Genomic DNA, 57,671 nt, shown 5'->3' on the forward strand with positions numbered 1-57,671 from the left:
CTGCGCCATATTCTTAACGAACAGCACGGCTTCAAAATTGCCGTGATTGAAAACGAGTTCGGCGAAGTTTCCGTTGACGATCAGCTGATTGGTGACCGAGCCACCCAGATAAAAACCCTGACCAACGGCTGCATCTGCTGCACCCGCTCTAATGAGCTCGAAGACGCACTGCTCGACCTGCTCGACAACCGTGATAACGGCACCATACACTTCGACCGCCTGGTGATTGAATGCACCGGCATGGCCGACCCCGGCCCGATCATCCAGACCTTTTTCTCCCACGAGATACTGTGTGAACGCTATCTGCTGGACGGCGTGATTGCGCTGGTTGACGCGGTACACGCCGACGACCAGATGAACCAGTTCACCATTGCCCAGTCGCAGGTGGGCTACGCCGACCGCATTCTGTTGACCAAAACCGACGTGGCTAGCGACACAGAAAAACTGCGCGAACGTCTAACACGCATCAACGCCCGCGCGCCGATTTACACGGTTATCCACGGCGATATCGACCTCTCTCAGCTATTTAACACCAACGGTTTTATGCTGGAAGAGAACGTCACCTCGAAACCTCGCTTCCACTTTATGGCCGACAAACAAAACGACGTGTCGTCCATTGTGGTCGAGCTGGGTTACCCGGTGGATATCAGCGACGTGTCTCGTGTGATGGAAAACTTACTGCTGGATTTCGCCGACAAACTGCTGCGCTACAAAGGGATGCTGTGGATTGACGGTGAGCCGAATCGCCTGCTGTTTCAGGGCGTCCAGCGACTGTATAGCGCGGATTGGGATAGGCCCTGGGGCGATGAAACGCCGCACAGCACGATGGTCTTTATTGGTTTGGCCCTGCCGGAAGAGGAAATTCGCGCGGCATTTGCCAGCCTGAAAAAATAACCCGTAGCCCGGCCAGGAAGGGGTAATTAAATGCGTAGAAATGTAAATTCTCATTTTTATTCATGACAATTGGAGTGCTTTTGGAAATTATTAGAAAGGCAATTAATTCATTGCCAACCAATATCCCCCACTCTGTTCAAGGTCCGTTTAGCCAAAAACTAAACGGACGCTAAACATCAAAACGCTAATCGTTGACGCTGGTAAAAACAAACACCAAAGCAACAAAAAAAGACCATGACGATTACATTATCAGTATTAAAAATCGACATCGGTCACATTTGCAGAAGTAAATCCCACTTGGTAAGGTGCCCTCAGATTAATTTGATAACGAGGCATACATCATGAAAAAGCTTAATATCCTTATCCTTTCCGCTCTGACCGCTGTATCTGGCTCCGCACTGGCAATGGGTGGCAGCATTGAGCAAGGCAAAAACTTCACCAACCTGAATGTTGAGATGGGTAAATCCACCTCTGGCCTGTATGCCGAAGGTAACTGGCTTAAAAATACCGACGACGGTACCCAGACCGGCGGCGTGGGCGCAGGTTATAACCTCGAAGTGGGTCCAGTGATGCTAAATGCCGGGGCAAAAGCCATCTACCTGGGGCCGAAAAAAGGCGATAACGGCGTCGCATTCCCAATCGGTGGCGGCGTTAGCGTAGCACTGACCGACAGCATTAATGTGTTTGGTGAAGGCTATGTTGCACCGAATGGTCTGAACAACAGCGTGAAGAACTACGTGGAAGCCAACGGCGGCGTAAGCTGGACGCCAATCAAACCGGTTACGCTGAAAGTGGGTTACCGCCACGTAAGCGTTGATGGCAAAGACGGTCGCCCAGGCCACACGCTGGTTGACGGCGCCTATGTCGGTGGCGGCGTGAGCTTCTAATAAGCGCCAGAAAAACAAACGCCGGTTACGTTATGTGACCGGCGTTTTTGTATGACAACCGCTATTTATGTACCACCACCAGCTTCTGGTTCACAAACTCTTTAATCCCCAGATCCGACAGCTCACGCCCGTAACCGGAACGCTTAACGCCCCCAAACGGCAGCTCGGCGGCGGTATCGGTGAGCCAGTTGATGTATACCATCCCGGTCTCAATACGCGACGCCATTTTTTTCGCTCGCTCAATATCCTGACTAAAGACCGCGCCGCCCAGCCCATAGTGGGAATCGTTCGCCAGCGCGACCGCTTCGTCGTCGTCTTTCACCACGTAAATCTGCGCTACCGGGCCAAAGAACTCCTCAAAGTACGCCGGATTATCACGGGTGATATGCGTCAGGATGGTGGGCTCGAAGAAGCTCCCGTCCCGCGAAACGGGTTTGCCGCCCAGGTGCAGCTTCGCGCCATTTTTCACGGCCTCGTTGACCTGTTTGGTCAGCGTCTCCAGCGCGTCTTTTGATGACAGCGGGCCAAGCGTGGTGCTTGCATCCAGCGGATCGCCAATCTTCACCTGTTTAAACGCCTCGGTAAATTTGCTGAGGAAAGCTTCGGCAATTTTCTCATGCAGGACAAAACGTTTTGCCGCCGTACACACCTGACCGGCATTGTTTAGTCGCGCATTTACGCCAATTTTCACCGCTTTTTCAAGATCGGCATCATCCAGCACCACGAATACATCGTTCCCACCCAGTTCCAGGGTCGATTTTTTGATGTGCTTCGCCGCTTGCGCCGCCACTACGCTACCCGCTTTTTCCGAACCGGTCAGCGCCGCACCCTGAACGCGTTTGTCAGCAATAATATTGGCTACCTGATCCTGAGAAATATACAGATTGGCCCACGCCCCTTCTGGCGCGCCTGCCTCACGAACCAGATGTGCAAAGGTCTCCGCACAGTGCGGCACAATGCTGGCATGTTTAGCGAGAACCGGGTTACCGGCTGCCAGATTCGGTGCCAGCACACGCATTAGCTGGTAATACGGGAAGTTCCACGGCTCAACGGCCATCAGCACGCCAATCGGGTGATGCTCAACCCATGCCTCGCCAAGTTCAGATTTGTACTTCACTGGCGCCAGGAATTGTTTCGCGTTATCGGCGTAATAGCGGGCGATCTGCGCGCATAGCTTAACCTCACCACGGCTTTGTTCGATAAGTTTACCCATCTCCTGACTGGCGATTTTGGCTAGCTCCTCGACGCGCGAGTCGATCAGATCGGCCAGTTTATGCAGCACCGGCAGACGCTGGTCAATATCCCCCTTGGCCCAGTCGGAGTGGTAAAGTGCATCGGCCGCCTTGAGCGCAGCTTCCACATCAGCGTCGGTGTGGCCTGGGTATTCTTTGATAAGCTGGTTAGTGGCAGGATTAACTGTCTGGTAAGCCATATTGAATCTCCTTGTTTTTACCGCTTAGGGTATTAAGGGTAGTCAAGATGACTGGGTATGGGCGTAAAGTTGGGTATATACGGAGGTTTCCGATCCTTTTCCCCCGTTGTGATAGTCAGGGGAGGACTCGACCGCCGCCCCTGTAGAACCTTAATTTAATGGTGGCTAACCACAATATCGTCCGCTGTTAACCCGGTGATTCTTAGCACACTCTCCATCGCCATGCCGTCCTCAAGCAGAGTACGGGCGATACGCAGGGCTTCAGCGTGTTCTCCTTCTATTCGCCCTTCTATTTTTCCCTCTATTCGTCCTTCTATTCGCCCTTCCACTAGCCCTTTCTCTAATCCTTCTATTCGACCTTCCCGCTTGCCTAACCGCCTGAGGATTTTCTGCAACTTCTCTCCATTCGTCATCAACGCTTCCTTATGCTGTGGGACTCGGTGCGCAACCTCCTGGATAAAACGGCCAACGTCCGACGCGCCAGGAGAGTGGAGCAAATAATTAAACAGCGAATTCAACTGGCTGTCATTAGTAAATCCCGTAAGCAAAACGGCGCTCACCTTGTCAACAATCCGCAGTAAATCACGTTGTCGGATATGTTTTTGCATTAACTCCAGCAGCGCAATTCGGCGGTGCTGCACGATCTCATCGTCCGGCATCACGGTAATGTCAACCAGAGGAAACGGCTTTGCGTACACCTCGCGCGCTAAAGTGGGTGATGTAAACTCATCCAGCCAGCACAGTGAATACGGATAAGGACTCATCTCGCCATGATAAAAAAGCATCGGTACCACCAGCGGTAGCGTTTTATGCCCCGCATCCAGATGGCGTTGCATGGCAGCAACCGCATAACGCATCAACCGAAATGCCATATGCGGGTCGGCCGTGCTCTGATGTTCAATCAGCACATAGATATAGCCTTCTCCCTCGCGGGTTTTCAGCGACCAAAGTACGTCCGAGTAGTACGCCCTCAGGTTATCTTCAATAAAACTGGTGGGTTCCAGTTTCAGCGTTTGTAGGTCACAACGTTCACATAATGCCGCAGGGAGATGAATTAACAGGAAGTCACGCGCCGTTTCCGGATGACTTAAACACCGCATCATGTGGCGTTGAGGTTGTGCGTTTCTTCATGGCGTTCCGTCACCAAATAAACTCAATGACTGGACTTTACCCGCCAGCTAAAACCGCCGCACCCTCCGGTTTTCACTCTTACGAGCCGCTACGAGAGAAGAATATGTACCACCAAAACTGATTCATTTTTGCGGAATGCTGCACGCAAAAAGAGCGACAAATCTCATGCGTCGCTCTTTTTGCAGTTCTTAACCCACTTCATCTCGACGCAGCCCGACATCTTTAAGCTGTTCATCGCTCATTCCCTGCAATACGCGACGTGTTCGCCACACAACGACCAGTTTTTTGATAAACCGCCACACCAGTACAAAGCCGATAAACGGCTGTTTTGCCCGATTCTCATGAAATTCCATACTCCACCTCCTCACCTTGCCAGAGGCTTTATCTTCACGTATTTCCCGCCCTGCAATACAGATTCAAAAAACACTTTTCTTTAACATACAGATTCGCTAAAACGGTATCTGCACACGGTTCTTGCAGCAGAACTGTACTGGTTTTTTTATCTGTATGGCGATAATTGGGGATACAGCAATGACGCGTTACCAACATCTGGCCAACCTGCTGGCCGAGCGAATTGAACAAGGCCTGTATCGCCATGGTGAGAAACTACCTTCTGTGCGCAGCCTGAGTCAGGAGCACGGCGTCAGCATCAGTACCGTGCAGCAGGCGTATCAGACACTGGAACAGCGCCAGCTGATCACCCCGCAGCCGCGTTCCGGCTACTTCGTGGCGCCGCAAAAAGCACAGCCACCGGTGCCACCGATGTCGCGCCCGGTACAGCGTCCGGTGGAGATCACCCAGTGGGATCAGGTGCTGAACATGCTCGACGCCCGCAACGACAAATCAATCATCCCCTTCGGCGGTGGTTCGCCTGACGTCACCCAGCCCAGCCTGAAACCACTGTGGCGCGAGATGAGCCGCGTTATACAACACAACATCATCGACGTGCTGAGCTACGACGAACTGGCCGGTCGCCGCGAATTGCGTGAACAGATTGCCCGCCTGATGCTCGATGGCGGATCGGTGGTCACCGCCGACGATCTGATCATCACCAGCGGCTGCCACAGCGCGCTGTCGCTGGCGTTGCTGTCGGTGTGCCAGCCCGGCGACATTATCGCCGTTGAATCCCCCACCTATTACGGCACCATGCAGCTCCTGCGCGGCTTAGGGTTAAAAGCGATTGAGATCCCAACCGATCCCAACACCGGGATCAGCGTTGAAGCCCTGGAAATGGCGCTGGATCAGTGGCCGATCAAAGGGGTGATCCTCGTACCCAACTGCAACAACCCACAGGGTTTTATCATGCCCGATGCCCGAAAGCGCGCGGTGCTAAGCCTTGCCCAGCGCTACGATATCGTGATTTTTGAGGATGATATTTACGGCGAACTCGCGACCGACTACCCACGCCCGCGCACCATTCACTCGTGGGATATCGACGGCCGGGTGATGCTGTGCAGCTCATTCACCAAGACCATCGCGCCCGGCCTGCGTATCGGCTGGATCGCCCCCGGTCGCTACTACGATCGGCTGTTACAGATGAAGTACGCCGCCAACGGCACCAACGTTCCCTCCACCCAACTGGCGGCGTCGAACTTTATTCGCGAAGGGCACTATCATCGCCACGTGCGGCGGATGCGCCAGATCTACCAGCGCAATATGGGGATTTACACCTGCTGGCTGCGCGAGTTTTTCCCGTGCGGGATTTGCGTCACTCGCCCAACCGGCGGCTATATGCTGTGGGTGGAACTGCCCGAGCAGGTGGATATGGTGTGCGTGGCGAAGCAGTTGTGTCGAATGAAGATCCAGGTGGCACCGGGATCGCTGTTTTCGGCATCAGGGAAGTATCGGAACTGCTTAAGGATCAACTGCGCGCTGCCACCGATTGAGAAGCATCGTGAGGTGATGGTGCAGTTGGGGGAGGCGGTGAAGGTGGCGATGGAGTGATCGTCATCATGGAGAAGAGGGTCTTAATATGAGATCCGTTTTTTACTGGATTACACCTGCATCCCTGCATTTGGCATGAAAGGCTAATGACTGGAAGTCAGCGGTTTTGCGACGGATGCCGAGGTGAAAGTGATGAACGACTAGCAAAGCCGCAGGAGACAGCTGTCGTGCTGTCTTTGCGGCAGGTGGGTCAGTAGTCTGCGCGATTGAGCACGTGTTATTGCCGGGTGGCGCTGCGCTTACCCGGCCTACAATTTTACGATACCTTACCCACCGCCCCTTCCCCATTTGCCGCATCCTGCGGTCGTGAAATCGTGCGGCTTTTGCTGCCATCCACCCCCACCGCAATCTCCCCTTCCACCGTTACCCGGCGCACCACGCGCGGCTGGGTGCTGTAGTCGTTCACCGCGTAGTGCTGGGTGCTGCGGTTGTCCCAAATCACCACATCGCCCTGCTGCCACTGCCAGCGCACGGTGTTGTCGAGACGGGTGATGCGGTTTTGCAACAGCTCGAATAACTGTGCGGATTCCCGCGAGCTAAAGCCCACCAGCCGTTTGACGAAGTGCCCCAGCAGCAGCGCGCGTTCGCCGCTGACCGGGTGAACGTGAACCACCGGGTGCTCGGCTTCCCACAGTGAAGAGACAAACACTTTCTGGTGATGCGCCAGGCGGTGCGTTTCGACGACAGTGCGTTCAGCACCGTAGTCATAGTCATTGCTGTGTACCGCGCGCAGGGTGTCGACGAAGCGCTTGAGCGTCTCCGGCAACTGTTCGTAGGCGCGGGCGGTGTTGGCCCACACGGTGTCGCCGCCGTATTCCGGGATGGTGACGCCACGCAGGATGGAAATTTTCGGGAAGGCGTCAACGAAGGTGACGTCGGTGTGCCACGAGTCGGCGCGGCCACCGCCTTTGGAGGCGTCGAGTTCAAACAGTTTAGTGCCTTCCGGTGCGGGAACGGTTGGGTGGGCGACGATTTTGCCGAAGCGCGCGCCGAAGGCCTGGTGTTCGGCGTCGGTGAGCTGATTTTGCTGGCGGAAGAACAGCACTTTATATTTGACCAGTGCGGCGTCGAGCTGGGCGAAGGTGTCAGCATCCAGGCTCGCGGAAAGGCGAATATCGCGGATCTCCGCGCCGATATTGCCCGCCACGCGGCGTACGTTCAGTAAAGGAAAATCGGTATCAGCAGTGTTCACAGCAGTCATGATTGCGCCCCTTTAAAATGGTCAGAAACCCGAATATAGAAATATTCCGCCGGGTGACAAAGTCGAGTTTGTGATATTGATAGCTGCCGGATGGGATTGCATTTTTCGGCATCGAGCCGCCCCGGGGGTCGGCGTAAACACCTCGCCCGGGCTACAAGTTGGTAGCCCGGCCAAGCACCGGGGTCGGTACGTTGCATCTCGCCCGGGTTACGATTGCATATTTATCGCCGCACCCCGGTAGCCCGGCCAAGCGCAGCGACGCCGGGAATGACACAGGAGTCTTTATGAGCACGGAAATCACCCTCACCCCCGCCGAACGCGAAAAGCTGCGCGATCAGCTGACCGACTACTGCACCAGACAGTTCGACCTCGAGCTGGAGCAGTTCGACGCGGAGTTCTTTATCGATTTTATTATCGACAAGCTGGGGCCGGCCTTTTATAACGCCGGGATCGATGAGGCGATTCGCACGCATTTGGCGTGGAGCGAGCGCATTCAGGAAGAGATGGATCTGAAGAAAATTCTATGAGTTCACACTACGCTATTCGTTCTTTGCGCGACCATCCCGAGCAGATGGAAGCGGTTATTGCCTATTTCCAGCAGCAGTGGGCATCGGAAGAATCCATGATGGTTTACGACGACGCGCTGCGCCGCACGCCGGGGGCGAAAAATCCGCTGCCGCAGTGGTACTGGCTGCAGGACGGCGAGCGCATCATCGGCTGCGCGGGGTTGATTACCAACGATTTTATCAGCCGCGGCGAGCTGTATCCGTGGCTGTGCGCGCTCTATATCGAGCCAGCGTATCGTCGGCAAGGGCTGGCGCAGCGATTGATCGAGCATATCGCCCAGCACACAAAACAGCTTGGCTTCACGCAACTGCATCTGTGTACCGATATGGACGGGTTTTATGAGCAAGCGGGCTTTAGCTTCAATGGGTTGGGCTATCACCCGTGGGGCGAGTCTTCACGGGTTTATAGCCGCGAGTTGAACACGTAGCCCGGACGAGGTGCGACAGCACCGACTCCGAGGAAGCTCGGTGCCTTCCCGGCGGCGCTGCGCTTGGCCGGGCTACGGGTTTATCAACACCACTTATCTTGTTGAAGCTCCAGCAACAGCAACATCATCAGCGCCTGCGCATACGGTACGGGTGCCATCGCAATATCGCAGTAATACTGAAGATCCGGCCCCACCATCGTCCCTTTCGATGCTTCCAGCACAATCCCATCGTCGATCCTGTCGCGCAATGCATGCCAGGCGCGCATCGCGTGATCGGCGACTTTCTCATCGAGGATCCCCATCCGTACGCCGCGCAGCATGCCGTAGGCGATCCCTGCGGTGGCGGAGGATTCCTGCGGCGACAGCGGGTCGTCGAGCAGCGTGTGCCACATGCCGTTGTCGGCCTGCAGTTCGCACAGAGTATTCACCTGCCGCGCCACCACCACCGAGAGATAGCGCTTCACGCTGGCATCCAGGCTGTCGCCGAGTAGGGCGATAAATTCCGGGATCGCCACGGTGATCCACGCATTGCCGCGCGCCCAGAAGGCTTCGGAGAAGTGGTGTTTGCCGACAAACGTCCAGCCGTGGTACCACAGGCCGCTCGCCGGTTCGCACAGGTAGCGGGTGTGCAGCAGGAACTGGTATGACGCTTCGTCGATCAGATCTTTGCGCTTGAGCACCACGCCCGCCGTGCCGAGGAACAGGCAGGTCATAAACAGCGTGTCGTCCCACAGGTGACCGGTGTTCGGCTGCTCTTTCACCACATGCTGAAAGCCGCCCTCTTCGGTTTTTGGCAAGGTGCGCAGCAGCGCGTCGGCCCAGTCGTTCACTACCTTCAGCAGATCGTCTCGCCCGCTGTGTCCGGCCACCAGCGCGAGGGTGATCATCGGCGCGGTGGTATTGATCTGGATTTCCGGCAGCCCTTTCGCCAGCTGATCTTCATACCAGGTGAGGATCGATTGCTGGAGGCGGGCATCATTCTGCTGACGCGCGTACTGCCAGAAGCCGTACAGGCCGACGCCAACTTCCCATTCCCACTCTTCGAAGTGGATGGCAAAACCTTCGCCGCCGCTGGTGCCGACTTCACCCATATTTTTCAGGCGGCAGAAGCCCTGCACCACCTGCTCCAGCAGGCCGTTTAATGCTGCGTTGTTCATTGCGCGTCTCCTGACACCGTGACCTGAATTTCATTGCCCACCAGCGTCGGGAACGCGGCGGTTTGGCCGTTATGCTGGCAGTTACCCTGCCCATCAAGCTGCATCAGCGCGTGCTGGTCATCCATCACCCGCGCGACATCCCCTTGATACACAATACGCAGCGCCTGAATGCGCTGGCAGAACGCGGAAAAATCACCTTCGCCCACCTCCAGCCACCACGCCACATTACGGCCTTCGGCGCGGACTTCATCGCCCAGAACGGTCAACGGCTGCGAGCAAAGCACGGCGGCAAAAGCGTTGCCCGCACGCACCGCGTAACCCTGCCTTAGCGGGTGCACTTCATCAAAGGCGTCAGGCGCAAGATGCAGATGCGTCCAGTTCAGCGGTTCGAGGCCATCAAGTTGCCATAGCATCAGCACCCGGTTCTCCACCTGCATCACGCGCGGCAGCACGCCGTTGCCCGCCCAGAAGGAGGGACGCGCTTCGCTGCCCGGTTGTACGTCGCCGGGATGGTTTACCCACAGCCGCGCATCGGGGCGGGTAGCGAACTGAATATCAACTAAATGCTGCTGATGTCCACGTTCGCCGCTATGGTGGTCGACGCAGCTGGAAAGGCTGACCGTCGGCTGTTTCCACGCCACGATATTGCCGCCGCCGCACTGGTAGTGTGCGCTGATCACGCCGTGCGTTAAGCGGGCGTAGCGCACGGATTCTGCGGGTGGCACGTAATCGCTCAGACAGAAGAACGGCAACGAGGCACACTTACGGTTAACGTGTCCACCTCCCCAGGCCACGTGACCAAAGGCGGACAGTTCACTGAGTTGGCTAGCCAGCAACTCTTTTTCATACACCCGGCCCATCGTGCCGGCTGCGATCCCGGATTGATAATGTAACGCGCTGGTGTGCATCAGGCGGTCGATCAGACGCTGGGCGCGCTGACGAATCATGGCGTTATCGGCCAGTTGGTAGAGCGCAAACAGACCGATGTAATCAACCGGATAATAGGGTGCGGAGTTCCACTCAACGAAGCCTTGCTGCTCTACGGCGTCGAACCAGGCGTGCAGACGCTGGGCCGCTATCGCCTGCTGCTCATGGCCGCGGCGGCCGGATGCGGTAAACAGCGCATCCGGGAACATCTGGCCTGCGAGATATTGTGCGGTATGGAAGCACAGCGCGTGATTCTCGCTCCAGAACCACATCACATCGTTACCCAGTTCGTCGTACCCGTAGCGATAGCCGACAATGGCCGAGCGTACGCGTTTCCACAGCACCGCAGGGAAGTGTTCGCCGTGGAAGTCATGCCAGATCCACAGTAGCGGCACCATCGAGAAGTCCGAGCAATCCTGGCGGGCGCTGATGCGTTGAAGGGTGCTGACCAGCAACTCCTGCGCCTGTGGGCCGCTTTCCCCCGCGTGCAGCATCGCCAGCAGGCGTCCGGTGCGCGGGACACCGTGTTCTGCGATATAGCAGAGCGCCTCGCGTTTGCGCGTTTCAAGCGCGCCTTCACTGCCGGGCAAAGCGCCCATAACGGTGATACTCAGATGACGACTCATGGTCACGCCACCGATGGTGGCGGTCAGTTCCATGCGGTAGTGGCCCAGACCGAGGCTTGCCGGGAGCGGGAGCACCAGGCCGTTTTTACCCGTCATCAGCATGCCAAAATCCAGCGGGCAGGTGGCGATGCCATCGTTACCAAGGCTGTTGACCGCACCGCGTAGCATCAGGTTGATATCAGCCAGACACGGCAGCGTAAGCTGCTGATGTTGGGCGACAGCGGTTGCCGGGAGTGAATCCATAAACGCCTGTAGTGCGTCAACATTGCGCTCGTTGATATCCGGTAGCGTGGTTTCCAGCGGTGTGTCGCCAAGGTAGATCATGCGGAAAGTAAAAATCGTGTCGCGTTCAAACAGTTCATCGAGGTGGACAAGCAGCGCGTTGTCGCCCGCCTGGAGCGCAATCTCAATGGACAAGGTTTGCGGCGTATTGCGGGTAAACGGCGTAAAACAGGCGGCCTGTGCGCTATTGCACCAGAGTCGCACCCCGCCGCAGGTGGCAATCTGGAACGGATAGTGGCCTGCTTTCGGCGCATGCAGCGTCACACGTAACCAGCGTTGACTGTGGGTCGCCACAGTTTGCACGCCGGAAAACGTCACGGTATCGCTCGCGCCGGTGTAGGTTACCGACGCCGCCGGTAAGGCACGCTCTGGCACCACCGTGCGTTGAGCGGCATCACGACGGAAAATACGTCGACAGAATGATTCCTGCACCGGACCTTTGCCGTTGGCGAACTGATAATCCATCGCCGCGTCCACCGCTTCACCCGTGAAAAATTCGGCAAACCGCTCGTTGTGCGCTAACGAAACCGTAAAACGCGTCAGCGCCTCGCCCGCTTCCAGCCTCATGTGACTTTCCTCAATGACCACTCTGTGTATGAGCGATATTTTCGGCAAAGGCGCAAAGGCATGCTACGCGTAAGACGGGGCAGCTTTACGGAACTGCCCGGTCATTCACACTCTTCATTCAACGGGAGGTTAAAACGTGATGATGATCACGCTGATAAATTGCAGCGCGCCCTTCGCGGCGGGAAAACTCACGTTTCCCGACCAGATCATCGTCATAAAGCGTGATGGTTATCACGCTTTAAGCTGTGCCAGTTCATGGCTTAGGCTGTCGGTGAGCATACGGACGCGGGTGGGGTCGAACAGCACATGCAGACCCGGCGAGGCCTCCGGGTGCTGGGTACAGAAACTGTCCATCTCAAAAGCGCAGCGATACAGCTCCTGAAGATTGACCTGACAAATCTCGCGCATGCTCCAGCTGTTTTCTACAAGCCTTGCAAAATGGAGGGTGAAGAAGGCTTTTTGCGCATGCCGGAACAGTAAACAGTAGAGAGAAAACCCCTGCCACTCTTCCAGCCAGCGCCGGTGCAGCGAGAAAGGAAATGCGGCGCGCTCGGCAAAGGCCAGCGCCTGTTCGCGCAGGGCTACCGCGGCCTGATAAGCGCGGTCCTTTTCTTCGGCAATCAGCGACAGGTTACGACCGGAAACCTCGACGTCGCTGGCGCTGAAAAAGATATCGCGCTCCGATCCCGGCAGCCAGTGGTTGCGGTTGAGCTGCCCGTACAGGCTCCATACCGCCTGACCGTAGCTTTCCGGCACCTGGCTGTGGCGATGGAAAACATGATCGCGCACATAGATCGCCTGATACAGCACCTGCCCAGCCTGCCCCAGCAGCGTCTGAAATTCGTCAAAGGTGGCGTCGTCGGGACGCCAGCCATAGCATTCGTCCAGCCAGTGGGTGAGCAACGTAGCAACGCTCAGGTGCTCATTCTCACGCGACAGGATCTGGCTACAGGCCACCAGGTTGCATTCGCTTAGCGTGCCAATGATCCAGTGATTGTCGACGCCTTCCCAGCTGGTTTTGCACACCGCACCGGTAATGGCGGGATTTCCCCGGCACCACAGTAAGCGCCCCTGAAGTTCATCAATACGCGGGAACGGCAGCACGCCCCAGCCCACTTCTTCGCCCACCAGATCCAACTCCACCCACACGTCACGATCTTCCACATCCACCAGCGCGGGATTATTGGGGAAGGTCGGCCAGAAGCGTTCCGGGGTGAGCTTGATGGAAACGGAGACACTTTCCGGCAATGTGCGGATAGCTTCCATCACATTACGGATATCGTGGTTGCCGGCTGGGAAGGCACGCAGCACCAGATGTTTATTTTCCTTCATCACCGCACGCGCCATGGCGTTAAAACATTGGGTGTAGCGTGACAGGCTGCGGGGGTCGATATGCGGCGAAGGATCGTCCTGCCCGGTCAACTCCCAGTTAGGGCGCGAGATGGGCAACAAGCCGTCGGTATTGGAGAGCGCCACCAGCAGCCCGCTCATGGCGGGAATTTGCTGGCACAGCAGGGTTAGTTTATCCGCCAGATACTGGCACCAGAATTCAGTGTCAAAACGAATGCTGCCGTCTTTATCAATCAACTGGGGATGCGCCGCCAGCAGGTCGGCCGGGAAGCTGAGTTCTTTGGCTTGCAGGTAGAATTTCAGCCCGTGTTTCTGGCAGTAACCCGCCAGACGGTTGAGGTAGACGCAGCGGGCGCGCTGCTGGCTGGAGAGGCGATCGTTGTACTGATGCGGCGTATAACCTTTGGGGGAAACCAGTTTGTCGAACAGATCGACCTGGCCTACCACCACGGTATTAAAATCATGGCGAGCGGCCCATTGCACCAACTCACAGGCTTTGTCCCAGTTCCAGAACTCCTGATTATTCAGTTCCAGCGCACGCGTCTTCCACATTCTTTCTCTCCCTCACGCCACCACGGCGAGCGGCTATTGTAAGCACAGTTAGGGGAGAACAATCAGCGTCTGTAAGTGCGCTACTTCACAATAAAGCGCGTTGGGGCAAAACAGTTGAGCAGACGATGAAGGATAAATACCATCGTCAGGGTCACCAGCAGCGAGACGGTGACGGAGGTCGCACGGTAGAGATCGCTGAACACCAGATCGCCATCCGGCTGGAGGTTCTGGCCGAACATAATGCCGATGGTGGTAATACTGGCAAAACCGACGCCAGCCCCCACTTTTTCCATCACGTGCAGCCGAGCGCTAAATGCCAGCCCCAGGCCGATAAGCGGCATCATCAACAGCATGTGGCTACTGTGATCGTAGAGGATCAACTGCACCACCAGAATATAGACGCAGGCTAATACCACGCCGACCACGCGCCAGATCGAGCTAATCACCGCGCCACGATAATGCATCGGGAAGAGGATCAGGATCCCGGCCATCAGCGCTGACAGGGAGTCACTGAGATCGCTTATCTGGAAAATGACAAAGATGATCGTCGCCACCGTGCCGGAGAGCAACGATTCATGGCGTACCCGGGCGTCGTCTTTTTCGATCAGCGGCGGCGGCTTACGCGGTTCAACATCCGGGATCAGGTAGTGCAGCAGCGCACTCAGCGCTACCGCCATGATGCTGGCCTCGATATTGGAGAATAATAGCGTGTGCCAGTTCGTCGTCGGGTAGCTCATAAAGTTGAGCATCACGCTTTGGCACACCACGCCCATCGAGCCGAATAAGAACAGCGGCCCTTTGCTCATAAAACGAAAACGCATGACGTAAAGCGCAAATACCACTGCCGTCATAATCACCGGCCATTGGCTGAGATAACCGATGATAAGCACCATTTCGACGCAGTTAAGCGCAGCGCTGAAGATGAATTGTTTGGCAACATGGCGGTTAAATACCGGCACCAAAGACATCAGCATCAGCGGATAAACCACAAAAAAGACGCCGTAGTGGGTGTCGTAAAACGTCGAGATGCTCAGAGCGATCGTCCCGGCGATAGAAATGCGCAAGGTCTGACGGAAATCATTCGCCGTGTAGACGATATTGCCGTGAGGGGTAAAGACCTGCGCGAGGGTGTTAATAGACATAGTGCAACCAGCTAATCAGGTGGATCTGTAGCCCAGAGAAGAAGCGGGCGAACGGCCCTTCGCTGTTATAAAGCTGCACCGTCGCGCGAGCACCGGTCGGCAGCGTTTTCTCCAGCGGCTCATTTAACGCCACGTGAATGCGCATACGCTGGGCATCGCGCACCCAGCGGGTGGATTGCTCGGGCTGCGACAGTTGACCATTCACCGCTTCCTGTCCGGCGAGGATCCCGGCATCACTGCTGGTGACTTTTGCCGCGAAGACTTTGCCCGGAAACGCATCGAACACCACCGCGGCATCAGTGCCTTGTCTGGTGTGGCGTAAGCTTTTTTCACGGAAATCGGCCACGATATCCGTCTGTTGATTTACGACCGCCATCACCGCGCTACCCGCAGCCGCATACAGGCCAGGGCTCAGTTGCAGGTTGCTGACGGTGCCGTCTGCTTCAGCGCGGATCTTCGTCCAGCCGAGGTTTAGCTGCGCTTCTTGCAGCGTGGTTTGCTGCTGCTGGAGGGTGACGTTGCGATTGTCGTCGCGCTCACCGCGCTGAATTTGCAGGTTATGAATCGAGGCGTGCAGCGCCGTCACGGATTGTTCGCTGGTCTGCCAGGTAGTGCGCACTTTATCCAGATCGGCCTGGGAGACATTCTGCATACTGCTTAATCGCTGGTAGCGATCGTAGGTAACCCGGTCGTTACGCGCGGTCAGCTGCGCGGTTTTCAGGTTGGCCTGCGCCGCCGATATTTGGGCGTCGAGCTGCTGGTTACTGAGCTTCGCCTGCGCCAATGCCAGCGTTGCAGCATCAACTTTATTCTGGAACGGCGTTGGGTCGAGTTCATACAGCAGGTCGCCTTTCTTGACCTGGCTATTGTTATGCACGTAGACCTGCGACACGTAGCCGGAAACGCGCGAGGAAATCGGCGTCACGACACGCATCACCGTGGAGTCCGGCGTCAGCGGGATCCAAATATCGGCAATGATAAAATAGGCAAACATCAGCAGGAAAGAGGCAATACTGACCCTTACCCAGCGGGCAAATTTTTGTTCTGGCGTCATCATGGTGTTATTCGGTTTTATTATTCTCGTCGCGGATAATCCGCAGATTGCAGGCAATGTGATTCAGGGTGTCGCTAAACTTTGCGATGTCATCGGCGGGGATGCCGTGGGACACCTGGGTCTGGAAGTCTTCAATCACCTGGGTCAGCGTCTGGAGCACCGCCCGACCTTCGTCGGTGAGCGTCAGCAGGCGAGTGCGTTTGTCATAGGGTGATACCGAACGCAGCAGATAGCCCTGTTGCTCCAGTAGCGTCAGCGTGCGCATCAGCGGCGGCAGTTCAATGCCTTGCATCTCCGCCAGTTCGCTGACAGAGACGTTATCGCCAAGCTCGTTAAGCTGCATCAGCACCGTCCAGCTTGATTGCGTGAGGCCGGTATCAGTGATCGCATGATCGATAATGGATCGCCATTGGCGCACAACCATCGCCATACGCATCCCCATTGGGCGGCGGGCAAACAGTTCATCTTCGGTCATGGCTACCTCCGGTCATTACGTATCACTACGATAATACTTACCATGATAAGTATCAAGGAACGAAATAGGTAAACCGCATGGATTGTGCAATGGCCCTATTTTACGGCGAGGTATTCCACATCCATTGATACACAGTCAACGAAGCCGATGCGCGCCAGCGTTTTAATGGGTCCTTTAGCGACAAACGGCACACGATAATCATCATCTTCAATGGTAACTTCGCCGAAAATAAGCTCTGGCGTCAGGGTGCCGAGGGTGTTTTTTTCACGATACCAATGAGGAAATCGGCCGCGTAAATAGTCATCTTTCACGCGGAGCAGCGCTTTGCGTGATAAATCCGGGCGACAAGCTGAAGTGGTATCGGGGTAGGCTTCATGGACCATAAAAATTGCCGTGATCCCCGCAGTCAGCAGACTACAAAATAGTGCAGTCACTAATATTGTTTTTTTCATGCTGAGCATCGGTTGGTTAAGTGAACGGGCGATGAGGTGTGTATTCATTCTAGAAACACAGTAAATGATGTAAAGCAACGCATTGGTATTGTTGAGTAAATTTCAAATAAATCGCTCAACGTAAAAGATGACTACCCCGCCGTTAAACGTAGTTTTTACGATCAATCGCTGAGTTTTTTATCAGTAGACAGGATGGGCGTTTTAGTGGCAGGATAAAAAGATGAACACAAACGTGACCGTCCACCGCTCCAATCGTTGGTGGCTGCCTGATTAACAGGCGGCAGGGTTAACGTTACCTATTTTTCAAAGCCGCCGAAAGGCGGCTTTGTTGTTTCTCAGTGGCGTCTTTCGGCTCAGTGCATTACAAGGAGTCACTGATGAACACCACTCATACCATCCTGACCGGCGACCGTCCTACCGGCCAGTTGCATCTCGGCCACTTTGTCGGTTCCCTGCGCCAGCGCGTGCAGCTTCAGCAAGAACATCAACAATTTATCCTAATTGCCGATTTGCAGGGGCTGACGGATAACGGCAGTAATCCGCAAAAAATCAGCCACAATATTCTCGAAGTGATGGCCGACTATCTGGCCGTCGGTATCGACCCAGAGCGCACGACAATCTGCCTACAATCTGCCTTGCCCGCGCTAGCTGAGCTAACGGCGCTGTATATGAATATTGTCACCGTCGCCCGAGTCGAACGAAATCCAACGGTCAAAAATGAGATTGCGCAGAAAGGTTTTTCCCGCGCGTTGCCGGTCGGGTTTATGGCGTACCCGATAAGCCAGGCGGCGGATATCACCGCGTTTAATGCCGATCTGGTGCCAGTGGGCGACGATCAGTTGCCGATGATCGAGCAAACCAACGAGATTGTGCACAAAATGAATAGCCTGACGACCACGCCGGTCCTGCGTCACTGCAAAGCGCAACTCAGCGATGTGAGCCGCCTGCCAGGTATCGATGGCGGTGCAAAAATGTCGAAGTCTTTGGGTAATACGCTGACGCTTTCCGCCAGCGAAACGGAAATTCATCAGGCGGTGAGCGCCATGTACACCGACCCAAACCACCTGCGCGTTGCCGACCCGGGGCAAATTGAAGGCAATGTGGTCTTCACTTACCTGGATGCCCTCCATCCCGATAAGGCCCTCGTCGCAGAAATGAAAGCGCACTACCAGCGCGGCGGGCTGGGTGACCGGCAGTGTAAGAACGTGCTGGAGGCCTGTTTACAGGAATTGCTGGCGCCGATACGCGAGCGGCGTGCCACGTTTATTCAGGATAAAGGCCAGTTAATGGCAATGCTGCGTGAGGGCAGCGAACGTGCGCATACGCTAACCCAGCAGACGCTGCATGCCGTGAAACGCGGGCTGGGGCTGCCGGTATTGTTCTGAGTTTTTCCGGGCATCCACCAGTGGGATGCCCTCCTCACTGCTTTGATTTTTCGTGTTAAGGCCTTTGCAAGACCCTGTTACAAGTATGGACATAAACCATGTCGGTGTTAGTATTGCATTGACGGTAGCTATATATATGCGTGTTTCATTTCCGGCCAGGATTGCTGATGATGACCACATGAGTAGCACTTTTCACAGCATCCTCCCCTCTCTCCAGAACGAAACGCGCGCCACTTAGCATAGGGAACAAAGCGGGTAGCGTATGGACAAAATCAAACGGCATTGGGCCTGGTATCTCATAAGTCTGGTGGTGGTGATTGCCGCCGCAGCATGGTGGATGTTACGTCCACAGGGGTTGCCGGACGGATTCGCCAGCAGCAACGGCAGAATTGAAGCCACCGAAGTGGATATCGCAACCAAAACCGCCGGTCGCATCGAGCGTATTCTGGTTAGCGAAGGACAGTTTGTCCGCCAGGGCGATGTTCTGGCACAAATGGACACCCGCGTGCTGAACGAGCAGCGTCTGGAAGCCGCCGCGCAAATCAAAGAAGCGCATAGCGCCGTAGCCGCTGCCAGAGCGTTACTGGAGCAGCGTCAAAGTGAAATGCGTGCCACCGAGTCAGTGGTGAAACAGCGCCAGGCCGAGTTGAACTCAACCTCTAAACGCCATGCCCGCTCCAGCACGCTGTCACAACGCGGAGCCGTCTCCGCCCAGCAGTTAGATGACGATCGTGCAGCCGCTGAAAGTGGCCGGGCTGCACTCGAATCTGCTCGGGCGCAGGTTTCGGCCGCCAAAGCGGCGATTGAAGCGGCTCGCACCAGCATTATTCAGGCACAAACTCGGGTGGAAGCTGCCGAAGCAACCGAACGACGCATTATGGCCGATATCGACGACAGCACGCTGAAAGCACCGCGTGACGGGCGGGTTCAATATCGTGTCGCCGAACCGGGAGAAGTACTGGCCGCCGGTGGCCGGGTGCTGAATATGGTCGATCTGGCCGATGTCTACATGACCTTCTTCCTGCCAACTGAACAAGCGGGCCTGCTGGCAATAGGCAGTGAAGCGCGCATTGTTCTCGATGCCGCACCGGATCTGGTGATCCCCGCCAATATCAGTTTTGTCGCCAGCGTCGCCCAATTTACACCGAAAACTGTGGAAACCCGCGATGAGCGGTTGAAGTTGATGTTCCGCGTGAAGGTACGAATTCCTCCGAAGCTGCTGGAGAAGCATCTAGAGTATGTGAAAACCGGCTTGCCAGGCATGGCCTATGTCAGACTGGATAATCAGCAGCCATGGCCCGCCGAGCTGGCGGTGAGGCTGCCGCAATGAAACAGGATATCCACCCCGCCGTTGCCCGTCTGGAACATGTCAGCCAGCATTTTGGCGCAACCACTGCGCTGCGTGATATCACGCTGACCATCCCCTCACGCCGCATGGTTGGGCTGATTGGCCCGGACGGTGTTGGCAAATCCAGCCTGCTGTCGCTGATTGCCGGCGCGCGGGTCATTGAGCAGGGCAACGTGATGGTGCTCGGCGGCGATATGCGCGATGCCAGACACCGGCGCGACGTCTGCCCAAAAATCGCCTGGATGCCGCAGGGATTGGGTAAAAACCTCTATCACACGCTGTCGGTGTACGAGAACGTCGATTTCTTTGCCCGGCTGTTTGGCCATGATAAAAGCGCGCGCGAAAGCCGTATTGATTCACTGCTGCAAAGCACCGGGCTAGCTCCGTTCCGCGACCGCCCGGCTGGGAAGCTTTCCGGCGGGATGAAGCAAAAACTGGGGCTGTGCTGTGCATTAATCCACGATCCGCAATTGTTGATTCTCGATGAACCGACGACCGGCGTGGATCCGCTTTCACGGGCGCAGTTCTGGGAGCTAATCGACAGCATTCGTGAGCGTCAGCCAGAAATGAGCGTGTTGGTTGCCACGGCTTACATGGAAGAGGCCGAGCGTTTCGACTGGCTGGTCGCCATGAACGATGGCGAGGTGCTCGCGACGGGCAGCGCCGAAACGCTGCGCGCGCAAACAGGAACACAGACGCTGGAACAAGCGTTTATTGCTCTGCTGCCAGAGGCGCAGCGCAATGCACATCAGCAGGTCATCATCCCTCCACGTGATACCCGTGAAGAAGAGATTGCAATTGAAGCGCGCGGGCTAACCATGCGTTTTGGTGATTTTGTCGCGGTCGATCACGTCAATTTCCGCATTGCACGCGGCGAGATATTTGGTTTTCTCGGCTCTAACGGTTGCGGTAAGTCCACCACCATGAAGATGCTCACCGGGCTACTCCCGGCAAGCGAAGGGGAAGCCTGGCTTTTTGGGCAACCGGTCGATCCTAAGGATATCGAAACCCGTCGTCGTGTGGGCTATATGTCACAGGCATTTTCGCTCTACAGCGAGCTCACCGTGCGCCAGAACCTGGAGCTACATGCCCGGCTTTTTCATATCCCTGACGCCGAAATCCCCGATCGTATTGCTGAGATGAGCCAGCGCTTTATGTTGACCGAAGTGGAGGATACTCTCCCCAGTGCGCTGCCGCTCGGTATCCGCCAGCGTCTGTCGCTGGCCGTGGCGGTGATTCATCGCCCGGAAATGTTGATCCTCGACGAGCCGACTTCCGGTGTTGATCCTGTTGCACGCGACATGTTTTGACAGCTGATGGTCGATCTGGCGCGGCAGGATAAGGTGACTATTTTTATCTCGACTCATTTTATGAACGAGGCCGAGCGCTGCGATCGGATGTCGTTGATGCACGCGGGTAAAGTGCTCGCCAGTGACACCCCGGCGGCGCTGGTTAAACAGCGCGGCGCGGCAAATCTTGAGGAGGCCTTTATCGCCTGGCTTAAGGAGGCATCCGATCCGGTTCCGGTCACGGAGATGACAGATGCTCCCGTAAAAGCGGAAGCTGAGCCGCCGCGCCAGGCGTTTAGTCTGCGCCGCCTGTTTAGCTACAGCCGACGAGAGGCGCTAGAGCTGCGGCGCGATCCGGTTCGCTCAACGCTGGCGCTACTGGGTACGGTGATCCTGATGTTTATTATGGGCTATGGGATCAGTATGGATGTCGAGGATCTGCGCTTCGCCGTTCTCGACCGGGATCAAACGGTCAGCAGCCAGCGCTGGACGCAGAACATTGCCGGATCGCGCTACTTTATCGAGCAGTCGCCGCTTGAGAGTTACGATGAGCTTGACCGGCGAATGCGCAACGGCGAGCTGGCGGTGGCTATCGAGATTCCACCAAACTTTGGCCGCGATATCGCCCGCGGTACACCGGTGCAGATTGGCGTGTGGGTCGATGGTGCAATGCCAAATCGCGCGGAGACGGTTCGGGGATATGTGCAGGCGATGCATCTGGGTTGGCTACAGGAAATGGCTGGGCTACAACCAAATGCCAGTGGTGATGTTTCACTGGTGTCTATCGAGACGCGCTATCGCTATAACCCGGATGTGAAGAGTCTACCGGCGATAGTTCCGGCGGTGATCCCGCTACTGTTGATGATGATCCCGGCGATGCTCAGTGCGCTAAGCGTGGTGCGAGAGAAAGAGTTGGGGTCAATAATCAACCTGTACGTGACACCCACTACCCGAACCGAGTTTTTACTCGGTAAGCAGATACCGTACATCGTGCTGGGGATGTTTAACTTCCTGCTACTGTGCGCGCTGTCGGTATTCGTCTTTGGGGTGCAGCATAAGGGCAGCTTCCTGACGCTCACGCTAGCTGCATTGTTGTATGTGACGATTGCCACCGGGCTGGGGCTTTTGATCTCCACGTTTATGAAGAGTCAGATCGCCGCGATCTTCGGGACAGCGATCATTACGCTTATTCCCGCCACTCAGTTTTCAGGGATGATCGATCCGGTAGCCTCTTTGGAAGGGCCTGGGCGGTGGATTGGTCAGATCTATCCAACCAGCCATTTTCTAACTATTGCCCGTGGGACGTTTTCAAAAGCGTTGGGGCTTGGCGATCTGTGGATCTCCTTTATCCCACTGTTGATTGCTGTGCCGCTAGTGCTGGGACTTTCCGTCTGGCTGCTGAAGAAACAGGAGGCATAATGCGCAGATTACGCAATATTTATAACCTCGGGATGAAGGAGTTACGCAGCCTGTTGGGCGATAAGGCGATGCTGACGCTGATCGTTTTCGCCTTTACCGTGTCGGTCTATTCTTCTGCCACGGTGATGCCAGGTTCGCTGCATCTGGCGCCAATTGCTATCGCTGATATGGATAAATCACAGCTTTCTTCACGGATCATCAATGGCTTCTATCGCCCGTGGTTTCTGGATCCGGAGCTGATTACCGCCGATGAAATGGATGCCGGATTAGATGCGGGGCGCTATACCTTCGCTATCAACATTCCCCCCAACTTTCAGCGTGATGTGCTGGCGGGCAGGAAGCCGGATCTCCAGGTTAACGTGGATGCGACACGGATGAGCCAGGCGTTTACCGGCAATAGCTATATCCAGAATATTGTCACTGGCGAAGTAAACAGTTTTGTCACTCGCTATCGGGATAGCAGCATGTTGTCGGTAGAACTGGCGGTGCGAATGCGCTTTAACCCTAATCTTGAGCAGGAGCGTTTTGGTGCGGTGATGGCGATCATTAATAATATCACCATGCTGGCGATCGTTCTGACAGGATCGGCGTTGATCCGCGAGCGCGAACATGGAACGGTGGAGCATTTGCTGGTGATGCCGGTGACACCGTTTGAGATCATGCTGGCTAAGGTTTGGTCGATGGGACTGGTGGTATTGGTGGTGTCCGGTTTGTCGCTGTTATTGATGGTACAAGGTGTCTTGCGGGTGCCGATTGAGGGTTCTATCCCCTTGTTTATGTTGGGAGTCGCGCTAAGTCTTTTCGCGACAACGTCGATTGGTATTTTTATGGGGACGGTTGCGCGTTCTATGCCGCAGATGGGGTTATTAATGATTCTGGTGTTGTTACCGTTACAGATGCTATCTGGGGGATCGACACCGCGAGAAAGTATGCCTCAGCTGGTGCAGGATATTATGCAGACCATGCCAACGACGCATTTTGTTAGCCTGGCGCAGGCGATTCTTTATCGTGGTGCTGATTTTGCCATTGTCTGGCCTCAGTTTTTGACGCTGCTGGCGATTGGCGGGGTGTTTTTTACGATTGCGCTGATGCGTTTTCGTAAGACGATTGGGGAAATGGCGTAAGAATTGGGTTCAGATCCACCCCAGAGTCGGCGTGAACGCCTCGTCCGGGCTTCCGGTGTTGTGCGGAATGTAGCCCGGGCGAACGCAGTGACCCCGGGATTTTATCCGCCTTTCATTTCGCACACACGCAAAAAAGCCCATCCGGCAGGATGGGCTTCTTCACTATTTGATGCCTGGCAATTCCCTACTCTCGCATGGGGAGACCCCACACTACCATCGGCGCTACGGCGTTTCACTTCTGAGTTCGGCATGGGGTCAGGTGGGACCACCGCGCTAGTGCCGCCAGGCAAATTCTGTTTATCAACACGCATCTCTGCATGTCGATTTAATCTGTCTCAAGCTGAATATCGTGTCTCATCACCAACAAAACACCTTTGGCGTTGTAAGGTTAAGCCTCACGGTTCATTAGTACTGGTTAGCTCAACGTATCGCTACGCTTACACACCCAGCCTATCAACGTCGTAGTCTTCAACGTTCCTTCAGGACTCTCAAGGAGTCAGGGAGAACTCATCTCGGGGCAAGTTTCGTGCTTAGATGCTTTCAGCACTTATCTTTTCCGCATTTAGCTACCGGGCAATGCCATTGGCATGACAACCCGAACACCAGTGATGCGTCCACTCCGGTCCTCTCGTACTAGGAGCAGCCCCCCTCAATTCTCCAGCGCCCACGGCAGATAGGGACCGAACTGTCTCACGACGTTCTAAACCCAGCTCGCGTACCACTTTAAATGGCGAACAGCCATACCCTTGGGACCTACTTCAGCCCCAGGATGTGATGAGCCGACATCGAGGTGCCAAACACCGCCGTCGATATGAACTCTTGGGCGGTATCAGCCTGTTATCCCCGGAGTACCTTTTATCCGTTGAGCGATGGCCCTTCCATTCAGAACCACCGGATCACTATGACCTGCTTTCGCACCTGCTCGAGCCGTCACTCTCGCAGTCAAGCTAGCTTATGCCATTGCACTAACCTCCTGATGTCCGACCAGGATTAGCTAACCTTCGTGCTCCTCCGTTACTCTTTAGGAGGAGACCGCCCCAGTCAAACTACCCACCAGACACTGTCCGCAACCCGGGTAACGGGTCTACGTTAGAACACCAGCCATTAAAGGGTGGTATTTCAAGGTTGGCTCCATGCAGACTGGCGTCCACACTTCAAAGCCTCCCACCTATCCTACACATCAAGGACCAGTGTTCAGTGTCAAGCTATAGTAAAGGTTCACGGGGTCTTTCCGTCTTGCCGCGGGTACACTGCATCTTCACAGCGAGTTCAATTTCACTGAGTCTCGGGTGGAGACAGCCTGGCCATCATTACGCCATTCGTGCAGGTCGGAACTTACCCGACAAGGAATTTCGCTACCTTAGGACCGTTATAGTTACGGCCGCCGTTTACCGGGGCTTCGATCAAGAGCTTCGCCTTACAGCTAACCCCATCAATTAACCTTCCGGCACCGGGCAGGCGTCACACCGTATACGTCCACTTTCGTGTTTGCACAGTGCTGTGTTTTTAATAAACAGTTGCAGCCAGCTGGTATCTTCGACTGATTTCAGCTCCATGGGTAAACCACTTCACCTACATATCAGCGTGCCTTCTCCCGAAGTTACGGCACCATTTTGCCTAGTTCCTTCACCCGAGTTCTCTCAAGCGCCTTGGTATTCTCTACCTGACCACCTGTGTCGGTTTGGGGTACGATTTGATGTTACCTGATGCTTAGAGGCTTTTCCTGGAAGTGCGGCATTTGTTACTTCAGCACCGTAGTGCCTCGTCATCACACCTCAGCGTTAATAAGAGTCCGGATTTACCTAAACTCTCCGCCTACATGCTTAAACCGGGACAACCGTCGCCCGGCTAACATAGCCCTCTCCGTCCCCCCTTCGCAGTAACACCAAGTACAGGAATATTAACCTGTTTCCCATCGACTACGCCTTTCGGCCTCGCCTTAGGGGTCGACTCACCCTGCCCCGATTAACGTTGGACAGGAACCCTTGGTCTTCCGGCGTGCGGGTTTTTCACCCGCATTATCGTTACTTATGTCAGCATTCGCACTTCTGATACCTCCAGCACCCCTCACAGGACACCTTCAACGGCTTACAGAACGCTCCCCTACCCAACAACACATAGTGTCGCTGCCGCAGCTTCGGTGCACAGTTTAGCCCCGTTACATCTTCCGCGCAGGCCGACTCGACCAGTGAGCTATTACGCTTTCTTTAAATGATGGCTGCTTCTAAGCCAACATCCTGGCTGTCTGAGCCTTCCCACATCGTTTCCCACTTAACTGTGACTTTGGGACCTTAGCTGGCGGTCTGGGTTGTTTCCCTCTTCACGACGGACGTTAGCACCCGCCGTGTGTCTCCCGTGATAACATTCTTCGGTATTCGTAGTTTGCATCGGGTTGGTAAGTCGGGATGACCCCCTAGCCGAAACAGTGCTCTACCCCCGAAGATGAATTCACGAGGCGCTACCTAAATAGCTTTCGGGGAGAACCAGCTATCTCCCGGTTTGATTGGCCTTTCACCCCCAGCCACAAGTCATCCGCTAATTTTTCAACATTAGTCGGTTCGGTCCTCCAGTTAGTGTTACCCAACCTTCAACCTGCCCATGGCTAGATCACCGGGTTTCGGGTCTATACCCTGCAACTTAACGCCCAGTTAAGACTCGGTTTCCCTTCGGCTCCCCTATTCGGTTAACCTTGCTACAGAATATAAGTCGCTGACCCATTATACAAAAGGTACGCAGTCACCCTGATAAATCAAGGCTCCCACTGCTTGTACGTACACGGTTTCAGGTTCTGTTTCACTCCCCTCGCCGGGGTTCTTTTCGCCTTTCCCTCACGGTACTGGTTCACTATCGGTCAGTCAGGAGTATTTAGCCTTGGAGGATGGTCCCCCCATATTCAGACAGGATACCACGTGTCCCGCCCTACTCTTCGAGTTCACAACACATGCATTTTTGTGTACGGGGCTATCACCCTGTATCGCCGGACTTTCCAGACCGTTCCACTAACACACATGCTGATTCAGACTCTGGGCTGCTCCCCGTTCGCTCGCCGCTACTAGGGGAATCTCGGTTGATTTCTTTTCCTCGGGGTACTTAGATGTTTCAGTTCCCCCGGTTCGCTTCATTACGCTATGTATTCACGTAATGATAGTGTGTCGAAACACACTGGGTTTCCCCATTCGGAAATCGTCGGTTATAACGGTTCATATCACCTTACCGACGCTTATCGCAGATTAGCACGTCCTTCATCGCCTCTGACTGCCAGGGCATCCACCGTGTACGCTTAGTCGCTTAACCTCACAACCCGAAGATGTTTCGTAAAACATTCCGCGTTGCGAAAATTTGAGAGACTCGAACACACCGCTTATCTGTTCTTATTACGGAGAACAGATACAGTGTGTCGTTTCAATTTTCAGCTTGATCCAGATTTTTAAAGAGCAAATATCTCAAACGTAACTCACTGAGTTAGTTTTGAGATATCGATGGGTTGTGCCTTTCACTCACGACCAGCAAGTGGCGTCCCCTAGGGGATTCGAACCCCTGTTGCCGCCGTGAAAGGGCGGAGTCCTAACCGCTAGACGAAGGGGACACGATGTGTCACGACTTCGCAGCCGTCTTGCTCATTACTTCTATCAGACAATCTGTGTGGACACTTCAAAGGTCGGTTCTTTAAGGTAAGGAGGTGATCCAACCGCAGGTTCCCCTACGGTTACCTTGTTACGACTTCACCCCAGTCATGAATCACAAAGTGGTAAGCGCCCTCCCGAAGGTTAAGCTACCTACTTCTTTTGCAACCCACTCCCATGGTGTGACGGGCGGTGTGTACAAGGCCCGGGAACGTATTCACCGTAGCATTCTGATCTACGATTACTAGCGATTCCGACTTCACGGAGTCGAGTTGCAGACTCCGATCCGGACTACGACATACTTTATGAGGTCCGCTTGCTCTCGCGAGGTCGCTTCTCTTTGTATATGCCATTGTAGCACGTGTGTAGCCCTACTCGTAAGGGCCATGATGACTTGACGTCATCCCCACCTTCCTCCAGTTTATCACTGGCAGTCTCCTTTGAGTTCCCGGCCGAACCGCTGGCAACAAAGGATAAGGGTTGCGCTCGTTGCGGGACTTAACCCAACATTTCACAACACGAGCTGACGACAGCCATGCAGCACCTGTCTCAGAGTTCCCGAAGGCACTAAAGCATCTCTGCTAAATTCTCTGGATGTCAAGAGTAGGTAAGGTTCTTCGCGTTGCATCGAATTAAACCACATGCTCCACCGCTTGTGCGGGCCCCCGTCAATTCATTTGAGTTTTAACCTTGCGGCCGTACTCCCCAGGCGGTCGACTTAACGCGTTAGCTCCGGAAGCCACGCCTCAAGGGCACAACCTCCAAGTCGACATCGTTTACGGCGTGGACTACCAGGGTATCTAATCCTGTTTGCTCCCCACGCTTTCGCACCTGAGCGTCAGTCTTTGTCCAGGGGGCCGCCTTCGCCACCGGTATTCCTCCAGATCTCTACGCATTTCACCGCTACACCTGGAATTCTACCCCCCTCTACAAGACTCTAGCCTGCCAGTTTCGAATGCAGTTCCCAGGTTGAGCCCGGGGATTTCACATCCGACTTGACAGACCGCCTGCGTGCGCTTTACGCCCAGTAATTCCGATTAACGCTTGCACCCTCCGTATTACCGCGGCTGCTGGCACGGAGTTAGCCGGTGCTTCTTCTGCGAGTAACGTCAATCACTGCGGTTATTAACCACAATGCCTTCCTCCTCGCTGAAAGTACTTTACAACCCGAAGGCCTTCTTCATACACGCGGCATGGCTGCATCAGGCTTGCGCCCATTGTGCAATATTCCCCACTGCTGCCTCCCGTAGGAGTCTGGACCGTGTCTCAGTTCCAGTGTGGCTGGTCATCCTCTCAGACCAGCTAGGGATCGTCGCCTAGGTGAGCCATTACCCCACCTACTAGCTAATCCCATCTGGGCACATCCGATGGTGTGAGGCCCGAAGGTCCCCCACTTTGGTCTTGCGACGTTATGCGGTATTAGCTACCGTTTCCAGTAGTTATCCCCCTCCATCGGGCAGTTTCCCAGACATTACTCACCCGTCCGCCACTCGTCACCCAAGAGCAAGCTCTCTGTGCTACCGTTCGACTTGCATGTGTTAGGCCTGCCGCCAGCGTTCAATCTGAGCCATGATCAAACTCTTCAATTTAAGTGTTTGATGCTCAATAAATTAAACTTCGTAATGAATTACGTATGTTCACTCGTTGAGACTTGGTATTCATTTAGCGTCTTGCGACGTTTAAGAATCCGTATCTTCGAGTGCCCACACAGATTGTCTGATAAATTGTTAAAGAGCAGTGCAACACGGCTTTCGCTCACTGTTGCGAGGTGGCGTATATTACGCTTCCCTCTTTCAGAGTCAAGCATTTAATTTCGCTTTTCTCTGTCGGCGTTCTCTTAAGAACCCCTGCTGACCCGGCGGCTTGCTTGCCGTTGTTCCGTCTCAGTGGGGCCGCATTATAGGGAGTTTCTCTCAGCCCGCAACCCTTAAATGACAGAAAAATGACTGACTGCTGCAATCCCCAGCAAAACCCCGCCTTATACCGATTTACACACAGAGTTATCCACAATCATCGATCATTCACCGAAAAGATAGCCGGTGAGGAAGCCCATTTCAGCCCCCCTTTCTTTCTATATACGTCAGATCCACTCTATCTGTTTACTGATTCATGGCTGCCCTTCACGTCGATATCCAGCTCCCAGCCATTGAGGCCCCCCGTTCAGCCCCCTTGGCCGAAAAAGCTCTCTATATATAGAGGGGCACCATTCAAATGAACTTTCTACGGCAAGTCACACTCCTGGTTCCATAATAAGAAGGAACGTTGTGTTTTGCGGATGGGCAACCCAGGATGGCGGTAACAACTATCTATATAAAGGGAGAGAATCATGAAAATTGCACACGTTGCCCTGTGGACCCGCAACCTCGATGCGCAGGTGAACTTCTGGCAGAGCATCTTCGGCGGGCAAAGCAATAAACGCTACATCAGTAAGAACCGCCCAGGCTTTGAGTCGCATTTTATTACCCTCGACGAGGGCGCAACGATAGAACTGATGACTTTACCAACACTGCCCAACGCCCCCGATACCCCGGAGTTTGTTGGCTGGGCGCATATTGCACTGGCGGTGGGAACAAAACAGGACGTAGACCGCCTGGCTGAACAGGCGCGCGCAAACGGAACGTTACTGAGTGCGCCTCACATGACGGGCGATGGCTATTATGAAGCCGTTATTGCCGATCCAGATGGCAATCGGGTGGAAATCGTCGGGGAGTAAGCCTGGTATTTATTCCAATCATTAATGCGAGAACCATTCTTGATAGATTCTATTAATACTGGTTCTTTCATTATGTTTAATCGCGAGCATTATTCACTTCCTCGGGTTGCCCATCTCCGTCTCTGTAACTAACTGTGGCCATTTTTTAATTAATGGCTCAACCACATTGTACTGATTAACAACCACCGATGATGAATTTCAGCATGGCTAACATTAACTTCACCACCCGTTTACTGATACTGCTTACAACATTTTCCGCTAGTCCTTTTCACAATATATTGCAAATAAGCTATGGTGGTAATGACTCCAACTTATTGATAGTGTTTTATGTTCAGATAATGCCCGATGACTTTGTCATGCAGCTCCACCGATTTTGAGAACGACAGCGACTTCCGTCCCAGCCGTGCCAGGTGCTGCCTCAGATTCAGGTTATGCCGCTCAATTCGCTGCGTATATCGCTTGCTGATTACGTGCAGCTTTCCCTTCAGGCGGGATTCATACAGCGGCCAGCCATCCGTCATCCATATCACCACGTCAAAGGGTGACAGCAGGCTCATAAGACGCCCCAGCGTCGCCATAGTGCGTTCACCGAATACGTGCGCAACAACCGTCTTCCGGAGCCTGTCATACGCGTAAAACAGCCAGCGCTGGCGCGATTTAGCCCCGACGTATCCCCACTGTTCGTCCATTTCCGCGCAGACGATGACGTCACTGCCCGGCTGTATGCGCGAGGTTACCGACTGCGGCCTGAGTTTTTTAAATGGCGGAAAATCGTGTTGAGGCCAACGCCCATAATGCGGGCGGTTGCCCGGCATCCAACGCCATTCATGGCCATATCAATGATTTTCTGGTGCGTACCGGGTTGAGAAGCGGTGTAAGTGAACTGCAGTTGCCATGTTTTACGGCAGTGAGAGCAGAGATAGCGCTGATGTCCGGCAGTGCTTTTGCCGTTACGCACCACCCCGTCAGTAGCTGAACAGGAGGGACAGCTGATAGAAACAGAAGCCACTGGAGCACCTCAAAAACACCATCATACACTAAATCAGTAAGTTGGCAGCATCACCGCGATTTTTTTCGCGATTCTGGGATGTTATCCACTAAAGCAATCGTGCGACACTTCAGTACGCAATTCAGTTTAAAATTAAATTTATTAAAATCCTTTGGCTCATATTTTCGTTTCAGTTATTGTCAACCTATTTTCAGGATGGGTTGATATTCATAAGGTTAGTGTTATCAACACAAGTGTAGTTTTGATTGATAATCATTGATGATTGTGTTTTTCAAAAAAATATATTCACAACAATTACTATTAATAAAAAGCCTTATTATTTAAAGAAAAAAATCACAAATAAATCTTAATGAATTTTTTTCTTTTAAATGATAGAATCATTGAAAAACATGAGGATTTGAAATGTATCAACGAAACATCGAACAATTAAGATCACACGCTGTTAACTGGTGGCCTCGAGGAATTGTAGATGAACAGTCTACAACAAGTATAATTCCGCAGCTATTAGCCAGCCAAGATGATTTCATATCGATATTATCGCTTTATAAAGACCATAACCCTAAAACATTATTCACACTTATTGAATCAAGCAGCATGCCTGCCAACCTTTTCCTAAAACACCTATGCGTTATTCTTGATTATGGTGGTGAACCAATTCAGCGTTTAGGAAGAGAATTTAATTCTATATTTGACATTGATACTTCATCAAATAGACATTTAATGCATATCACGCTTGATACGAAAGATATCACCTATCAATTTGAAATATTACCTGTAAAATCATTAAATAATGTAAAACTCAAGTTAGATGGGGATAACCTTCAGACTCCCTATACATTAAACTCGCTATATAAAGATATGATAATGATTCTGATGTATGGCGCATTTAGCTCATCTTATGAGCATGCAAATCTTAGCGCATGCGACATGGCTGAAAGAGTAGGCATGAAAGATGTATTAGACGAATATATCAAACAACGTTACATATACGTAAGTAAAATTACTGGTGGAGCAAAAGCCAATACCAATGGTCAACTATTACAAAAATATGTAAGGGAATTCATAGCAGATAATCTTGGCGAAAATTATTCCGTCGTTAGCAATGGCAAAATCCTTCTCCATATAGATGGAGGGGATATAAAAAGCCCGTTTGACATAGTAATCAAAAAAGGTAATAAAATCATCGGGATTGAAATAAGCTTTCAGGTTACCACTAACAGCACTATTGAACGTAAGGCGGCAAGTGCCCATAATAGAATGTCTGATATGCATAGCAATGGATATAAGATTGCCTATATTATTGATGGCGCAGGAAATTTTCAGCGTAGAGCTGCGGTATCGACGATTTGTGAGTACAGTGATTGCACAGTTGCATTTTCAAATGAAGAACTGTCGCTATTATGCAATTGGGTTAGAGAGGAATTAAGTGATTAAATTTATTGATCTTTTTTCAGGGACTGGTGGAATACGGTTAGGTTTTGAACAGGCTTTGAACCAACTTTCTATAAAGAATGAATGCGTGTATAGCTGCGAAATTGATAAAAAAGCTTGCCTCTCTTATCAATTAAATTTTGGTGAAAATCCTTATGGTGATATAACCAAATTGGAAGCCAATACGTTACCTGATTTTAATTTTCTTTTAGCTGGATTTCCTTGCCAGGCTTTCTCTCATGCAGGGCAAAGAAAGGGCTTTGAGGATACCAGAGGAACGTTATTTTTTGATGTCGCAAGAATACTTAAAGAAAAAAAACCTACATTTTTTCTGTTGGAAAATGTGCGTGGATTACTCAGCCATGATAAGGGAAATACGTATAAAGTTATTGAAACAACCTTAAAAGAATTAGGATATGGTGTTGAATTCCTACTACTAAATAGTAGTTCTTTCTCTGTACCCCAAAATAGGGTACGAATTTACATTCTTGGTGTACTCAATTCAGATCCTAAAATGACTCTTAGAACTGATCTTGGAGCGGCTGATTCACATGATTTCAAAAACAAAATCAATGAATTTAGCAACATAAAATTTGTTAAAGATATACTAGACCCTATTGTAGATGAAAAGTATGTTTGTACTTCAAAGTTCCAAAAAATGATTAGTAGTGCTATTCCTGATCTTAACGAAATCCATGGATATCGTCTTATCGACTATAGAGGAGGAAAATCTCTTCATTCTTGGGAGTTAGGAATAAAAGGCAAATGTTCATCTAAAGAAATTGAATTCATGAATATGTTAATTTCCAATAGACGTAAGAAAATATTCGGCACACATAAAGATGGAAAAAGTCTGTCAAAAGAACAGATAATGACTTTTTACCCATATACTGATTTTGATCATATTTCAAACTCATTGATTGCTAAAGGTTATTTATCAAAAAAAGATGAATTATATAATCCTGTTTGTGGTAATATGTCCTTTGAAGTTTTTAAATTCCTCGATCCCGAAAGCATTAGTATCACATTAACAGCTTCAGATAGTAATCGACTAGGTGTTTATCATAACAATATATTAAGAAAAATAACACCAAGGGAATGTGCCAGAATACAAGGCTATCCTGAATCTTATATTTTACTTGACGACGACAACGCTGTTTACAAGCAAATGGGTAATGGTGTTTCAGTTCCTGTAATTAAGGAAGTTGCATTGGATTTTATAAGAAATAATGTAATCAATTCTTTATAGTGAATAATTTCCTGCATAACATTCATCCATCTGTAACGGGCTAGTTAACAACATCAGCATATAATAGAGAGGTATAAATATTTACCTCTTTATTATTCATAATAAAACCTAAATTTTTGAATCAAATCGGATCTTGCGCATAGCGTTCTCCTCAGGAGACATAATCAGTATGTCGGAAGCTCTCTAAAAAAGATGGTTCGTTTTGCCGGCAAACTTACACAAGGAATACATTAAGAGCTCAAATTTGGACACAAAAAAACCGCCCTTAAGCGACTTAGTTTTGCATTTCTTATGGTAAAAAGGCCTGACTCATATCACAAAATAACAAATTGTTTAATAAGTAATTTTTAATGTAAAATCAGATTTATGCCCCCATTTTATTTTCTTACCATAACTAGTCGTGATATAGGTTGACAGTTTTTTGTCTGTAAAACACCTGATGAACATCATCGGGCGTTTTGTATTTCAGGGCCAGATGTGGCCGTTCATCGTTATAAATTGCCACGGACTCTTTTACCATCATCTTCGCTTGTGCGAGATTGGCCGGCCGTGAGAGTAAAAACTCATTTTTCAGGATCCCGTTTATTCGCAGCCAGCGCATTCTGGTAGCAGTCATAACCATCTTTCATTGAACAGGTTATCCCGTTTCTCTCATGGACTGACTGATAAAGTGCTGAACAGTATTGCAGTCCTCTGTCAGAGTGATGGACCAGGGGCCCCGTCGTTTTTCTTCGCCTCAGAGCCTTCCTGAAAGCTTTCACCACGTTTTCTGTCTTCAAGTTTTCCCCGACATGGTAACCCACGATTTTTCTGTAGCAAGCATCAGTGACCAGACTCAGATAAGCCGTGCCGCTGCGCAGCGGAAGATACGTTATATCAGCGACCCAAACCTGCTCTGGCTCAAAGGCGGTAACCTGTTCAGGGCCGGGTTTCAGCAGATTAGGATGCCGGTAAAATCGATGATGGCGGTTCATACGACAGATAAAATATCTCAACCAATAAATGATATTGAAATCATCCACTTGTTGGATTTTCTGGCAGAACAGCATAAACTGAGACTCATGAAAGTTGAAAGGTATGTGTAGGGATGACAATTTAGTTGGTAAATGGTCAATCGCTACTTAAAACGTAATACAGCATCAGACTTTCTTGGCTCTTCTCCTGCCGATTAAAGTCGCATTTTATCGATATCTAGAGGTCTAAGATGGATCAAAACATCCCTAAAGAACAAGAATCAACTGCACAATCTAGTATCAGAAGAGTAAGTATCAGAAACTTATTCCTTGATCCTAATAATTACCGCTTAATTCATGAAGATGATCAAGTTGACGTACCTGAAAATGAAATCAAAGATAAAATTGTATAACAAAGAACCACAAGACTTATTTGTGGCGATAAAAATCAACATATACAAGATCTTATAGATAGTTTTAGAGCAAATGGCTATTTGCCTGTTGATCAGATTCAGGTAAGAGCTCTTGAGGATAATGGATATGTTGTTATCGAAGGGAATAGGCGCGTAGCTGCTTTAAAAACATTATTAAATGAATACGAACAAAAAGGAAATAATCTGGGAAAAGTTCTACCAGAATTTTTTAGTTCCATCCCAGTAGTTATTTACCCAGACTCGACACCTGAGCACCATCTTACTCTTATGGCACTTAAGCATATCAGTGGGAATAAAAAATGGGGGGAGTGGAATCAGGCAAAGCTACTTGAAAATATGAGTACAAACTATAAGTTAAGTGAAACAGATATCTGTCATAGAATTGGCATAAGTAAAGTTGAATTAAGGCGTAGCCTAAGGGCTTTATCTCTTGTTGCGCAATATAGAAATTCTGATTATGGTGATCAATTTACAGAAAGCCGATTCCCAATATTTAGACAAACAATACGTAGTCAAGCATTAAAAGTATGGCTTGGATGGAATGAAGATACTGCAAAAGCAGAAAACTTGAAAAATAAAGAATTATTTTTCTCCCTTCTATCTCGAGAACCAATCGAAGAGGAAGATGAGAATGGCCATGTTGGTTACAGTGAAAGGTTTCTGGAACCGGCTATAAGTAAAAGGGATGATATTGATCTTCTTGCTAAAATCGTGTCTGATGAACGTGCTTTGTCGCAATTGCAATCAACTAGAGATCTCAATAGTGCTTACCGTGCTAGTGATTTAGTATTTAAAGAAAGACAAGAAGCTGCTATACGCTCCGTCTCAGCTGATATTGATACATTATACCAGCTTGCCATACGACCTGAATATGTCCCTGAACTCGAAAGCGCTTGGGGAAAATTAAAAACAATTATTGATCGGACCAACAGTATCAGCCTGACTGGTGTATCACAAACAAACGTTTATTACGATAGAATAAAACATCACTTTGAAGAATTACATATAATAAACTACCGCCAATTAGTAGGTATGCAAATTAAAGGTCTATCCTTAATTAATATATTTGCCGGATTAAACAATACCGGTAAGACATCGTTATTAGAAGCAATTTATCTTCTAATTAAACAAAATGATTTAAATGGACTAATAGAAGTAATGCGTCGCCGTGGGAAAGTCTCAGCTGAGCATTTAGACCCGACGTGGATGATTGAACAATTGAATAATCCTGTACTTATTTCAGGCGTATTTGATAATCATAACTGTTCATTAAGTTTAAAAACTATCGAAGAGTCAGACAATTCTATCGATAAAACAAAATATTTATCAACTATAGAGATCGATACTACATTTTCTAACTATAGCCAGACCTCGTTGAATCGAACTTACAAAGGCCGCGAACGTGAGACAATAGCAGACTATATAAAATTGGTATGTCCTGTCGCATTCAGTAGTCCATTTTTCTTGAATGAACCTCATCATTATGCTCAATACTACCACAAAAGTGTTCAGTCTAAGTCATTGCCGCTACTTATAGATTTCTTGAAAGCATCGATTCTTCCTACGCTGAGAGATATACGGCTTACTGATGAAAGACAGCGTTTCATTGTTGACGATGAAAAATTTGATGAAGGCGTCGACATTTCATCTTATGGTGAAGGGTTGCAGAGAATATTTTTCATGTCTCTTATATTTTCAAGTGCCAGTAATGGTGTTGTTCTTATCGATGAGTTCGAAAATGCCCTACATCACTCTCTAATTTCTGATTTTTCTTCTTTTATTTATAAACTTGCTAAAAACTTCAACGTCCAGGTATTCATAACAAGTCATAGTAAAGAATGCATTGATGCATTTACCTTAAATGAAAAGATAAAATCAGAAGATCTAGCTTGCCATGCATTAGTAAATAATGATGGTAAAATTACTAATAAGAATTTCGATGGTGATACATTCCGTACTTTAGTTGAAGCAGGAAACGTTGATTTGAGGGATGCACGATAATGGAAAACATCAAATCAACATTAATTTTTTGTGAAGGCCCACATGACGTCGCGCTAATTTGTTTGGTATTGAGTAAATTCTTTAATGCCCAAGAATTCAATGGAAAATTCAATGAACTGCCTTCGCCCTATAATAGCATGTATCAAAAAGCCCTTGAAAATCATGCACAATTGGATTTAAGCCTTGAAATGGCTCATAAATTCTTCCTCCCAGATAGAATTTTTACTATTGATGATACTTATGTCAGTGTATTCAACTCTGGTGGAAAGAACAGAGGCGATAAAATAAATGGGTTTATTAAAAACCTCTGGGTAATGACTGCGAATAGCAGTACGTTCAATGTGAGTGATCGCGGTATTATTTCTAGTCATAAGTATATATTCATTTATGACGCAGACCATAATAGCAAAGAAACGATACTTAATGAGATTTACACCGACTTTTCTCTCATTGGTACATCTTCATGGCTAACAGAAAATTGGGAAGCTTATCCTGAGGAACCTTTATCAATATATACACAGAATGGTGAAGTAGCAGCTATAATATGGTGTAACAGAGATACTGGGAAGGGAACTCTTGAAGATGTCCTATGCGAATGTATAGGTGACGATGAGCTATTTAGTTCCGCAAAAGAAACAATCCAAAGATTGCATGAATGGGGACTCAATAGTGATAATGAGCAACGTAAAATTGCTGAGACGGCTAAAATGTATAAAGCTACATTATCTCTTATGGGGTAAAGGAAGAAGCCAGGAGGTTCGGTTAACGTGATTATTAGTCAATCTAAAATACTCAATCAAGATAATTTGGCTAAATCAACAACGATAAGTAAAATGGTAACATTTCTCAATGGCTTTATTTAGCCATTTGATATGGTCAATTGCGCCTCTCAATTGAGGCGCAACTTTCAATATCAGTGCACTTTAAAATCAAAAGGCGAAACCATTTTTTCTCGATTAACATCTAGATAGTCAGCCCACCATTGAACCATCAATAGACGTTCATCCAAATGCTCAGATGTATGGATATAAGGCGCACGCACATTATTACTCTCAGAGTGGCTTAATTGGCGCTCTATCGCGTCATCGCTCCATAATCCAGACTCGCCTAAAGACCCACGCGCCATTGTTCTAAATCCATGCCCGCAAACTTCGGTTTTAGTGTCATAGCCCATCGCACGCAATGCACCGTTAACCGTGTTTTCACTCATGACCTTAGTTGCATCATGATCCCCCGGGAACAACAACTCTTTATCGCCACTAATCTGCTTGAGTTGCTCTAACAAAACCATCGCCTGCCGGCTAAGAGGAACGATATGTTCCTCTTTCATCTTCATGCCACGATACGAGTAACGCACACCTTTAATTTCTTCTCGCTTTGCAGGTATACGCCAAAGAGAATTATCGAAGTCGAACTCATCCTGTAAGTATCCCAGCTTTAGCTCCACACGCTTTTTGAGATTTCCGGTTTCTCAGCCATCAGCCGGTATTCTTCCGGTGTCAGGTTATTCAGGGATTCATGGGGCCGCTCCCTGTTGTATTCATTCAGCCAGCGCTCTGTGATTTCCCGTGCTTCGTTCAGCGTTCTGAACAGGTAAAAATCCAGTATTTCTGTCCGGTACGTCCTGTTAAACCGTTCGATAAAGGCATTCTGGGTCGGCTTACCCGGTTTGATAAAGTCCAGCATCACCCCGTGTTCTTCCGTCCACTGCGCCAGTGCCAGTGAGACCAGTTCTGGCCCGTTTTCCATCCGCATCTTCAGAGGATATCCGCGGTTTGCGACTATCCTGTCCATTACCCGGACGACACGCTGAGCTGGAATATTCAGGTCGATTTCTATCGCCAGCACCTCACGGTTAAAATCATCCACCACGTTGAAGGTTCGAAAGCGTCTGCCGCAGACGAGTGCATCGTGCATAAAATCAATCGACCAGCTCTGGTTTAACGCTTGCGGTGTTGCCAGCGGGGTCGGGTTGCGCACCGGCAGACGTTGTTTAACCTTACGACGAAAATTCAGTTTCAGCAGGCAGTAAATCCGGTGAACGCGTTTATGGTTCCAGGTATTGCCCTGCCTTCGCAGCAGCTGGAACAGCTTCTTAAAACCGTAGCGCGGATAGCGTTCTGCCAGTTCAGTCAGCGCATGGATCACCGATTCATCACGCCGGGTAGCGGGCTGATAAAAATACACCGTCCTGCTCAGCGATAACGTCCTGCAGGCCTGGCGTAAACTCATGGCAAATTGCGCCGCCAGATAGCGGACGAGTTCACGCTTTATCGCTGGTTTTAAAGCTTTTTTTCGATGACGTCTTTTAACGCTCGATTTTCCAGACTCAGGTCAGCAAACATCTGTTTGAGGCGTCGGTTCTCATCTTCAGGGTCTTTGATTTTTTTAATATCAGCCGCTTCCATCCCGCCATATTTCGCCTTCCAGTTGTAGTAACTGGCTTCAGATATTGCGGCCTCACGGCAGACATCTTTGACAGTTCGTCCGGCTTCGACGGACTTCAGGACGGCGATGATCTGGTGCTCGGTGAATCGGATCTTACGCATAGCGATCTCCTCAGGGGACATAATCAGTATGTCGGAAGATCTCTAAAAGTGAATGGTTCGTTTTACCGGGATACTTAAACAACCATCGCGCGAAACGTAACTCACTGGAACGTACAAAAGTGAGTAAGGCGATCCGTGTCATTACACGGCCACGATATGCCGCAAGACGAGCTAGAAACTCAGGGAACCGGCTAGAGGGTAAAGCGGGATAGTGTCGCGCTTTGGTAGTCGATAACGCACCGGCCATGTCACTTGCTGGATTAGAGTCAATGTAATCGTTCTGCTGTTACGCGCTGTTGAAGGCGCTGAGCGACGTCGTGTTTACCACTGGCATCAACTTTTTTGATCGGGGCTAACAGGTGACTGGTTTTGAGTTGGCGAATGTCGGATGAACCGATATAAGGGAAAATATAAAGCTCAAGATAGCGAAGAACGCGCGACCGATGGTCTTCGCTCCAGCGCTTGTTACTTGCATGCCATTCACGAGCTATGGTTTCAAAAGTGTATGCCCCCGAGTTCTCGGCCTGAGCTTCTTTCTGTTCGGCTTTTGGGTCGATGCCCTGCACTAACAGTTTTTTAGCTTCGTCGCGCTTTGCTCTTGCCTGAGCAAGCGTCACAGTAGGCCAAACACCAAACGTGAGGCGATCCTCTTTTTTGTCTGAGGGGCGTCTGTATTTCATACGCCAGTATTTAGACCTCTTAGCCGAAACCTCGAGATACAAACCGCCGCCATCGGCCATTTTGTAGGTTTGTCTTTTGGCTTTGCGGTCTCGACCTGTCTGGCGTTGAGCTTCATTTGGGGGCATATTTCTAATCGAAGTTAAGATGCCCCCAATTATGCCCCCAATGACATCCGGATTTCAACGGACAACCTCGGACGACTCAGGACGTAAAAATCGCTACAAGCATTGATTTTTAAGGGAGAATTGGACTTTCTCGGATGGTCTTGGAAGTACTAATGGTGCCGAAGGCCGGACTCGAACCGGCACGTATTTCTACGGTTGATTTTGAATCAACTGCGTCTACCGATTTCGCCACTTCGGCACTGAAGAGGTACGCGGAAAACGTTGTGGATTATACCTACCGCACGCCATCATGCAAGTACCAGCTTGCACTTATCACGCTAAGTGCCGAAAAAAACAGCACTCTTCTGCCTCAGTCACATTTTTCCTACCGCCCATAATCCCCCGTTCCGCCAAGCGCCCCCTCCCCACATGCTCTACACTCTCAGTTCAACACCACACCAAAGAGAATCACGATGTCCATTATAAAAAGCTACGCCGCCAAGAATGCCGGAGCGGAACTGGAAGTCTGGGAATACGATGCCGGTGAACTGCTGCCGGAAGACGTTGAGGTGAAGGTGGATTACTGCGGGATCTGCCACTCTGACCTGTCGATGATCGACAACGAATGGGGCATGTCGCAGTATCCGCTGGTTGCGGGCCATGAGGTGATTGGCCACGTGGTGGCGCTGGGTAGCGCTGCGCAGAGTAAGGGCCTGAAGATTGGTCAGCGCGTGGGCATTGGCTGGACGGCGCGAAGCTGCGGTCACTGCGATGCCTGTATCGACGGCAACCAGGTTAACTGTTCTGGTGGGTCGGTGGCGACCATCCTGAACCACGGCGGCTTTGCCGATAAGCTACGCGCTGACTGGCAATGGGTTATTCCGCTGCCGGACAGCATCGATATCGAAACCGCAGGCCCAATGCTCTGCGGTGGCATCACCGTGTTTAAACCGCTGCTGATGCATCATGTGACCGCCACCAGCCGCGTGGGGGTGATTGGGATTGGTGGGCTGGGGCATATCGCCATTAAGCTGTTGCGGGCGATGGGGGCGGAAGTGACGGCCTTTAGTTCTAACACGTCCAAAGAGCAGGAAGTGCGGGCGATGGGCGCGGACCACGTGGTGAACAGCCGTTCACCGGAAGCGCTGAAGGAGCTGGCGGGTCAGTTTGACCTTATCATCAACACCGTGAACGTCGACCTGAACTGGCAGCCATACTTCGAAGCGCTGGCTTCGGGCGGCAACTTCCATACGGTTGGGGCGGTGCTCACCCCGCTTCCAGTGCCGGCCTTTACGCTGATTGGCGGCGACCGCAGCATCTCCGGTTCGGCGACGGGCAACCCATCTGAACTGCGCAAGCTGATGAAGTTTGCCGGTCGCAGCAAGGTCACACCGATTACCGAGCTGTTCCCGATGTCAGAAATCAACGACGCTATCCAGCACGTGCGTGACGGCAAAGCCCGTTATCGCGTGGTGTTAAAAGCCGACTTCTGATGTTGATCCGGCGGCGTTCTGTCGCCGGTCTTCCCCTGTTTATCACACCCTGCCCGTTACGACGGTTAAATCCGTATCTGGATGCCGCCTTCCAAAAATAAGTAAATCGCCTGCAACACCGTACTCACACTGGATATTTCACCGCAATCCGGACAATTTCCTGCATCGCAACGCCGTTGTTTTGCCTATACTCGACGCAGATAAAATGGAGGATGACCCATGAGCACACCTTTGCTAATAGCACGCACCCAGGACACACAGCTGGTTTTACTTTCCAATATGGCGAACCGCCACGGGCTGATTACCGGCGCCACGGGCACGGGTAAGACCGTCACCCTGCAAAAGCTGGCGGAGTCGTTCTCGGAGATTGGTGTGCCGGTGTTTATGGCGGATGTAAAAGGTGATCTGACCGGTATTGCCAAAGAAGGTCAGGCTTCTGAGAAGCTGCTGGCGCGGCTGAATAATATCGGCGTTACCGACTGGGAGCCGCATGCAAACCCGGTGGTGGTGTGGGATATCTTCGGCGAGAAAGGCCATCCGGTGCGCGCCACCGTGTCCGACCTCGGGCCGCTGCTGCTGGCGCGCTTGCTTAATCTCAACGAGGTGCAGTCCGGGGTGCTCAATATTATCTTCCGTATTGCCGACAATCAGGGTCTGCTGCTGCTGGACTTTAAAGACCTGCGCGCCATCACTCAGTACATTGGCGATAACGCAAAATCCTTCCAGAATCAGTACGGCAATATCAGTACCGCCTCGGTGGGAGCCATCCAGCGTGGGCTGCTGACGCTGGAACAGCAAGGGGCCGAACATTTCTTTGGCGAACCGATGCTGGATATCAAAGACTGGATGCGTACCGATAGCAACGGCAAAGGCATCATCAACATCCTCAGCGCGGAAAAGCTCTACCAGATGCCGAAGCTGTACGCCGCCAGCTTGCTGTGGATGCTCTCTGAGCTGTACGAGCAACTGCCGGAAGCGGGCGATCTGGATAAGCCGAAACTGGTGTTCTTCTTTGATGAAGCGCACCTGCTGTTTAGCGATGCGCCGCAGGTACTGCTGGATAAAATCGAGCAGGTGATCCGCCTGATACGTTCGAAAGGCGTCGGGGTCTATTTTGTGTCGCAAAATCCGTCAGATATTCCTGATGCGGTACTGGGTCAGTTGGGTAACCGCGTGCAGCACGCGCTGCGCGCCTTTACGCCTAAAGATCAGAAAGCGGTGAAAACGGCGGCGCAGACCATGCGGGCAAATCCGGCGTTCAATACCGAACAGGCGATTCAGGAACTGGGCACTGGGGAAGCGTTAATCTCCTTCCTTGATGCGAAAGGCAGCCCATCGATTGTTGAGCGGGCGATGGTGATTGCGCCAGACTCGCGTATGGGGCCGGTGACTGACGATGAGCGTAATGGGCTTATCAATAACTCGCCGCTGTACGGCAAGTATGAGGATGAGGTCGACCGGGAGTCGGCGTTTGAGATGCTGCAAAAAGGCGTCGAGAACAGCGCGGGTCAGGCGGATGCTCCGCCAGCTAAGGGTCAGCAAAGTACCGATGATGGTGGACTGCTGGGCGGGCTGAAAGACATTATCTTTGGCACCACCGGGCCGCGCGGCGGCAAGCATGATGGATTGGTACAAACGGCGGCGAAAAGTGCCGTGCGTCAGGTGACGAACCAGATTGTGCGCGGCATGCTGGGTAGCCTGCTTGGCGGAAGACGTCGCTAAGGCGTCGTACATCAACCATTGCCGGATGGCGGCGTAAACGCCTTATCCGGCCTACAAATCCATATCGTAAAAACGGTTAACACTTGCAACTCGTAGGCCTGATAAGCATAGCGCCATCAGGCATAGCCGCACGGGTAGCCCGGGCGAACGCATGTGACCCCGGGAACGGCACAGCGCTAACATCTCCCCAAACCGCAGGCGTAAAAAAACCCGGCGTCGCGTTGCTCAGCCGGGCTACATTACAGAGATATCAGGCTTTTCGCGTCATCAGCCACAGGCTTATCAGGAAGAAGCTGGCGCTCGGCAGCAATGCTCCGATAATCGGCGGAATGCCGTATACCAGCGTCAGCGGCCCGAAGATCTGGTCAAGCACGTAGAACACAAAACCAAAGCTAATCCCCGTCACCACACGCACGCCCATCGCCACGCTACGCAGCGGGCCGAAGATGAACGACAGTGCCATCAGCATCATCACCGCCACGGAAAGCGGCTGGAAGATTTTGCTCCACATATTCAGCTGGTAGCGCCCAGGATCCTGGCCACTGGCCTTCAGGTACTTCACGTAGTTATGCAAGCCACTGATGGAAAGCGCATCCGGATCCAGCGCAACAACGCCTAATTTGTCCGGCGTCAGCGTGGTTTTCCAGGTCCCGCTTACCGTCTGCGAACCCGTAATCTGCTTTGGATTGCTCAGATTAGATTCGTCCACCTGCGACAGTCGCCACACCTTCTGTTCATTATCAAACTTCGCGCTGGCAGCATAGCGTACGGACTGTAAGCGACGTTGGTCGTTAAACGCATAAATACTTACGCCACCCAGCTCCTCGTCGCCTTTGACCCGCTCGATGTAAACAAAGTTGTGACCGTCTTTCGCCCACATCCCCTGTTGGGTCGACAGCAGTGAGCCGCCATACATCTGCTGGGCGCGGTAGTTACGCGCCATCTGCTCACCCTGCGGCGCAACCCACTCGCCCATTGCCATAGTCAGCAACACCAGCGGGATGGCGGTTTTCATTACCGCCAGCGCCACCTGCATACGGGTGAAACCGGAAGCCTGCATTACCACCAGTTCGCTGCGCTGAGCCAGCATCCCCAGCCCCAGCAACGCACCTAACAGTGCCGCCATCGGGAAGAAGATCTGCACATCTTTTGGCGCGCTCAGAATCGTATATAAACCGGCGCCCATCGCGTCATAACTGCCCTGCCCGGCCTTTTTCAACTGGTCGACAAACTTGATGATGCCGGACAACGACACCAGCATGAACAGAGTCATCATGATGGTGGTAAATATCGTCTTGCCGATATAGCGGTCAAGTACACCAAACGGCTGCATTATACCGCTCCTTTATGCGTAAAACGGGCGCGGAAGCGGCGCATTGGCACGGTATCCCACAGGTTCAGCGCCACGGCCAGTGCAAAGTAAACCAGGTTCACCGTCCACATCCACAGGGCCGGGTCGATTTTGCCCTTGCCCGCGTTCGACTTCAGCGAGGTTTGCAGCAAGAAGAACACCAGATACAGCAGCATCGCTGGCAACATCGACAGCACACGCCCCTGACGCGGGTTGACCACGCTCAGCGGCACGACCATCAGCGCCATGATAAAGACCGTTGCCACCAGCGTGAAACGCCAGTGCAGCTCTGCGCGAGCACGGTCGGTATCGGTATTCCACAACGTGGTCATGCTCATCTGTTCGGTATCGGTCGGGTCGGAAGCAACCGCCTGGTGACCAATAATCGCCTGATAGTTTTTGAAATCAGTGATGCGGAAATCACGCAGCATGGCGGTGCCTTCAAAGCGGGTACCTTGATTTAGCGTCACCACCTGAGAACCATCTTTATGCTGGGAGAGCTGTCCAGTATCGGCCACCACCACGGAAGGACGCGCGGTGCCTTTCGGACGGAGCTGAGCCAGGAAGACGTCATGGAAGCTCGCGCCGTTAACGCCTTCGATAAACAGCACCGCGTTACCGTCGCCAGACTGCTGGAACTGCCCTTGGGCCAGCGCCGCCATGCCGGGGTTAGCTTTCGCTTCTGCCAGCACTTCATCCTGATGTTGAGACGACCACGGCCCGGCCCACATCACGTTCACTGCCGCGACGATACCGGTAAACAACGCCAGCACCATCGCCGCTTTAATCAGTACGGCTTTACTCAGGCCACACGCGTGCATGACCGTAATTTCACTTTCGGTATACAGTTTGCCCAGCGTCATCAATAGACCCAGGAACAGACTCAGCGGCAGGATAAGCTGCGCCATTTCAGGCACGCCGAGTCCCAGCAAAGAAAGCACCAGGTTTGTCGGGATATCGCCGTCTACCGCCGCGCCAAGGATCCTCACCAGTTTCTGACAAAAGAAGATCAGAAGCAGGATGAACAGGATGGCAAGCTGGCTTTTAAGCGTCTCTCGCACCAGATATCGTATGATTATCACTATAAATACGCCCGTAAAAACCCGTCTTATTGCAGGAAAATAGCTTGTTTCATGGCTTAAACGTCATTTATTCTCTTGAGTCGTCGAAAACATCGCTAAGATTAAATGACTCAGCGGTTTCACGTTTCAGGAAATGTTCTGACGTGCCAACACCGTAATAACGTTAAGATTAACACGAAGTCACCGCAACCGCGGAAATGAGTTACGTAAGCTTGCAATTCTATCCGTAGCCACCGCCGTTGTCTTTAAGATTCAGGAGCGTAGTGCATGGAGTTCAGTGTAAAAAGTGGTAGCCCGGAGAAGCAGCGGAGTGCCTGTATCGTCGTGGGCGTATTCGAACCCCGTCGTCTCTCTCCCATTGCCGAGCAGCTCGATAAAATCAGCGACGGCTATATCAGCGCGCTGCTGCGCCGCGGCGAACTAGAAGGCAAACCGGGGCAGACTTTGTTGCTGCACCACGTACCCAACGTCCTGTCAGAGCGCATTCTGCTGATTGGCTGTGGCAAAGAACGCGAGCTTGATGAGCGTCAGTATAAGCAAGTTATTCAGAAAACGATTAATACCCTGAATGACACCGGTTCGATGGAAGCCGTCTGCTTCCTGACCGAACTGCACGTGAAAGGCCGCAACAACTACTGGAAAGTACGTCAGGCGGTAGAAACCGCAAAAGAGACGCTGTACAGCTTCGACCAGCTTAAAACCAACAAAAGCGAGCCGCGTCGCCCGCTGCGTAAAATGGTCTTCAACGTGCCAACTCGCCGCGAACTGACCAGCGGTGAGCGCGCAATCCAGCACGGTCTGGCGATTGCCGCTGGTATCAAAGCGGCGAAAGATCTTGGCAACATGCCGCCAAATATCTGTAACGCGGCCTATCTTGCCTCTCAGGCACGTCAGTTAGCTGACAGCTACAGCAAAAATGTCGTCACCCGCGTCATCGGCGAACAGCAGATGAAAGAGCTGGGGATGCACTCCTATCTGGCGGTCGGCGACGGCTCACAGAACGAATCCCTGATGTCGGTCATCGAGTACAAAGGTGTGGCATCTGAAGATGTGCGTCCTATCGTCCTGGTGGGTAAAGGCCTAACTTTCGACTCCGGCGGTATCTCCATCAAACCATCCGAAGGGATGGATGAGATGAAGTACGACATGTGCGGTGCGGCAGCGGTCTATGGCGTGATGCGGATGGTTGCCGAACTGCAACTGCCGATTAACGTTGTTGGCGTGCTGGCGGGCTGTGAAAACATGCCCGGCGGGCGCGCATATCGTCCGGGCGACGTGCTGACCACCATGTCTGGCCAGACCGTTGAAGTCCTGAACACCGATGCCGAAGGCCGTCTGGTGCTGTGTGACGTGTTAACCTACGTTGAGCGCTTTGAGCCAGAAGCGGTGATAGACGTCGCAACTCTGACCGGCGCCTGCGTGATTGCGCTGGGCCATCACATCACCGGCCTGATGTCGAACCACAATCCGTTGGCACATGAGCTGATTGGCGCGTCCGAGCAAGCTGGTGACCGCGCATGGCGTCTGCCGCTGGGCGATGAGTACCAGGAACAGTTAGAGTCCAACTTTGCGGATATGGCAAACATCGGTGGCCGTCCGGGTGGTGCTATCACCGCCGGCTGCTTCCTTGCGCGCTTTACCCGTAAGTACAACTGGGCGCACCTGGACATCGCCGGTACCGCATGGCGTTCAGGCAAGGCCAAAGGCGCTACAGGTCGTCCTGTGGCACTGCTGTCGCAGTTCCTGCTCAATCGCGCGGGTTTTAACGGCGAAGAGTAAGACACAACCCCCTCACCCTAACCCTCTCCCCAAAGGGGCGAGGGAACAAATCTCCCTCTTTCTTGAGGGAGAGGGTCGGGGTGAGGGGGAGATTTAAATCCACTACAAGAAGCCCCATATATGAAGAATGCAACGTTCTATATTCTGGACAATGACACCACCGTCGACGACCTCAGCGCCGTCGAGCAGCTAGTGTGTGAAATTGCCGCAGAACGTTGGCGTGCGGGCAAGCGTGTGTTGATTGCCTGTGAAGACGAGCAGCAGGCCGTGCGCCTGGATGAAGCGCTGTGGACGCGTCCACCGGAAAGCTTTGTACCGCATAATCTGGCGGGCGAAGGTCCGCGTGGCGGTGCGCCGGTTGAGATTGCCTGGCCTGCTAAACGTAACAGCAGCCCACGCGATATACTGATCAGTCTGCGGGTAAACTTTGCAGATTTTGCCACCGCTTTCACAGAAGTGGTAGACTTCGTCCCTTACGAAGAAACTCTAAAACAACTCGCACGCGATCGCTACAAAGCTTACCGCGTGGCTGGTTTTAACCTGAATACGGCAACCTGGAAATAATGGAAAAGACATATAACCCACAAGATATCGAACAGCCGCTTTACGAGCACTGGGAAAAGCAGGGCTATTTCAAGCCTAACGGCGACGAAAGCAAAGAGTCCTTCTGCATCATGATCCCGCCGCCGAACGTCACCGGCAGTTTGCATATGGGTCATGCTTTCCAGCAAACCATCATGGACACCATGATCCGCTACCAGCGCATGCAGGGTAAAAATACCCTGTGGCAGGCCGGTACCGACCACGCGGGTATCGCAACCCAAATGGTGGTTGAGCGTAAGATTGCCGCTGAAGAAGGTAAAACTCGCCACGACTACGGTCGCGATGCCTTTATCGATAAAATCTGGCAGTGGAAAGCGGAATCCGGCGGCACCATTACCCGTCAGATGCGTCGTCTCGGCAACTCGGTTGACTGGGAGCGCGAGCGCTTCACCATGGACGAAGGCCTTTCCAATGCCGTGAAAGAAGTCTTTGTTCGCCTGTACAAAGAAGACCTGATTTACCGTGGCAAGCGCCTGGTAAACTGGGACCCGAAACTGCGCACCGCCATCTCTGACCTGGAAGTGGAAAACCGCGAGTCGAAAGGCTCCATGTGGCACATCCGCTATCCGCTGGCCGACGGCGCGAAAACCGCAGACGGTAAAGATTATCTGGTGGTTGCCACCACGCGTCCGGAAACCATTCTGGGCGATACCGGCGTCGCCGTTAACCCGGAAGATCCGCGTTACAAAGATCTGATCGGTAAATTTATCATGCTGCCGCTGGTTGATCGCCGTATTCCTATCGTGGGCGATGAACACGCCGATATGGAAAAAGGCACCGGCTGCGTGAAGATCACCCCGGCACACGACTTTAACGACTATGAAGTCGGTCGTCGTCATGCCCTGCCAATGATCAACATTCTGACCTTCGACGGTGATATCCGCGAAAGTGCGGAAGTGTACGACACCAAAGGTGAAGAGTCCGACGTCTATTCCAACGCGATCCCGGCTGAGTTCCAGAAGCTGGAACGCTTTGCCGCACGTAAAGCGGTGGTTGCCGCTATCGATGCGATGGGCCTGCTGGAAGAGATCAAACCGCACGACTTGACCGTGCCTTACGGCGACCGTGGCGGCGTGGTTATCGAACCGATGCTAACCGACCAGTGGTACGTCCGTGCCGACGTGCTGGCAAAACCGGCGGTAGAAGCGGTTGAGAACGGCGACATTCAGTTCGTGCCGAAGCAGTACGAAAACATGTACTTCTCCTGGATGCGTGATATTCAGGATTGGTGTATCTCCCGTCAGCTGTGGTGGGGTCACCGTATCCCGGCTTGGTATGACAACGACGGCAACGTCTACGTTGGCCGTACCGAAGACGAAGTGCGTCAGGAAAATAACCTCGGCGCCGACGTTGCGCTGCGTCAGGACGAAGACGTTCTCGACACCTGGTTCTCCTCCGCGCTGTGGACCTTCTCCACTCTCGGCTGGCCGGAAAACACCGACGCACTGCGTCAGTTCCACCCAACCAGCGTGATGGTTTCCGGCTTCGACATCATCTTCTTCTGGATCGCCCGCATGATCATGATGACCATGCACTTCATCAAAGATGAAGACGGCAAGCCGCAGATTCCGTTTAAGACCATCTACATGACCGGTCTGATTCGTGATGACGAAGGCCAGAAGATGTCCAAATCCAAGGGTAACGTTATCGACCCACTGGATATGGTTGACGGCATCTCTCTGCCAGACCTGCTGGCTAAGCGTACCGGCAACATGATGCAGCCACAGCTGGCTGAGAAAATTGCTAAGCGCACCGAGAAGCAGTTCCCGGACGGCATTGAGCCGCACGGCACCGACGCCCTGCGTTTCACCCTGGCGGCGCTGGCCTCAACCGGTCGCGATATCAACTGGGATATGAAACGTCTGGAAGGTTACCGTAACTTCTGTAACAAGCTGTGGAACGCCAGCCGCTTTGTGCTGATGAACACCGAAGATCAGGATTGTGGCTTCAACGGCGGCGAGATGACGCTGTCACTGGCAGACCGTTGGATCCTTGCAGAATTCAACCAGACCATCAAAGCGTACCGCGAAGCGCTGGATAACTTCCGCTTCGACATCGCTGCGGGCATTCTGTATGAGTTCACCTGGAACCAGTTCTGCGACTGGTATCTGGAGCTGACCAAGCCTGTGATGACCGGCGGTTCAGAGTCTGAACTGCGTGGCACCCGCAACACGCTGGTGACCGTTCTGGAAGGTCTGCTGCGTCTGGCGCACCCAATCATTCCATTCATCACCGAAACCATCTGGCAGCGTGTGAAGGTCATTTGCGGTAACACCGCAGATACCATCATGCTGCAACCGTTCCCAGAGTACGATGCATCGCAGGTTGATGAAGCGGCGCTGGCGGACACCGAGTGGCTGAAGCAAGCGATTGTCGCTATTCGTAACATCCGTGCGGAGATGAACATCGCCCCGGGTAAACCGTTGGAGCTGTTGCTGCGTGGTTGCAGCGAAGCGGCGATGCGTCGTGTGAACGACAACCGCAGCTTCTTGCTGAACCTGGCGCGTCTGGAAAGCATCACCGTGCTGCCTGCTGATGATAAAGGCCCGATCTCCGTGACCAAAATCATCGACGGCGCCGAGCTGCTGATCCCGATGGCTGGCCTCATCAACAAAGAAGATGAGCTGGCGCGTCTGGCGAAAGAAGTGACAAAAATCGAAGGTGAGATTGGCCGCATCGAAAGCAAGCTCTCTAACGAAGGCTTTGTCGCACGCGCACCGGAAGCTGTGATCGCCAAAGAGCGTGAGAAGCTCGAAGGTTACGCGGAAGCCAAAGCGAAGTTGATTGAACAGCAGGCGGTTATTGCTGCGCTGTAAACCGTGCCTATGTTGTCCCGGGGTCGCATGCGCTCGCCCGGGCTACAAGGGTGCACGAATGTAGCCCGGACGAGGCGCGTCTGCGCCGACTCCGGGTTCGCCCCTGAATTATCCTCGCTTGCGCTCCCCCCGCCCGCAGTGTTATTAACTGCATATATTTCACGTTTATGTCATGAGTTTCGCTATGAGTGTTGTTACGCCCGTTTCTGCGACCCTTCGCCGGATCACGGCTGAAGATAATGCTGCCATTGCCCTCGTCATTCGCCAGGTCTCTGCCGAATACGGCTTGACGGCCGACAAGGGCTACACGGTGGCCGACCCCAATCTGGACGAGCTATTCCAGGTTTATAGCCAGCCAGGCTCGGCCTATTGGGTGGTTGAGCAAAATGGGAAAGTCGTTGGCGGCGGTGGTGTGGCGCCGTTAGGCTGTAGCGAGCCGGACATTTGTGAGCTGCAAAAGATGTACTTTTTACCGAGTGTGCGTGGCCAAGGGTTAGCGAAGAAGCTTGCACTCACCGCGCTCGATCACGCCCGCGAGCAGGGCTTTAAGCAATGCTACCTGGAAACCACCGCGTTCCTGACCGAGGCCATCCGCCTTTATGAGCGTCTGGGTTTTGCACATATCTCGCAGGCGCTGGGTTGCACCGGTCATGTGGATTGTGAAGTGAGAATGCTAAAACCCCTTTGAGTCGCGCAAAGGGGTCATCCTGATTACTGCATTTCCGGCGATACTGCCAGACGAATAGCCCCTGCGGCATTCGCTTCCGGCAGCGCCAATATCTGCTTCCAGAAATCCTGCACGATATCGCAAGCAATACCTTCTTTGCCTACGCCTTTTGTCGGATCAGACATAATTTCAACATCCTGCCCGTAGCGTTGGATAAGCGTCGGGCCGAGGCTTTGCATATCGGCCAGCGCCTGTTGCTTCTCTTGCGGTGTAACCGTGTGTTTATCCGGCCCGTAAGCGGCACGCATCATTCGTGCATCGCTTTCAGTTCGTCGCGTAAGAAGATCTTTTGAAATAATTTTAACCGGATTGATTCCCCCTTTAACTGCCGGGAACAGGAAACGGTAGCACACGTCATCGCCGCTTTTCTTCGCTGCGGCAATCTGCTCAAGGTTGATTTTCATGTACTCAATGACGTTGGCATCAGGAGCCTGCTGTAGCCGCGCCATTTGCAGTTGCAGGATTTGAGGCTGAATGGCATCAATCACCTGCTGCTGACTTTTGCCCTCCCTTTTCATCTGCGCCGACATATCGCGAATATGCTGCCAGAATGTTGGATCCTGCTCTTTCAATACCTGGAAAGTCGGCATTGTAGACATCGCCGATTCGAATTGCTGCTCTTCGGTCTTGCCAAAATCAGGACTCTCCCGCGGGATCAGATAGTGCACATCAAACAGATTCCAGGCGATAATTGCCACCACAAAGATAACGGCACCCGCCGCTTTACCAATCCAGCCTTTTTTGCGAAACACCCCAACGACGATAGCAATTACCGCCCCGATATAGCCCGCCAACAGTACATGTGTCCAGTTCATCCCCATCCTTACACCGCATCCCAGAAATTATCTATATGGTAAATTTATACTTAATCTAAATTATACTCACCAAGTCAATACATAGAATTAATACCACTCCCGCAGTAGCAATTCAAGCGGTTAACACAACTCTGAAAACGTACTTTATAGTTATTATTAATTACAAATTCCTGTATAAAGAGCCCTTCGTTTTTTATGATCACAAGGATGTTTACATATGATTCATTCACCCACCAATAAGTCTGGGGAAGTGCACACACTTAAATTCCATGGAAAAGCTTCATCCTTCTTCATTATTTGTCTCATTAATGCTTTCCTATCATTAATTACTCTCGGCATCTTTTTACCTTGGGCATTAGTGCGCTGCCGCCGTTATTTTTATGAAAATATGGAACTGCACGGCACGCGGTTTGGTTACCACGCAAAAGGTCGCGATATTTTTATCAGTTGGTTTGCCATTACCGTTATTATATCCATTCTCGGCTTCATCGAAAGTTTGAGCGATCATGCAGGTGAAATGGCTTCCACACCATGGGTTTTGATACTAGTCATGCCCTGCATGATGGTAAAAAGCCTGAGCTATCACGCTACAATGACCACGCTAAACAACGTGCGCTTCGGGTTTCAGTGTTCCATGCTGCGAGCATGGTGTGTATTAGTGGGTATCCCGCTAGTGACCCTTGTCGTGTTCTCTATCGTCTTTATCGGTTATAGCAATTTGATGGGGCCTCCTTCAGGAGTCAACTCTCTGATTGCACGGGTTATTTGCGGAGTCGTGGTAGGCATGGTCGTTTTTTGTGCTATTAATGGCATTATTTATCGTCACTGGATAACATTACTCGCGAATAACTTTAAATTTAGCATTCATAGTTTTGATGTAAATATTAAAACATCAAAGTGCGTTATCATCTCTTTAATTTCGATGGCCATTCTGATTCCCTTTATGATTGTTATCATAAAAATGTTCATGTCTCTTATGGATCAATACGGTCTTTTCGGGTTATTAAGTGGCCATACGGGTGCATTTGCGCTGTCATATTTGCTTTATTTTATCGCTATCGTGCTTTCCTCGGCTTACGCTTTCTCGGCACTGCGCAACTACACGTTCAATAACCTGATGCTCGCCAAAAGTATTCGATTCCACTCTTCGTTAACGTTCGTTGGCACCGCCTTAAATCTACTGTTGTTGTTCGTTGTATCAAGCCTCACGCTCGGGTTGGCCTATCCGTGGGCGAAAATACGTTTACTTCGCTATCAAGTCGAACATACCACGGTCATCGGTGATCTTGATGAGTTAGATCTCACTAATGATGACCAACCGCTGGATATGGGTATTTTTGCGCGTATTTCACGTGGCACGGCCACCGCGCTGCCGTTTATGTAATTGATACTGTGGCCGGGTACGACGGCCATCATCCACTCACCCTATCGTATTAAAGAACAGGCTTATGAAAGGATTGAAAGCCCGATAAGTGAGAAACCGGCACTCCGCTGTGGAAGCGGAACTCGTCATCCGGCGTGGTGATAAGCAACGCTTCCACTTCACCAAAGAATCGTACGCGGTCGCTAATGTCATCGTCTGCAACCTGCTGCGCCAGCGTCAGGTAGTCTTGATAATGCCGCGCCTCTGAGCGCAACAGCGATAAGTAAAACGTCCTAAGATCGTCATCAAGATACGGTGCCAGTGCGGCAAAACGTTCGCAGGAACGCGCTTCGATATACGCGCCACAAATCAGCTTATCAATCAGCGTTAACGGTTCGTGGGTGCGCACCTCTTTGAGCATCCCTTTGGCGTAGCGGCTGGCGGTAATCTTCACGTAAGGAATATTGCGGCGCTGCATGGCTTCCCATACTTGCCAGAAGTGATGCAACTCTTCTTTCATCAGCAGCACCATACTGTCGATAAGCTTCAGTCCCCACGGGTCGTCGGTCTTTGGCATCACGCTTTTATTGATCTGCTTATTGAGCAGTGCGAAATCGGGGACTTCCCCCTCACGGAAAGCAAAGGCTTCATATGGCTTTAGCCAATCGAGCAATGCCTGTGCGCCATCTTTGCCAGCCACATATTTACGCACCAGAAACATCGCCGTTTGTGCCGCTTTCAGCTCACAAACCAGATGGTCGGTTAAGAGCAGAGGAAGATTTTCAGATAAGCGCGCTTCATCCAGCCATTTGTCAGGCGTTTTGCAGTGCAGGAAGCTGTAGATGGGGGAGAGTATTTGCGGGTAATCCATGAATCAATCCTTGAACTACGGCAGCGGGCGCTGCCGTAGGGAATCAGATGACTTAGTGGCGCACGCCATCGTCGTCTTCGTCGACTTCATCTTCGTCTTCGTCGTCGCCTTCTTCACCGTTAGGGTCTTCGAAGTAGGTGCCCCAACCGTCGTAATCCACTTCAAATTTCTCAGCCAGGTTCATCAGTTGCTCAACCTGTGCGTCGATAAGCTCTGCATTCAACGCACATTCGCTCAGAATATCGCAGCAGATGACTGTGTCGCCTTCTTCGACTTCCAGCTCTTCTGGTTCGGTAACTTCATAACCCATCTTGAACGCTTCAACCGCTGCTTTTTCCAGGGTTTCAAAATCGTCCGCAGAAAGGTGGTGTTCAATGGTATACAGCGCGTCAGGATCGCTGCCGTCTTCCAGCAGTTCTTCAATGATCAGACGTGTTTCTTCACGCTGTTCTTCCAGGTGTTCTGCGTTTGCCATGATTCGTTCCTCGTAATGTGGCTGATACTCTTATTGTCACATACCGCCGCCATTGCCTCCACCTTTCCGACAAAGATTTGTTATCAGGGTTGCAAATGAATATTCATACATATAAAGTGAATTTTAATTCAATAAGTGGCTTTAGCCAGGTGAGGAAAAAATGTCTACTCTGTATAAAAAGCACTTCTTAAAACTACTCGATTTTACCCCTGCAGAAATCACCACACTGCTGCAACTCGCGACCAAACTAAAAGCGGATAAAAAAAACGGCACGGAGTCGCCGAACCTGACCGGTAAAAACATCGCGCTCATCTTCGAAAAAGACTCAACCCGTACACGATGCTCTTTCGAAGTTGCCGCTTACGATCAGGGCGCTCGCGTCACTTATCTTGGTTCCAGCGGCAGCCAAATCGGCCATAAAGAATCAATTAAAGACACGGCTCGTGTGCTGGGCCGGATGTATGACGGCATTCAGTATCGTGGTTACGGCCAGGAGATCGTTGAAACGCTGGCGGAGTACGCAGGTGTCCCGGTATGGAACGGCCTAACCGATGAATTCCACCCTACTCAGCTGTTGGCGGACTTGCTCACCATGCAGGAACACCTGCCGGGGAAAGCCTTCAATGAAATGACGCTGGTGTATGCTGGCGATGCGCGTAACAACATGGGCAACTCTATGCTGGAAGCAGCGGCGTTGACCGGTCTTGACCTGCGTCTGGTCGCACCGCAGGCATGCTGGCCGGAAGCGAGCCTGGTGGCAGAATGTAAAGCGCTGGCGCAGAAAAATGGCGGCAACGTGACGCTGACCGAAGATATCGCCGCGGGCGTGAAAGGCGCGGACTTTATCTATACCGATGTGTGGGTGTCGATGGGCGAAGCCAAAGAGAAGTGGGCGGAACGTATTGCCCTGCTGCGCGATTACCAGGTCAACAGCGCAATGATGAAGCTGACCGGCAACCCGCAGGTGAAATTCCTGCACTGCCTGCCTGCGTTCCATGACGATCAGACAACGCTTGGCAAGAAAATGGCGGCGGAGTACGGCATGCACGGCGGGATGGAAGTGACCGATGAGGTCTTTGAATCAGCAGCCAGTGTTGTGTTCGATCAAGCCGAAAACCGGATGCATACCATCAAGTCGGTGATGGTGGCGACGCTTAGCAAATAAGCTGAAAAATAGCCCGGCCGAGCGCAGCGACGCCGGGAATCCCCGGAGTCGGCGCTATCGCTCCTCGTCCGGGCTACAAATATAGTCGTCGTCGGCCGGATAAGGCGCAGCCGCCATCCGGCAATCGACATCGTCAGGCAACCAGCAGTTTAATCACCGCTTTACGCACTTTCGCAGGCGTCCCTACGGCGCACAGCGGTTTGTGTACTTCACCCGGATAGAAGACCACGAAGTCACCTTCGTTCATCACCACCATTTTTTCCTGCTCGCCTTCCGGCAGAAACGCGATGTCTTTATCCGCCAGCCAGTCGGTGTCGGGTTTGCCCGCAGGCAACACGCTGAATGACATCCCTTCCTGACCTTTCAGGACTACCTGAATATCGAGATAACGCGCGTGATATTCAGCGCGGCGCTCAGCAAACGGCTCGGTCATATTTTCAGAGATGAGATAAAACAGACGGTTACCGTCGATGTCATATTTCCCTTCCGGGGTCTCATCGGTGACGTTGGCCTGAAGATGGACAATCGCCTGACGCAGTTCTTCCGGCAGCCATGACTGCAGGTGATGGATGTTGCCAATAATCATGATGACTCCACAAATAAAACAATGTTTCAATTTTAAGTTGTTATACGTAAAATCGCATTACCATACCAGTACTTTTTATCATGACTCTCCGCACCTGCCGGTCTGGCACACACTTTTCACCACTTACCACCTTTGAATTTAAATTCAACAAAACCAACTACACATTCAATGAGATCGTTTTCGTTGATGGAAATGTGAATTCCCCCCTTGATTGCCGGATAAAGCTGCGTATAATTCCGCTCCGTTTGCCAGGAGGAAATATGGTTCAGTGTGTACGACATCGCGTCCTACCGCGTCTGAAAACAGACGCTGGCCTGCCGTTTTTTCTTTCCGTTGCATCCGTATTCGTAAAGCCCCTTATTTAAGGGGCTTTTTTTTTGCGCCGTCGTCAGGAGATAAACATGGCTAATCCGCTGTATCAAAAACACATCATTTCCATAAACG

At 51.9% G+C, this 57,671-nt stretch carries 43 protein-coding genes, 2 tRNA genes, 3 rRNA genes and 5 pseudogenes (2 of these 53 cut by a window edge); 26 read left to right on the forward strand and 27 right to left on the reverse strand.

Annotated elements, in window-relative coordinates; genetic code table 11:
* Both yjiA and U0026_RS19675 read left to right on the forward strand, forming a co-directional pair.
* Window positions 1-894, forward strand: partial view of a GTPase gene (gene yjiA, locus U0026_RS19670; RefSeq protein WP_062778602.1) — the 3' portion only. Its footprint begins 60 nt before the window's first position; the window shows 894 of its 954 coding nt (coding positions 61-954); the start codon falls outside the window, past its left edge; the stop codon is at window positions 892-894.
* A gap of 341 nt (window positions 895-1,235) precedes the next feature.
* The gene (locus tag U0026_RS19675; protein ID WP_062778601.1) at window positions 1,236-1,781 is read left to right on the forward strand and encodes a YfaZ family outer membrane protein; all 546 of its coding nucleotides are present in this window, start codon (window positions 1,236-1,238) and stop codon (window positions 1,779-1,781) included.
* 61 nt (window positions 1,782-1,842) lie between these two features.
* Here the strand turns inward: U0026_RS19675 and U0026_RS19680 are convergent, their stop codons facing one another.
* The 3 genes and pseudogenes from U0026_RS19680 to U0026_RS19690 all read right to left on the reverse strand — a co-directional run bounded on the left by U0026_RS19680 (window position 1,843) and on the right by U0026_RS19690 (window position 4,697).
* Window positions 1,843-3,213 carry an NAD-dependent succinate-semialdehyde dehydrogenase gene (locus U0026_RS19680; protein WP_062778599.1) on the reverse strand — a complete coding sequence of 457 codons (1,371 nt, stop codon included), beginning with the start codon at window positions 3,211-3,213 and terminating at the stop codon, window positions 1,843-1,845.
* Between the two features lie 155 nt (window positions 3,214-3,368).
* A pseudogene (locus tag U0026_RS19685) lies at window positions 3,369-4,344 on the reverse strand (Rpn family recombination-promoting nuclease/putative transposase).
* 188 nt (window positions 4,345-4,532) lie between these two features.
* The gene (locus tag U0026_RS19690; RefSeq protein WP_073971217.1) at window positions 4,533-4,697 is read right to left on the reverse strand and encodes a DUF1127 domain-containing protein; all 165 of its coding nucleotides are present in this window, start codon (window positions 4,695-4,697) and stop codon (window positions 4,533-4,535) included.
* A gap of 178 nt (window positions 4,698-4,875) precedes the next feature.
* Here U0026_RS19690 and U0026_RS19695 point away from each other — a divergent pair, with 178 nt between their 5' ends.
* Window positions 4,876-6,288, forward strand: coding sequence for an aminotransferase-like domain-containing protein (locus tag U0026_RS19695; RefSeq protein ID WP_062778597.1), 1,413 nt, complete (start codon window positions 4,876-4,878; stop codon window positions 6,286-6,288).
* Between the two features lie 256 nt (window positions 6,289-6,544).
* Here U0026_RS19695 and U0026_RS19700 read toward each other — a convergent pair whose 3' ends face one another.
* Window positions 6,545-7,489, reverse strand: coding sequence for a TauD/TfdA dioxygenase family protein (locus U0026_RS19700; protein WP_062778595.1), 945 nt, complete (start codon window positions 7,487-7,489; stop codon window positions 6,545-6,547).
* A 284-nt stretch (window positions 7,490-7,773) separates the two neighbouring features.
* Between U0026_RS19700 and U0026_RS19705 the strand changes: the two genes are divergently transcribed.
* Both U0026_RS19705 and U0026_RS19710 read left to right on the forward strand, forming a co-directional pair.
* Entirely contained in the window at window positions 7,774-8,016 is a 243-nt protein-coding gene (locus U0026_RS19705; protein ID WP_062778593.1) for a DUF2164 domain-containing protein, read from the forward strand.
* The gene (locus U0026_RS19710) at window positions 8,013-8,483 is read left to right on the forward strand and encodes a GNAT family N-acetyltransferase (RefSeq protein WP_062778591.1); all 471 of its coding nucleotides are present in this window, start codon (window positions 8,013-8,015) and stop codon (window positions 8,481-8,483) included. The genes U0026_RS19705 and U0026_RS19710 overlap by 4 nt, the downstream gene beginning before the upstream one ends.
* Before the next feature lie 83 nt (window positions 8,484-8,566).
* Here U0026_RS19710 and bglB read toward each other — a convergent pair whose 3' ends face one another.
* The 7 genes from bglB to U0026_RS19745 all read right to left on the reverse strand — a co-directional run bounded on the left by bglB (window position 8,567) and on the right by U0026_RS19745 (window position 17,115).
* Window positions 8,567-9,640: a beta-galactosidase BglB gene (bglB, locus tag U0026_RS19715; protein ID WP_062778589.1), complete on the reverse strand. Its 1,074-nt coding sequence runs from the start codon at window positions 9,638-9,640 to the stop codon at window positions 8,567-8,569.
* Window positions 9,637-12,042, reverse strand: coding sequence for a PA14 domain-containing protein (locus U0026_RS19720; protein WP_062778587.1), 2,406 nt, complete (start codon window positions 12,040-12,042; stop codon window positions 9,637-9,639). Before U0026_RS19720 ends, bglB begins: the two co-directional genes overlap by 4 nt.
* A 231-nt stretch (window positions 12,043-12,273) precedes the next feature.
* Window positions 12,274-13,944, reverse strand: coding sequence for a hypothetical protein (locus U0026_RS19725; protein ID WP_062778583.1), 1,671 nt, complete (start codon window positions 13,942-13,944; stop codon window positions 12,274-12,276).
* Window positions 13,945-14,024: 80 nt separating this feature from the next.
* Window positions 14,025-15,086 (reverse strand): DUF2955 domain-containing protein, encoded by a 1,062-nt coding sequence (locus U0026_RS19730; protein ID WP_062778582.1) that lies wholly within the window; start codon window positions 15,084-15,086, stop codon window positions 14,025-14,027.
* Window positions 15,076-16,143, reverse strand: a complete 1,068-nt coding sequence (locus U0026_RS19735; RefSeq protein WP_062778580.1) for an HlyD family secretion protein — start codon at window positions 16,141-16,143, stop codon at window positions 15,076-15,078. The genes U0026_RS19730 and U0026_RS19735 overlap by 11 nt, the downstream gene beginning before the upstream one ends.
* Before the next feature lie 4 nt (window positions 16,144-16,147).
* The gene (locus U0026_RS19740) at window positions 16,148-16,615 is read right to left on the reverse strand and encodes a MarR family winged helix-turn-helix transcriptional regulator (RefSeq protein WP_062778579.1); all 468 of its coding nucleotides are present in this window, start codon (window positions 16,613-16,615) and stop codon (window positions 16,148-16,150) included.
* A gap of 95 nt (window positions 16,616-16,710) precedes the next feature.
* Entirely contained in the window at window positions 16,711-17,115 is a 405-nt protein-coding gene (locus U0026_RS19745; protein ID WP_126440875.1) for a YebF family protein, read from the reverse strand.
* Window positions 17,116-17,444: 329 nt separating this feature from the next.
* On the opposite strand from U0026_RS19745, the gene trpS reads away from it, so the two are divergent.
* The 4 genes and pseudogenes from trpS to U0026_RS19765 all read left to right on the forward strand — a co-directional run bounded on the left by trpS (window position 17,445) and on the right by U0026_RS19765 (window position 23,632).
* Entirely contained in the window at window positions 17,445-18,452 is a 1,008-nt protein-coding gene (gene trpS / locus U0026_RS19750) for a tryptophan--tRNA ligase (RefSeq protein WP_062778575.1), read from the forward strand.
* Window positions 18,453-18,714: 262 nt separating this feature from the next.
* A complete protein-coding gene (locus U0026_RS19755; RefSeq protein WP_062778573.1) occupies window positions 18,715-19,782 on the forward strand; it encodes an HlyD family secretion protein in 1,068 nt (355 codons plus the stop codon).
* Window positions 19,779-22,508: pseudogene (rbbA, locus tag U0026_RS19760) on the forward strand (ribosome-associated ATPase/putative transporter RbbA). The gene U0026_RS19755 and the pseudogene rbbA overlap by 4 nt, the downstream one beginning before the upstream one ends.
* A complete protein-coding gene (locus U0026_RS19765) occupies window positions 22,508-23,632 on the forward strand; it encodes an ABC transporter permease (protein ID WP_062778571.1) in 1,125 nt (374 codons plus the stop codon). The pseudogene rbbA and the gene U0026_RS19765 overlap by 1 nt, the downstream one beginning before the upstream one ends.
* 171 nt (window positions 23,633-23,803) lie before the next feature.
* Here U0026_RS19765 and rrf read toward each other — a convergent pair.
* The 4 genes from rrf to U0026_RS19785 all read right to left on the reverse strand — a co-directional run bounded on the left by rrf (window position 23,804) and on the right by U0026_RS19785 (window position 28,844).
* Window positions 23,804-23,919: ribosomal RNA gene (gene rrf / locus U0026_RS19770) — 5S ribosomal RNA — on the reverse strand.
* A 97-nt stretch (window positions 23,920-24,016) separates the two neighbouring features.
* Window positions 24,017-26,926, reverse strand: a 23S ribosomal RNA gene (locus U0026_RS19775).
* A gap of 217 nt (window positions 26,927-27,143) precedes the next feature.
* Window positions 27,144-27,218 (reverse strand) — tRNA-Glu (locus U0026_RS19780).
* A gap of 86 nt (window positions 27,219-27,304) precedes the next feature.
* Window positions 27,305-28,844, reverse strand: a 16S ribosomal RNA gene (locus U0026_RS19785).
* Together the 16S, 23S and 5S rRNA genes with 1 tRNA gene alongside form the textbook arrangement of a ribosomal RNA operon.
* 737 nt (window positions 28,845-29,581) lie before the next feature.
* Between U0026_RS19785 and U0026_RS19790 the strand changes: the two genes are divergently transcribed.
* A complete protein-coding gene (locus U0026_RS19790; RefSeq protein WP_062779927.1) occupies window positions 29,582-29,968 on the forward strand; it encodes a VOC family protein in 387 nt (128 codons plus the stop codon).
* Between the two features lie 311 nt (window positions 29,969-30,279).
* On the opposite strand, the gene U0026_RS19795 is transcribed toward U0026_RS19790, so the two are convergent.
* A protein-coding gene (locus U0026_RS19795; protein ID WP_095033700.1) for an IS1-like element IS1B family transposase occupies window positions 30,280-30,977 on the reverse strand; the annotation gives its coding sequence in 2 pieces (ribosomal slippage) (window positions 30,280-30,728 and window positions 30,728-30,977; 699 coding nt in all).
* Between the two features lie 402 nt (window positions 30,978-31,379).
* Here U0026_RS19795 and U0026_RS19800 point away from each other — a divergent pair.
* Together U0026_RS19800 and dcm are read left to right on the forward strand one after the other, a co-directional pair.
* Entirely contained in the window at window positions 31,380-32,411 is a 1,032-nt protein-coding gene (locus U0026_RS19800; protein ID WP_062777843.1) for a DpnII family type II restriction endonuclease, read from the forward strand.
* Entirely contained in the window at window positions 32,404-33,657 is a 1,254-nt protein-coding gene (gene dcm / locus U0026_RS19805; protein WP_062777842.1) for a DNA cytosine methyltransferase, read from the forward strand. Before U0026_RS19800 ends, dcm begins: the two co-directional genes overlap by 8 nt.
* Window positions 33,658-34,051: 394 nt before the next feature.
* On the opposite strand, the pseudogene U0026_RS19810 reads toward dcm, so the two are convergent.
* Window positions 34,052-34,622, reverse strand: a pseudogene (locus U0026_RS19810) (IS3 family transposase); the annotation flags it as partial.
* A 239-nt stretch (window positions 34,623-34,861) separates the two neighbouring features.
* On the opposite strand from U0026_RS19810, the gene U0026_RS19815 reads away from it, so the two are divergent.
* From U0026_RS19815 to U0026_RS19825, 3 genes are all read left to right on the forward strand, one after another.
* Entirely contained in the window at window positions 34,862-35,023 is a 162-nt protein-coding gene (locus U0026_RS19815; protein WP_156484215.1) for a hypothetical protein, read from the forward strand.
* A gap of 81 nt (window positions 35,024-35,104) precedes the next feature.
* Window positions 35,105-37,045 (forward strand): AAA family ATPase, encoded by a 1,941-nt coding sequence (locus tag U0026_RS19820; RefSeq protein WP_062777840.1) that lies wholly within the window; start codon window positions 35,105-35,107, stop codon window positions 37,043-37,045.
* Window positions 37,045-37,785, forward strand: a complete 741-nt coding sequence (locus tag U0026_RS19825; protein ID WP_062777838.1) for a hypothetical protein — start codon at window positions 37,045-37,047, stop codon at window positions 37,783-37,785. Before U0026_RS19820 ends, U0026_RS19825 begins: the two co-directional genes overlap by 1 nt.
* 173 nt (window positions 37,786-37,958) lie before the next feature.
* On the opposite strand, the pseudogene U0026_RS19830 reads toward U0026_RS19825, so the two are convergent.
* The 4 genes and pseudogenes from U0026_RS19830 to U0026_RS19845 form a co-directional block, all read right to left on the reverse strand.
* Window positions 37,959-38,465, reverse strand: a pseudogene (locus U0026_RS19830) (tyrosine-type recombinase/integrase); the annotation flags it as partial.
* Window positions 38,466-38,482: 17 nt separating this feature from the next.
* Window positions 38,483-39,594 (reverse strand): IS3 family transposase gene (locus U0026_RS19835; protein ID WP_156484214.1). Its coding sequence is split into 2 segments (ribosomal slippage): window positions 38,483-39,333 and window positions 39,333-39,594, totalling 1,113 coding nucleotides; the frame shifts between segments, so codons are not numbered across the junction.
* A gap of 82 nt (window positions 39,595-39,676) precedes the next feature.
* A pseudogene (locus tag U0026_RS19840) lies at window positions 39,677-40,390 on the reverse strand (tyrosine-type recombinase/integrase); the annotation flags it as partial.
* 163 nt (window positions 40,391-40,553) lie between these two features.
* Window positions 40,554-40,638 (reverse strand) — tRNA-Leu (locus U0026_RS19845).
* Between the two features lie 214 nt (window positions 40,639-40,852).
* On the opposite strand from U0026_RS19845, the gene ahr reads away from it, so the two are divergent.
* Window positions 40,853-41,872 carry an NADPH-dependent aldehyde reductase Ahr gene (ahr, locus tag U0026_RS19850; protein WP_062777832.1) on the forward strand — a complete coding sequence of 340 codons (1,020 nt, stop codon included), beginning with the start codon at window positions 40,853-40,855 and terminating at the stop codon, window positions 41,870-41,872.
* Window positions 41,873-42,091: 219 nt separating this feature from the next.
* A complete protein-coding gene (locus U0026_RS19855) occupies window positions 42,092-43,594 on the forward strand; it encodes a helicase HerA-like C-terminal domain-containing protein (protein WP_062777830.1) in 1,503 nt (500 codons plus the stop codon).
* A 250-nt stretch (window positions 43,595-43,844) separates the two neighbouring features.
* On the opposite strand, the gene lptG is transcribed toward U0026_RS19855, so the two are convergent.
* Complete coding sequence (lptG, locus tag U0026_RS19860; protein WP_062777828.1) at window positions 43,845-44,927, reverse strand: LPS export ABC transporter permease LptG; 1,083 nt, start codon at window positions 44,925-44,927, stop codon at window positions 43,845-43,847.
* The gene (gene lptF / locus U0026_RS19865) at window positions 44,927-46,027 is read right to left on the reverse strand and encodes an LPS export ABC transporter permease LptF (protein WP_062777826.1); all 1,101 of its coding nucleotides are present in this window, start codon (window positions 46,025-46,027) and stop codon (window positions 44,927-44,929) included. The genes lptG and lptF overlap by 1 nt, the downstream gene beginning before the upstream one ends.
* A 267-nt stretch (window positions 46,028-46,294) precedes the next feature.
* Between lptF and pepA the strand changes: the two genes are divergently transcribed.
* The 4 genes from pepA (at window position 46,295) to U0026_RS19885 (ending at window position 51,913) form a co-directional block, all read left to right on the forward strand.
* Window positions 46,295-47,806, forward strand: a complete 1,512-nt coding sequence (pepA, locus tag U0026_RS19870) for a leucyl aminopeptidase (protein ID WP_062777824.1) — start codon at window positions 46,295-46,297, stop codon at window positions 47,804-47,806.
* Between the two features lie 120 nt (window positions 47,807-47,926).
* Window positions 47,927-48,370 carry a DNA polymerase III subunit chi gene (gene holC, locus U0026_RS19875; protein WP_062777822.1) on the forward strand — a complete coding sequence of 148 codons (444 nt, stop codon included), beginning with the start codon at window positions 47,927-47,929 and terminating at the stop codon, window positions 48,368-48,370.
* Window positions 48,370-51,225: a valine--tRNA ligase gene (locus tag U0026_RS19880; RefSeq protein WP_062777821.1), complete on the forward strand. Its 2,856-nt coding sequence runs from the start codon at window positions 48,370-48,372 to the stop codon at window positions 51,223-51,225. Before holC ends, U0026_RS19880 begins: the two co-directional genes overlap by 1 nt.
* Before the next feature lie 184 nt (window positions 51,226-51,409).
* Entirely contained in the window at window positions 51,410-51,913 is a 504-nt protein-coding gene (locus tag U0026_RS19885; protein ID WP_062777819.1) for a GNAT family N-acetyltransferase, read from the forward strand.
* A 23-nt stretch (window positions 51,914-51,936) separates the two neighbouring features.
* Here the strand turns inward: U0026_RS19885 and U0026_RS19890 are convergent, their stop codons facing one another.
* Window positions 51,937-52,767 (reverse strand): hypothetical protein, encoded by an 831-nt coding sequence (locus U0026_RS19890; protein WP_062777817.1) that lies wholly within the window; start codon window positions 52,765-52,767, stop codon window positions 51,937-51,939.
* Between the two features lie 217 nt (window positions 52,768-52,984).
* On the opposite strand from U0026_RS19890, the gene U0026_RS19895 reads away from it, so the two are divergent.
* Window positions 52,985-54,151, forward strand: a complete 1,167-nt coding sequence (locus U0026_RS19895) for a YjgN family protein (protein ID WP_062777815.1) — start codon at window positions 52,985-52,987, stop codon at window positions 54,149-54,151.
* Window positions 54,152-54,200: 49 nt separating this feature from the next.
* Here the strand turns inward: U0026_RS19895 and miaE are convergent, their stop codons facing one another.
* Complete coding sequence (gene miaE / locus U0026_RS19900) at window positions 54,201-55,001, reverse strand: tRNA isopentenyl-2-thiomethyl-A-37 hydroxylase MiaE (RefSeq protein ID WP_062777813.1); 801 nt, start codon at window positions 54,999-55,001, stop codon at window positions 54,201-54,203.
* Between the two features lie 52 nt (window positions 55,002-55,053).
* Window positions 55,054-55,476, reverse strand: coding sequence for a ribonuclease E inhibitor RraB (gene rraB / locus U0026_RS19905; protein WP_062777811.1), 423 nt, complete (start codon window positions 55,474-55,476; stop codon window positions 55,054-55,056).
* Window positions 55,477-55,571: 95 nt separating this feature from the next.
* Here rraB and argL point away from each other — a divergent pair, with 95 nt between their 5' ends.
* Both argL and argF read left to right on the forward strand, forming a co-directional pair.
* Window positions 55,572-55,667: a putative translational regulatory protein ArgL gene (argL, locus tag U0026_RS22805; protein ID WP_370922384.1), complete on the forward strand. Its 96-nt coding sequence runs from the start codon at window positions 55,572-55,574 to the stop codon at window positions 55,665-55,667.
* A complete protein-coding gene (gene argF / locus U0026_RS19910) occupies window positions 55,637-56,641 on the forward strand; it encodes an ornithine carbamoyltransferase (RefSeq protein ID WP_062777809.1) in 1,005 nt (334 codons plus the stop codon). The genes argL and argF overlap by 31 nt, the downstream gene beginning before the upstream one ends.
* A 133-nt stretch (window positions 56,642-56,774) precedes the next feature.
* On the opposite strand, the gene U0026_RS19915 is transcribed toward argF, so the two are convergent.
* Window positions 56,775-57,227 (reverse strand): YhcH/YjgK/YiaL family protein, encoded by a 453-nt coding sequence (locus U0026_RS19915; RefSeq protein ID WP_062777807.1) that lies wholly within the window; start codon window positions 57,225-57,227, stop codon window positions 56,775-56,777.
* A gap of 260 nt (window positions 57,228-57,487) precedes the next feature.
* On the opposite strand from U0026_RS19915, the gene U0026_RS19920 reads away from it, so the two are divergent.
* On the forward strand, window positions 57,488-57,592 hold the full coding sequence (locus tag U0026_RS19920) for a pyrBI operon leader peptide (RefSeq protein WP_072351778.1): 105 nt from the start codon (window positions 57,488-57,490) through the stop codon (window positions 57,590-57,592).
* 36 nt (window positions 57,593-57,628) lie between these two features.
* Window positions 57,629-57,671, forward strand: partial view of an aspartate carbamoyltransferase gene (gene pyrB, locus U0026_RS19925; RefSeq protein WP_062777805.1) — the start only. The gene runs 890 nt beyond the window's last position; 43 of the gene's 933 nt are visible here — the first part of the coding sequence; it begins with the start codon at window positions 57,629-57,631; the stop codon falls past the right edge of the window.

It is taken from the genome of Kluyvera intermedia (genome assembly GCF_034424175.1).
Taxonomy (GTDB): domain Bacteria; phylum Pseudomonadota; class Gammaproteobacteria; order Enterobacterales; family Enterobacteriaceae; genus Kluyvera; species Kluyvera intermedia.

Bases quoted from the DNA above. Each gene is read 5' to 3' on its own strand.
- U0026_RS19800 (WP_062777843.1), top strand. From the start codon at position 31,380: ATGTATCAACGAAACATCGAACAATTAAGATCACACGCTGTTAACTGG.
- U0026_RS19700 (WP_062778595.1), bottom strand. From the start codon at position 7,489: ATGACTGCTGTGAACACTGCTGATACCGATTTTCCTTTACTGAACGTA.
- U0026_RS19915 (WP_062777807.1), bottom strand. From the start codon at position 57,227: ATGATTATTGGCAACATCCATCACCTGCAGTCATGGCTGCCGGAAGAA.
- argF (WP_062777809.1), top strand. From the start codon at position 55,637: ATGTCTACTCTGTATAAAAAGCACTTCTTAAAACTACTCGATTTTACC.
- U0026_RS19765 (WP_062778571.1), top strand. From the start codon at position 22,508: ATGCGCAGATTACGCAATATTTATAACCTCGGGATGAAGGAGTTACGC.
- miaE (WP_062777813.1), bottom strand. From the start codon at position 55,001: ATGGATTACCCGCAAATACTCTCCCCCATCTACAGCTTCCTGCACTGC.
- trpS (WP_062778575.1), top strand. From the start codon at position 17,445: ATGAACACCACTCATACCATCCTGACCGGCGACCGTCCTACCGGCCAG.
- U0026_RS19690 (WP_073971217.1), bottom strand. From the start codon at position 4,697: ATGGAATTTCATGAGAATCGGGCAAAACAGCCGTTTATCGGCTTTGTA.
- holC (WP_062777822.1), top strand. From the start codon at position 47,927: ATGAAGAATGCAACGTTCTATATTCTGGACAATGACACCACCGTCGAC.
- U0026_RS19825 (WP_062777838.1), top strand. From the start codon at position 37,045: ATGGAAAACATCAAATCAACATTAATTTTTTGTGAAGGCCCACATGAC.
- U0026_RS19920 (WP_072351778.1), top strand. From the start codon at position 57,488: ATGGTTCAGTGTGTACGACATCGCGTCCTACCGCGTCTGAAAACAGAC.
- U0026_RS19720 (WP_062778587.1), bottom strand. From the start codon at position 12,042: ATGAGGCTGGAAGCGGGCGAGGCGCTGACGCGTTTTACGGTTTCGTTA.
- lptG (WP_062777828.1), bottom strand. From the start codon at position 44,927: ATGCAGCCGTTTGGTGTACTTGACCGCTATATCGGCAAGACGATATTT.
- bglB (WP_062778589.1), bottom strand. From the start codon at position 9,640: ATGAACAACGCAGCATTAAACGGCCTGCTGGAGCAGGTGGTGCAGGGC.
- pepA (WP_062777824.1), top strand. From the start codon at position 46,295: ATGGAGTTCAGTGTAAAAAGTGGTAGCCCGGAGAAGCAGCGGAGTGCC.
- U0026_RS19855 (WP_062777830.1), top strand. From the start codon at position 42,092: ATGAGCACACCTTTGCTAATAGCACGCACCCAGGACACACAGCTGGTT.
- U0026_RS19890 (WP_062777817.1), bottom strand. From the start codon at position 52,767: ATGAACTGGACACATGTACTGTTGGCGGGCTATATCGGGGCGGTAATT.
- U0026_RS19705 (WP_062778593.1), top strand. From the start codon at position 7,774: ATGAGCACGGAAATCACCCTCACCCCCGCCGAACGCGAAAAGCTGCGC.
- U0026_RS19740 (WP_062778579.1), bottom strand. From the start codon at position 16,615: ATGACCGAAGATGAACTGTTTGCCCGCCGCCCAATGGGGATGCGTATG.
- argL (WP_370922384.1), top strand. From the start codon at position 55,572: ATGAATATTCATACATATAAAGTGAATTTTAATTCAATAAGTGGCTTT.
- U0026_RS19885 (WP_062777819.1), top strand. From the start codon at position 51,410: ATGAGTGTTGTTACGCCCGTTTCTGCGACCCTTCGCCGGATCACGGCT.
- U0026_RS19745 (WP_126440875.1), bottom strand. From the start codon at position 17,115: ATGAATACACACCTCATCGCCCGTTCACTTAACCAACCGATGCTCAGC.
- U0026_RS19735 (WP_062778580.1), bottom strand. From the start codon at position 16,143: ATGATGACGCCAGAACAAAAATTTGCCCGCTGGGTAAGGGTCAGTATT.
- U0026_RS19790 (WP_062779927.1), top strand. From the start codon at position 29,582: ATGAAAATTGCACACGTTGCCCTGTGGACCCGCAACCTCGATGCGCAG.
- ahr (WP_062777832.1), top strand. From the start codon at position 40,853: ATGTCCATTATAAAAAGCTACGCCGCCAAGAATGCCGGAGCGGAACTG.
- U0026_RS19710 (WP_062778591.1), top strand. From the start codon at position 8,013: ATGAGTTCACACTACGCTATTCGTTCTTTGCGCGACCATCCCGAGCAG.
- U0026_RS19730 (WP_062778582.1), bottom strand. From the start codon at position 15,086: ATGTCTATTAACACCCTCGCGCAGGTCTTTACCCCTCACGGCAATATC.
- U0026_RS19755 (WP_062778573.1), top strand. From the start codon at position 18,715: ATGGACAAAATCAAACGGCATTGGGCCTGGTATCTCATAAGTCTGGTG.
- U0026_RS19815 (WP_156484215.1), top strand. From the start codon at position 34,862: ATGGATCAAAACATCCCTAAAGAACAAGAATCAACTGCACAATCTAGT.
- U0026_RS19675 (WP_062778601.1), top strand. From the start codon at position 1,236: ATGAAAAAGCTTAATATCCTTATCCTTTCCGCTCTGACCGCTGTATCT.
- rraB (WP_062777811.1), bottom strand. From the start codon at position 55,476: ATGGCAAACGCAGAACACCTGGAAGAACAGCGTGAAGAAACACGTCTG.
- U0026_RS19695 (WP_062778597.1), top strand. From the start codon at position 4,876: ATGACGCGTTACCAACATCTGGCCAACCTGCTGGCCGAGCGAATTGAA.
- U0026_RS19680 (WP_062778599.1), bottom strand. From the start codon at position 3,213: ATGGCTTACCAGACAGTTAATCCTGCCACTAACCAGCTTATCAAAGAA.
- U0026_RS19880 (WP_062777821.1), top strand. From the start codon at position 48,370: ATGGAAAAGACATATAACCCACAAGATATCGAACAGCCGCTTTACGAG.
- U0026_RS19725 (WP_062778583.1), bottom strand. From the start codon at position 13,944: ATGTGGAAGACGCGTGCGCTGGAACTGAATAATCAGGAGTTCTGGAAC.
- U0026_RS19895 (WP_062777815.1), top strand. From the start codon at position 52,985: ATGATTCATTCACCCACCAATAAGTCTGGGGAAGTGCACACACTTAAA.